The following is a 52,924-nucleotide window of genomic DNA, read 5'->3' as shown; positions in this document are numbered from 1 at the left end:
TTTAACGGTAACCGTATTTGGGGCTCCTGGTGCACGATATGGCATTTCAAATTTTATATGCGACATTTTACCATGTTCGTTATATAATTCGTCTACTTCAGATTGAAATTGATCATCGGATGGGTCTATTTCATAAGAAACCTTTTTGGTACTATCGCCATGTTTTTCGATTTTATCTAGTTTGGCAGCAGTCCATTTATATCTTTCTTGAACCTTCCTAAGAAGATCATTGTCAAGCCGGAATATTGTGGCCTCAAATCCCAACTGTTCAACAATTGACTTAACTTTACTTTTTGAAGATTCTTCATTGGAATAATCAAATTTAATAATAAGAAAATTGTCCTCAGTAATGTTAATTAATGCTTTACTGTAGTATTGGTGCTGTGTTCTAGTGGTGGTTATTTGATCTTCAATAACTTTTGCTTCATAAAAATATCCTAAACTACCTTGAGCGGTACAATAACATTCAATAAGCGGTTTTTCTTCTATCACCTTTGTTTGAATAGAGAAAAAACCTTCACCAGTTATTACACCTTCTGCATTACTATATGGAGCTGAATTTTCTAACATAATCTCCTTAACAGCATTTAGATTTAATTTATCCTCTTCGGAGTAAAATAAATCCATTTGTTCCGCTGTGTTTAATGTGTAGAAGTTTAGAACTGCCATATAATTATTATCCCCTTTCTATCTTAGTCCAACCACTGAATCGCCCCGACCTTACCACCAATCGAAGCAATAAGGTCCACTTTCCGATTAAACACCAGTTGTAACCGATACTTTGCAAATTTCTCTGTCACAAGGAAATGATCAGCAATCTCCGAAATAAAAACCGCCTGATCGATCGCAGCAACATATACATCCTCCAAAAATCGTGCGGGCATAAGAAGATAAGCTGACATTCGTTTTGCCTGGGCTTCAAGTTTGCCAATGTAATGCTTGTCCATTCCAATTTGTGATGTATGGTGAGCGTAAATGTGGCAGAATTCCTCTGCAAGAAGTAATTTTTTTTCGATCGCATTCAAACCAGGTCGAATGTAAATAAGTCCACGGCGGCCGCGATTTTTTGGAATAGAGAAGGCTTTAATTCCGCCTTTGATATTCCCTTCATAAAACTCAAAAGGCAAAATTTTTATCCCGTAACGGCGGCAAATCTCAAATACGTCGATTTCATCTGCTGACCGAAAGTTAAAGTGGGAAAGAACAGCTTCTGCCCGTTCTTCCCAGTAATCTGATTTAGTTGTCGGAAGTAATTGCCCCAGTTGCATGATGTAACGACTCCTAAATATAAAATTAAGGGGAGGAAGGGTTCCTCCTGAACAATTAATTAATTTCTTTCACACGCAAAATTGTCGTGATCCCGATCCATTTTCGGCTGATAAGCCGGATGACTGGACGGCACACCGTTTGGATATACTCTTCTTAAATCTGTGCAGTTCGCAAAATTGGTTTTAACCGGTTCTGGTTTTGGAGTAGAAGGAACCTTCGGTTTAGACGGTTGTGTCTTTATAACTTTTGCAACACAGCCGACAAATCCTCTGTTTGTTACAAAACCGGATCGTGACCATATTCTAAGATGTTTCGCTTGAGCACTGTCTTCTGCTTTCTCATATGTCGAGAGATACTTGTATGGTGGTTCATAAATGTATGCTACTCGGGCGTATCCTTCTTTTAATAGCGTCTCTTGAACAGATTTTCCATTAACAAATACATAAGCTAGTAATCGTCCGTACTTATCGGTGCGACTCTTTTCAAACTCAAGAGTAAGTTTTCCACTGTTCACGAGTTGGCGATTTCGCTCCGCGGCATCTTTGGCAAACGGTTGGACACATGTTCCTGGTTTTTTAGATTCCGGCGTATCTACTAGTAAATAACGAACGGTTTCTTCTTTACCTTTGTAGTTGACTTTAATTGTGTCGCCATCAACTGTTTCAACGAGGGTAACACTTGCTCGGTTTGCTTTAGTTTGCGGTTTTGTTGTTTTAGGTTTAGTAGTAGCTTGGTGCGTTTCTGTTTTTGTATCCTTTTCTGCTGTTCCTTTATCTTCATTAGTAGCAGAGTTATTTTCTTTTGAACCATTTTGATCTGTTTCTTTTTTGGCTGCTTGCTCGGTTTGGTTATTATCTGTGCTTGCTTTTTGCGGTTGTTCACATGCTGCAAGAGCAATCAATGAAAGAACTAATGGCAGTGTTAAAATTAAGCGTTTCATTTTATCCCCCTCAAGATATCATAGTTGATTTGTACGTTCTTTTACTTTATCTCTAATTGCTTTAACGACGCTATCAAGATTATTCTCTGGTATATTACGAATCGTTCTTTTTTTCGATCCGAAAACTCCTTTGATTTTTAAATAAAGAATCCCCAACTCCATTAGAGCTTTACCAAAAGGATTTGGAGCGATATCGAAATCAACTTCAACAATATCTTTATATTGAATGGTTTCAGTCTCAGCGCCACCAAATAATCCGCCTTTCATCGTTACAAAAACTAATTTGCTTTCTGCCACAATGATAAAGCCAGTCTTTGTTAAGGTGGGATTTGCTGTTTCAAATGAAAAAATCTTTTCATTATCCTTGATCACTTTTTTTAATGCTTTTATGGCAAGTTCATAGAACTTTCGTTCCGACTTTGGAAATTCTAAAATAAATTCCTCCATTTCCGTTAAAGTCACTGGATATTCCATGATGCCAAACCGATAGTTAAGTTTAGTATAATTCCCCATGTTTTTAGCCCCTTTTTACTTTTTATATGTATTAATGGGTAAATGTCCCATTGATACCGAAAAAATAAATACCCTAAATACCCCCCCAATAACGGGCGGAATTAAATGAATAATATAAGTTAGGTTAAATATCTGATATTTGTTTAAAATAAAACACGCCTAAGCGTGCTTTAATCATCGATAATATCTTCGTTGTCCTCGTCATCGTCGAGATCCTTCTTGATGAACTCCCACATCTTAATCAGTTGCTTGATTTTCTTCTCTGGTGCGTTTGCAAGATCATGGAAGAGGACTGGGTGTTTTTTTATTTCTTCAAGGACTTTAAACTCCTCTTCGGTAAGTTCAACCTCTGTTCCTGCAACCTGGATTTTTTCTTCTTCATCTAAATAACCGGCGATCTCCAAAAGTTTTTCATAGTCATAATCATATGCTTTCGCCAACCTTTTCAAAGTATCAAAGGAAGGTTTTATCGGTTTTTTCGTTCCTCTTCTATATCCTTTTTCAACATCTGCTATGTAAGAGTGGCTCAGTCCGGTAATTTCTGCAATTTCTCGTAAAGATCTATTTCCCCTGAGCTCTCTCAAAAAGGAGCCTAATTCATTCATTTTGATTCTCCTTGTAAACTTTATATTACATATTGTAAAACAAATACTACGGTTATTTAAGAAAAAATTGCTAAAAATTTTGTAGTACATAGTTGACATTGTTTCGTACATGTTTTACAATCATAAGTGTAAACAATGTGCGACATTAAAGTGAGGTGATAAATTCTATGCGAAATATAGTAAAGTATCTACGCAGGAGCGAAAAATTCGATTTAACTCAAGAAGAATTAGCGAACGCTCTTGGCGTGTCAAGACAGACAATTGTATCGATTGAAAATGGCGGTAACACAACAGCAGAATTAATGCTGAGGATTTCGAACTTTTTTGACAAAGACCCACGGGAAATTTTTTTTATCGATAACGTCGAACATAGTTTACAAAAACCGAAATCAAATTCAGCCTAAGGAGGCCAGCTGATGAACCTCCAACCCACGAAAGGCGGTGAAGAAATGTCAATTCAAAGAAAAAAACGAAAATCTAAAAAGAAAACTAAAGCTCCAAGTTTAGAATGGAACAACATTAAAGGGGTAAAGCGTGAACGCTTAATCTTGGAGCGTAAAAAAAAAGGTCTTACTCAGGGTGAACTCGCGAAATTACTAAGTGTCTCAACCTCAACGATTTCTCATCTAGAAAACGGGAGAATTAAGCCGAGTCTTGAAGTAGAGAGTGGCCTTTTAGAAATATTTAATGTACCTTTTGAAAAATTGTTTCCTGATTTATAAAAATAGGACTTGACTATTAAAATTAAGATTTTTTCCAGTTGAACAAGAATAAACGACATTTTGCGGTAAGTAGCAACTATAATTTTCTTTATTTTGTAATTAGATATTTTTTGAAAGTTCGCGTGATGTCGTCTATCCCATACAATTGGAAACTTTCCGATTTTTATAATGAAATCAGGAGGCGAAGAATGTGAACCAATTACAAAGATATAACCATTCCATGTTTGGAGAACTACAAATTTTAGTAAAAGACAATAAAGAGTTTTTTCCAGCTACTGACGTTGCATTAATACTAGGATATGCAAACCCTCATGATGCTTTGTCAAAACATTGCAAGAAAGAGGGGGTCGCGTTTTACGAGGTCCCTTCAAATGGTGGATTACAGAATAAAAAATTTATAAGTGAAGGCAACCTTTATCGTCTTATTGTAAAATCCAAGCTCCCAAGTGCAGAACAATTTGAAAAATGGGTTTTCGATGAAGTTCTTCCAACCATTCGAAAAACCGGAGGCTATGTCGCAAATGACGATTTATTCATTCAAACATATTTGCCGCACGCTGACGAACAAACGAAAACCATGTTCAAGGCAACTCTGGCGACCGTAAGAAAACAAAATGAACAGATTGCCGTCATGCAACCGAAAGCCGATTATTTCGATGCACTAGTAGATCGAAACTTACTCACCAACTTTCGGGATACAGCTAAAGAGTTGGAGGTCGGCCAACGGCATCTGATCAATTGGCTGCTTGATAACAAATACATTTATCGTGATGCCAAAGGAAAACTTAAGCCATACGCTCAGTACGTTCCGGATCTCTTCAAATTAAAAGAGTGGAAACGAAATGGTAAGGCGGATGTTCAAACCTTGATTACACCTAAAGGAAAAGAAACGTTCCGTTTATTACTTAAAAAAGTAAGTTAGGAGGGGGCACTATTGTTAAAACTCGATTTCGACGATGCGGCAATGGATATCATCGCCGCAAAAATTGCAGACCGTGCATTCGAAAAGCTAAAAGAAAAAATGGATACTGCCAACCAATGGCCGCCATTATTAACCCGGGATCAACTAAAGGATTTCCTTGGAATTAAGGACACAAAAGCATCTGAACTTTTAAATCGTGCTGACTTTCCAGTTATTCGTGAGTTTGGAAGACCGAAAGTACCAACTCATATGCTTATGAAATGGATTGAAGAACATACGGAGTGGATGGATAGCAACAACGCAAACTTTTTCAATCGCGCTATATAGCCCTTTTTTATCAGGTTATTAACTTTTCAAGGAGCGAAAGGAAAATTGCTATTTTTCGACTCAATAAGAGCAGAAGCTATCTATCTTTTATTATAAATTCTACAAAATGAATATTTGGTAAAGGGAGGAAATTAACTTATGGCAGTTGGTAAGGCAATCAAAGCACTAAGGAGGGAGCAAGACCTTTCTCAATTACAACTTTCGTTTGACCTAAATGTTTCTCGCGAAAGCATTTCGGCATATGAGACGGAGAGGGCAAAAGTGCCACAAGATATTTCCCGATCATTGATGGAGAAGTTCGATAATCCTTTTTACGCGATGGAGGTGGCCCATGATTATACAGGTGGGAGCTGGGTTTCAAAATTGGATGGAGACGCTGTTGATCTGCATCGTTCCACCGTAAAGGACAAAACTCTCGAAGAATTGGATGAAGCTTTAGAGTCGATCAGAGGCGTTCGTTTATCAGCTAAGCCCAAATACATACAAGAGCACGAAAAACACCAACTTGAAGAGGCTATCATCCAAGCGATCGACGCCATTATCGCCCTAACTCATTTCGTTGCAATCATCTGTATCGAATACGGATTTTCATGGCTAAAGATGTGGAAGAAGCAGCATGCGAAACTTCGATCAAAAGGATACATCAAAAGGAGAAGTTGAATGGATCGATCTTTGTTATCCGAGCAATTAGAAGTCGCTTTTGAAGAGATTAGTAGCTTTGAAGATTTACGAGTTTTTCTCAAGCACATTCAAAAATTTTATGGAGGGACAAGCAATGAGAACAGCGGCACAAATAAAATTGTTACCGGCTGAATTAGGAATGGTTAAAACGGCCATGAAAGCTTACAGCAGAAATTTAATAGGAAGTAAAAAACGCTTATTCGATATCGCTTTGAATCGAGTGCTTGCATCCGATAACGGAACATTCCTTATGGACGGGATGGAGCTAGAATATGTTCGCCGAGCGCTTTGTAAATACGCCTGGTTCCATTATGCGAATCACAATCGAGATACGGCCGGGATTTATTTCGAACTTGCCTATTGGGTCAAAGAAAAGAAAGCAGAGTTTCAAGCAGAAAATGGACCAAAAATAAAGCAGCTAGCGTAAGGGCAATACGCTAACTGCAGAACCGGAAATATTCGAACACTTTTATTTTACCATTCAAAAATGGTAACAGCAAGGGCATCATATTGGGCTGTTTGAGGATTTAGAAATGGCAAAAAAGGCTGTCAAACAAGCAAGGGCTAAACTTATGCCTTATAGCAAAGAGGGGGCCGCAGCAGAGTAGGAGGGTTTGGTCCCTCCATTAGGATCAGGAACGATGTTCTCCCCATCCCCCCTTCCACAACGTTCCTGGTTCTGATGGTGGTGACCGAGCACCAGAAAGGTAGGTGAAATAATGAGAGAATTTGATGATTTTGAGGATGATGAATTTGAAGAAGAGGATGACGAGTTCATCGAAACTATCCTGATCTTCGAGAACGAAGTCTGCGACTTCTGTAAGGAAGAAAAGGAAGCCGTTCATCCGTTTTTTGGACAAAAAATCTGTGATGAATGTTACACAAATCTAAGGAGGGAGGACTAATGATGATCGAACACCCAATGATCACACAGATCGAGCGTACCGGTTATCCGGCCGATATGGTTGAACAGTCGGAGCATTTCGGAATCGATTACTATGGAAACGAAATCGTTTCTGGCGATGACGTAGTCGAGGATAAAGAAGCCGGCGAATTGATCTTGAAAGATGACCTAGAAAGGTATCTCGAAGAAGTCTACGGTTTCAAATTTTTTACTGCGGAGTAGGGAGGGAAGTTCGGTGACACGCGAAGAAAAACGGGCCATCCGGTTGCAAATCTGCCGGCTGCTTGATGAAGAAAGGAGAAATCCTTTTGTAAACAACAGCCAGAAGATAGAGGCTCTTAGGAAAAAACTTGAGAACAACAAGATTGAATTTACATCAACAGTTGGCATCAAAACTGGCAAATGGACGCAGGAAGAAATTTTTTATCTCATGAACCATGCTGGCAAAGTTGATTTTCAAAGAATTGCTGACAAGCTATGTCGCACCAAAGCAGCTGTAACATCGAAGTATCACGAAATGAAAAAACGCCACCTGGCAGGGTGACGGTTCAGAAAAGCACTTGTCAAATATTCTTATCACCATTGTATGGGATTTAACCAAAAATTTCAACGGGAGGTTAAAATGAACGCTTCTGTTTTCGCACTTACAAGTGATATGGATCGTAACGAATGGCTCAAGGCTAGAAAAAAGGGAATCGGCGGTAGTGACGCCGCCGCAATCCTAGGCTTAAATAAATGGAAATCACCAGTGGCCGTTTATCTTGATAAGATTGGACAGGCTCCGCAGGAAGAGGAAACAAGCGAGGCCGCATATTGGGGAAACATCCATGAAGAAACGGTTGCAAAGGAATTTTCAAAGCGTACTGGATTAAAAGTTCGTCGTAGGAATGCCATTCTCCAACATCCTGAATATCCCTGGATGCTCGCTAACGTTGACCGTTTGATTGTTGGGGAAAAGGCCGGTCTTGAATGTAAAACGGCCTCTGAATACCTGAAAGACGAATGGAAAGATGATGAAATCCCTGCTTCTTATCTGATTCAATGCCAGCATTATATGGCCGTAACAGGCTACGAGGCGTGGTGGATCGCCGTTTTAATCGGGGGCAACAAGTTTGTTTACAAGAAGATTGAACGCGATGAGGAAATCATACAGGTTCTGATCGAAGAGGAAAAGAATTTCTGGCTCAATCACGTTGAAAAAGAAATTCCGCCAATGTTTGACGGTTCGGATGCTTCTTCCGATTTGTTAAAAGCACTATACCCGGAAGCAAAACCAGAGACAGAAATCGAGTTGCCACCGAACGCGGAAACTCTCGTTACAGCCTTAGACCAGGTTAGCAACGAACTGAAAGAATTAGAAGCCCGCAAGAAAGAATACGAGAACCAATTGAAAGCGATGATGGGCGATAACGAAAAGGCCTATGCCGGCGAACGGACCATCACATGGAAATCCATCTTTAGCAATCGTTTTGACAGCAAACGTTTTGCTAAAGATCACCCGGAACTGTATCAGCAGTACTTGAATCAATCTTCATACCGCCGATTTGCGGTGAAATAAGGAGGAATCATAGTTGGCTACAAATCAACAACTCAAGAACCAATTGGCCAATCGAAAGAACGGGGGTAATGCTCCTGCAGCTTCCCCGGCCCAAACGATTGCAGCTTACCTTAAGAAGATGGCGCCTGAAATTGAAAAGGCGCTGCCTTCCCACATGAATCCTGATCGACTTGCACGAATTGCCCTTACAACATTCAGAACAACTCCAAAGCTTATGGAATGTTCGGTTCCATCATTAATGGGAGCCGTCATGCAAGCAGCGCAACTGGGACTAGAGCCCGGTTTAATCGGACACTGTTACATTATCCCTTACGGTAGGGAAGCTACTTTTATCATCGGCTACAAAGGAATGATCGACCTAGCTCGGAGATCCGGCCAGATTCAAAATATTTACGCTCATGCAGTTTATGAAAATGATGAATTTGACCATGAGTTAGGACTCGAGCCGAAACTTAAGCACAAGCCAGCTGATGGTGACCGAGGGAATTTTAAAGGGGCATATGCTGTAGCTCACTTTAAAGATGGCGGTTATCAATTCGAGTACATGCCAAAGAGTGAGATCGAGAAGCGTAGGAATCGTTCAGCTGCAGCTAAATCAAAACATAGCCCGTGGCATACCGATTATGAGGAAATGGCAAAGAAAACCGTTATCCGGCATATGTGGAAGTACTTGCCCATTTCGGTCGAGATACAGCAGCAAGCCGCCCAGGATGAAGTTGTTAGAAAAGACATCACTGCGGATCCGGAACCGGTTGAAATCATCGATGTAACTCCTCCTTTTGAAGAAGAGGAGAAGGAAGGAAATCTCAAAAAAGCGCCAAAAGAGTGGTTTGACGAGAACAAATCAAAGGAAGAAACAACACCGCCGCCAAACGATATCGGTGAGCCGGATCCAACAGATGAAGAGCTCAACAATCTTTTTAATCAAGGATGAGAAAGACAATAGCGTACCCGATCGGCATTCCCTCTCTCTACTGGGAGATCGCCGATCGGAATCCCAAATTGTTTAAGCAATATGTATTTGCTTATTTGAAAAGAAATCATCCCGGTTTTAAGCCACAACGTGTCAAGAAGGGAAAATATATCGTTTGTGTGAGGGAGGATAACGCGGAATGAAGAACGGTAAACGGCCAACAAAACGTCAGAAAGAGCATATAAAGGCAATGGGGCTTAATCCAGAAAACTGGCTTATCATCAAGAATCTACATAATGAAATGCATTTGGTTCATCGTGAGACGGGTTCGAAACGTATTGTTCCGGCTTAATTTAGGAGGGTGATATTTTGCAGGGGTACATCAAAGATTACCGCAAGGAGCTCGGAAGTGACATATGGATGATGCCCCCTCTTTATCACCGGGTTTGGCAATATCTCAAGTATAAGGTCAATCATCAAGAAAATAAAATTCCAATGCGTGATGGAACGTTTTTGACCATTAAAGCTGGACAACATTTAACTTCTGTCAGGGATATTGCGAAAGACGTTGGGTGGTACGAGGGGGTGAAATGGAAAGAACCAAACCCAAAGACCATTTCCACTATTTTAAACTGGTTAGAAAATCAATCGATGATCACCATAAATCGTGGTAAGGGTAACAGGCAATACACACTAATAACCTTGCTAAATTGGGATTTGTACCAATCAAAAGATGTTGAGGGTAACAGTAAAGAAACAGATAGGGAACACCACGTGGATATAAACAAGAATGATAAAGAATGTCTTAAGAATGAAAAAGATGTTGTTGTTGATAAGATGCCGCCACAGCCAGAAGAACATTATGACGATGTGGATTTAATTGCCAAATATTTCATGGAAGTACGCGGGAAACCCGGCAAGGCTCCGAAGGTCTCCGACTACCAGAATATTAAAGCTGTCCTATCAGCTGGTGTTCCAATTGAAGAGGTTTTGCGCGGTGTAGACCAAGCGTTTCACGATTTTAAACCTCAATACCCGGGCGATGAAATCACGTCATTTGGTTATTGCAAGAAAATTATCTTAGGCAACTTTTACAATAACAAAGCAAAGGAGGAGGTTAAGCGTGACCAAAAGATTCTCCGGTATCCAGGACGTTCTGGCAGACCTCCAAAAAAAAGCAGCGATTCAATTACAGGCGGCCAAGTCGGCCGACTCGGGAAGAGAAAGCCAGAATTATAACTGCCCGAATTGTAGAGATAAGGGCTTCGTCATTAAAAACATTCCTGATCTTGATGAAAACGGGAACCAGAAGACCTGGCCAAACGGCTTGCCAAAATTCATAGAAACGCTGATAGATTGCGAGTGTTACCGCAAAAGACAATCTGCGCATTTGATGAAATTCAGTGAGATAACAGAGGAATTTCAAAAAATGACCTTCTCTAACTTTATCCTTGAGGGCAAACATGAGCTTATTCATGAGGCCTATCAATGCGCAATTGACTATTACAAAGACTATGACTCGATTAAAGACAATCGTTGTAATAGCATATGTCTTCTCGGTCAGCCGGGATCAGGGAAAACACATCTGCTAACGGCTCTTTCCAACAATTTGATACACAAAAAACAAGTGAGCGTACTGTATTTCCCTTTCGTCGAAGGGTTCAATGATCTGAAAAATGATTTCGACCGTTTAGAGGAAAAGCTTACGAAAATGAAACGTGTCGATGTCCTGTTCATTGACGATCTTTTCAAGACAGGGGCTACAAAATTTGAGATTCAGCAAATGTATGCAGTCATCAACCACCGATATTTGAATCATAAGCCGATTATGGTCTCATCCGAATTGAATGTGGACATGCTATGCGACATCGATGAGGCGCTCGGTACCCGTATTTATCAGATGAGCAAAGATTATACGGTTGTCCTTGAAGGTGACAGGAAGTTATTAAACTATCGATTGGCATAGGGGGGATTATGAATGCCAGACATAAAGAAACTCGGCTGCGGAATGTATCTTTTCCAACCTGAAACGGATCCTCAAAAGGCCGCAAAAGCTGCTAGAGAGTTCGACAAATGGGTTCAAGAGTATTTCGCTGAATTCCCGGAAGACATTGAGGAAACGGCTTAATGAGAGAAGCCAAGACAATCACCGAACTTGAAAAAACGTACTTAACTCGACCTAAAACGTATATCGCCTGCGAGGATATGGATTTCGGTTGGTCCGAACAAGAGGTGCTTGACTTTGACGAAATGTGGCAAGATGGCTGCTCTCTTGAATTTATCGCCAAGCGATTTGATAGGGACATTGATGAAGTAGCCCTTTTGCTAATCGATCGAGCAAGGAAACGGAAGTGCAAGCCACGAAAACACGGCATATATTAGCCGAATGGGGGTCAATACCATGAATTGGAGGGTGTACGAGCAAAACATAAAAAACCGCATCGCAGAAGCAGAAATTGAGCTCAAAGAACTTAGGAAGAAGGTTGCCAATTGCGAACTGCGTTTGAAACTGGCTAACGAAGAAAAAGAAGCCTTCGACAAAGCTTTTGAGGAAATAGCGGCAAGGGGTGGATGGCATGGAACTTGCTAATTCTCCAGGTCTACTCCGCCGGGCGGTTGAGGGGCGGAAGAAAATGCTTATTCGGGAGCTTATCACATGTGGGATATTCGAACATCCAGACGGCAGGCAGCTCTATGAATTAACGCTCACTGAGCTCGAGGACGAATTTCGCTTTTTGAATTTGAAACGAGAAGGGGATGTGGTGTTTTGAGAGAGATTAAGTTTCGTGTTTTTGACAAGACATTCAATAGAATGCGTCTGGTAGGCACAGACACTCACGATTCGCTTTATTGTTTCTCCAACGGGACAGTACAATATTACAATTTGCAAAATGGTGAAGGAAGCGGAGAAGATGGCGATTACATTCTTATGCAATACACCGGACTGCACGACAAGAACGGCAAAGAGATTTATGAAGGTGACATCATAAAACGGGAGTTCGAAATCGGTCGCGACATCATCGATCCCGTTTCATTAGGCTTTGTCGATCGCGAGATTGAAGAATCAGGATATTTTATCGGAGTCGTTTGTTACCGTCCGTCAGAAGGTTTTATTTTGAACAAGTGCAAGAAATACGATGATGAAGGGAAACTTCAATCAAAGAGAAGTGGTGTAAAAATCCATCATCAATATGCGGAAGTGATCGGCAACATTTACGAACACCCTCACCTACTGGAAGGAGGGGATGCCGAATGAAGGCAGGAAAAGAACTCGATGCACTGATCGCTGAAAAGGTGATGGGGTGGAAGGTTGCCTATTATCCAACAATCGATATTTTCGAGGCATATGACGAAGAGAGGAATCCGATCATACTTGGCAAACATTTTTCCCCTTCCACCAATATTTCTGATGCTTGGCTTGTGGTTGAATGGTTAGAAAGTAACATCGGCGGTATTAGTCTTGAGTCACATTGTGATGAGAGGAGATACAGTTTCCGCGTTTTTAACGGTACGCATTGGATAGTAGCACGAGCAGAAACTGCCCCACTCGCCATTTGCTTGGCCGCCTTGAAATGTGTGGAGGGAGGGAACGCCAATGAATGACGTAGAAGAACGCGCAAGAGAAATACAAAATAATGTTTTGGAAATTATTGATGTATTGCAGAATTTGGAGTCTAAAGTGGAACGATTGCAGAAGGAAAATGAGCTACTACAAAGATTTTACAACTATTTTTACTATCTGTATGGAACTGGCTTAGAGGTTGTTAACAGGCATAAAAACGGGAACCCGGAATCATTTGACAATTTATTTGATGCAGCGGAACAGGGAATGGAGGAATCTGAATGACTGATAAATTGCAGGAATTTAAAAGCATCCTTTTTGACGGAAACTGCAATAATCTTTCATTACTTCTTGGAATTGGTATTGATCTGGTCAGTGAAGTGGAACGGCTACTAGATGAAGAAGATCCATATTTCATATCTAAATGTTTCGACTTGGAAAATCAACTTCAACAATCCCAACACGAAGCCGAAACCGCCAAAGAGTTTGTCTACCAAATGATTGAGGATAAACGACTTTTGCAACAGGAGATTGATAGTTTGCAAGAAGAACTTGACAAATTTAAAAATAGTTATCTTGCCGCTTACAGCCAATTGGTCGGCATCAAAAAACAGTACATCCAAACAAGCAACAAACTGAGGCAGCAAAGAGAAGTTACACAGAAGCTTGAAGAAAAGCTCCAGAAGAAACGGAAGGGGGAGACGGTGTGAAGGAGATTCCATTGTCACAAGGTAAAGTTGCTTTGGTTGATGATGAGGATTTTGAAAAATTGAATTGTTTTAAATGGCACTACGCTCTTGGTTATGCGAGAAGAAATATAAGGCTATCTAACGGAAAAAGGAAAATTATTTTTATGCACAGGGTTATCGCTAATACACCAGATGATATGGTGACTGACCATATTAATGGCAACACCTTAGACAATAGAAAAATTAATTTAAGGAATGTGACAAAAATACAAAACACCTGGAACGCTAGAAAAACAGCTTCCGCTAAATCGAATTTTAAAGGTGTTCAATATCATAAACGTACAGAGGATATCTTTGGCAAGTGGAAAGCCAGGATTCAAGTGAACAAAAGAACCATAAATTTAGGTTATTTTCATAGTGAGATTCAAGCAGCTCTTGCATATAACAAGGCGGCAGAAAAATACCACGGTGAATTTGCAGTTTTAAATGAGGTGAAATCTATGAATTTTGCAGAATATCAATCAATGGCAGAAAGAACAGTCCCTAAAGAAAAATGGTTCAACACAAAAGTTTCAAATTTTTGCATGGGGCTTGCTGGAGAAACAGGGGAAGTAGTTGATTACCTTAAAAAGGTAATATACCACGAGCACGAATTGGATATCGAAAAGATAAAAGAGGAATTAGGTGACGTCCTTTGGTATGTTTCAAATTTAGCAACAACCATGAACATTGATTTAGATGATTTAGCCAAAAAGAACATCGAAAAACTTAAAAAACGTTACCCTGAGGGCTTTAGCGAAGATGCAAGCCGAAATAGGGTGATTTAATGAAATGGAGGACTACTGATGTCTCAAGGAAATCGAGGAATGGCCTTTGAAATGCTGCTCAATCTGAATAACCAGCTTTATGCAACCAAAAAGATCGCGCTGATCAACAAACGCCCCACTCCCGTTAAAGTCTTAAAAAGCAAAGGAACTAAGGTCTTAAACGGTTTTTACGAATCTAAAAGTACGGTCGATTACGACGGGGTGTACCAGGGCCGGGCAATAGCTTTTGAAGCAAAATCGGTTGGCATTGATCGATTTGATTTGAAAAACCTTCATCAGCATCAGATAGACTATCTCGAAAAAGTGGAGAGCATGGGCGGAGTGGCTTTTGTTCTCATAGAGTTTAGGCAGTCAAGGCAAGTGTATTTTGTTCCTTTTTCAACAATTCAGCATTATGTATATCATGCTGCACACGGTGGCCGGAAAAGCATTCCGAAAGAGGATTTCGATGTTTATGCATACGAGGTGCCGAACGATCGGGTTCCGTTGGATTTTTTATCAGTAGTTGATCTTATATTGGGGTGTTCAGATGAAAAACGCATTTCAGTTAGATAAAGATAAAGTAATTATTTTTATAAAAAGGAAGGGAGAGTTATTAGAAACTGTAATTTCTGTTCAAGATTTTATAAAAGTTGATGATCATGAAGGTTACTGGTATGCATGGTGGAGCGATAAAACAAAAAGTTTTTATGTAAAGAGAAACTTGCCTAAAGGAAAAAGTGGACCTGTTTTTCTTCATAGACTCATTATGGATGATCCCAAAGGATTTCATGTCGATCATATAGACCATAACACCTTGAATAATACGAGAAGTAATTTGAGGATTTTAACGCATGCTCAAAATCAGCAAAACAGAAAAGGAGCAAGAATCGAATCTAGAAGTGGTATAAGAGGAGTAGGTTGGCATAAACAAAAAAATAAATGGCGGGCACGGGTAACGGTTAACGGAAGGGAACATCATATCGGTCTCTTTGAAAATATAGATGATGCTGAGAAAGCAGTAAAAGAAGCCAGAAAGAAACTAACGCCTTTTTCTGTAAATTAGTAGAGTGGACAAGCTGATCGGCAAAGATATGGCAGTATGAGCAGCACAATAAAAGTCAGGCATAAATACTTTTGCCTTTTTGAAAATGTTGATGAAGATGAAATAATTTACGTTCATTATGAGGATTTAGACGGTTATATCCACTACGAATATTGGGATGATTTAACAAGACAGATTTATAAAATGACAAAAACTCAATTGCTTAACGAATATAAACGGTTTTCGTAATTCGCTAAGCAAAGACTAAGGAGGATTCTCATGAACGAGGTAAAGGTTTATTATCTTTCGCCAGAGGAACTTGAACATTATCGCTCGTTGCCGCCGCAGAAGGGGCTGAACCTGGAAGGTGCAAACTTTATGAACAGCGTTGACACCGCGCTTCAGTCGTGGGCGAAACGACAAAAAATTATTCGGGGCCCACAAAGGAAAACAGATTGGACTTGGCCAAAGGCGAGGAAGTTATGAGCCAATTAGACATTTTCGATATTCTTGACGGAAACCCAAAGGTCTTTTTCAAGTACGGCGCAATGTATGCTCGGGTGATTGATGGGATACAGCCGGTTCCCGTTGAATTAGGTGACGGTACACTTTATCCAGGGGAATTTGTTTCAAAACTCGGGGATAAGAAAAGAACCAGTTTCGAGATGTCGGAAGGATATTTTCTTCGGTATTGTGGAATGGTTGATAATCTTCTTTTGTTCAGTGTGAATGATGCCGTTTCTGATTTTTATTACGCCTTTCATTACATTGATCGGAACACACTGGTTGTCGGATCGCATAGAGGTGTAAGGGATATACGGATTTCGAAGCTAGAGAAGGTTGAATTTGCACAATAAAAAAAGCCGGATCGTCTCCGGCTCTCCCTAAATTAATTGTATCACACTAGGGGGCGGTACCGGTGAATTTAAATTTAGAGAAAATGACTACTGAGATAAGCTTATTGGAAAATTGCATTTTGGTTGTAAAGGATGGATATGTCACAAAAATAAATGCTCCTTCGTCAGGACATGGCAAACAGACAGCTATTTGGAGAGATGGGAGGGTGATCGATGTCTTGATGGAAGAAAGGGTAAGGATTGAATAAAAAAATAATTTTAGCCTTTACCGAAGAACGGACGGGCACGAAAAGAGGACACAAAAGATGTCCTCCTTCGTGTCCTTTTTATTTTGCTGATATATTAGGGGGTCACTATACATATTCGTGTAGCTGGACCCGTCGCAGGGGGTGTTGATGTGAAAACATTGAAAGATCAATTAAAACAGTGGAAAAAGAAAAACATGGCGCTAAAACGAAGGAAACAGCAACCAGAAGAGGGCGAACGGTTTTGGGCTGAAATGATGGGGGTTCGCCGGCCTACATACAAAAGGCACAAAGGTGCTTTTAGACAAAAGTAAATTAAGGAGGGCCTCTGATGCAAGATTTGATCAATGAATATAAAGAAACTTTGCATATGGTTAGAAAAGCTCAAGAAACCACAAATAAAGAGGATAAAGCTATTCTCAGAAGCATGGCGAGTGATCTTGAATATGCTCTTCAATGGATGCGCTCCGGGCGCTGTCCAGGTAATAAACGAGGAATAGAAAGACGGGCTGCCTATCAGCGTGAGAAATCGATTAATCCATTAGTTATGCAGAAATTTTTCCGTAGTACTGAAGATGTTTATGAATGGGATGATCATTTAAAAGAAGATAAGATCTCTGATTGGGATCGAGAACGTATTGAGGATGCTCTTTCTGTTCTTACAGATCGGGAGAGGGAAATTTATTTGATGAAGAGAGGTCATTGTTTTTCTTATGAAGAAATTGCAGCGTATTTATGCATTTCAAAGGGGACTGTCCAGAAAAATATTGAACGTGCTGAAAAGAAAATATCTGAACGGGTTAAACAAAGTCTCTTCTGCTTGTGCGGTTGAGGCTTTTTTGTCTTACGATTGCCATCTATATATGAAAAGTGGAAAGCTGGGAAAATAATATCCCAGCAGGAAGAAGTAGTATTTTACAGAATTAATAAGTATATTCCACAACAAAGTCTGGGTCGTTTTGCCAAAAGTAACTTACAACAGGTTTCCCCTGTGCCACATCGTCCATGTCTGCTGAAAGTGGCTGTGAATTAATATCTGTTCCTGTTGCATTAATTACTCTAGAACCAGTAGGTAGGACACTGATAAACCGAACCTGACTACCTGCTGGCATATTAAATCCTTTAAAAGGGACTGCGGCATATAAGAAGAACGACCCCGTTTGGCTGTTAGGAAAAACAGAATACTCATAACTAACCCGGTAGAAGTAATCTGTACCGATTTGTTGAGGATTGATTTTAGTTAGGTATCTCCTTACCAAACCTAGCATTGCGTCTTCTGATGTTTCACGATCTCGATTCGGATCAGCAGATTCTTGTGCGAAATCGCTTAAAGCTTCATTTACATAAGACTCAGGCATCGGTGCTAAATTAACCTTACTCAACTTAAGCATTTCCAGTAAATCTTTTGGGATTTTTTCCATTTCAGGAACTAATAAAAGATCATTTTCCGTGATTGGTTGGTCTAATTGGAAAATAGCCTCAACCCTTGCAATATCATAAGGTTGTCCATGTCTTGAGGTTGGTATAACAGTAATTAGGGTTTCTTGATTGTGACAAGTATACAATAAATTTTCCGCCTTTCTTCTTTTTCTCTTTGTTTACTACTTCTTCCATAATTGTGTTTTCGACATAAAATATCATAATCCTTTTTGACACGACATTATTTGTGGTGTTTTTTATTTGTTGCTTATAGGTAATGACGGCGGACTAAGAATTGGAATTGGAGTGATTTGTAGTGGCGAAAAATCAATTTATTTCAACAGAAAACTTTGCAAAGGTAAGATACTCAGAAATCCCCTTTCATGAAACAAGTCATTCTCAAGCTCACTGGGCTTTGATGTATTTATTAAAAAATTCATATGTAAAAATGAATGCCTATAATGAAATAGAAGTCCAAAAACTTATTAAATGCTTAAAAATTTTAAAGCTTAAAGTGACAATAAAACAAAATTATTATCCGAAAAACTCAATACAGGCTGACAAAGAAGTGGGTATTTACGAGTTTATGTTGGATAATTTTGTTGATGATAGAATAGACGGGTACTTGCCGCCGTCCAAATCAACGAAAGAATTAGCGCCTAAACAGTAGGTGTTTTTATTTTGCCGTCTTTATCTATAAGGAGTAAATAATTTAACGGTTTTCTCTAAAGAAAGTAAACAAAAAATAAACTTAATTGCAGGATATTATCCTTTTTTGGCGAAAAATGTATGCCGAAAGGGGGGATTAATTTATGAAATGCGGACACTGTGGTGCAGAATTAACTGAGTTGGAAAAAAGGTACGCTTTGGAAATTTCACATATTGAAGGTATTCGGATTTTGTGTGATAAGTGTACTTTCATGGAAGATGAAGAAGATGTAATTTTACAGTGAAGGATTTTTCCTCTTTTTGGCGAATTGTGTAGATGGGAAGGAGGGGGTGAGAATATAATGGATAAATTTCTATTTGGTAAAATACTCGGAGAAATATACCGCATTCAAAATAGAAATGGATATTGTCCTGTTTCCGAAGGGCGAATTTATGGATTGCTTAATGGTATAGAAACTGCAATCGACGAGGAAATATCCGACTTAGATCCTATCACTAAAGAAGAATTAAGAGCAGCTGCAGATATTTTAAATAAATATTGGAAAGATCCAGCTGACTTGAAGGAAGTAACTGGGTACTATGATTTAGAAGATGAATTTGAGGCAGCCGGATTAGATAGAGGAAAGATGATAAAAATATTAACTTATTTTAATTCAAATAGGCAGTTTACCGAATTAATATCTAAATTTGATAGTAGCAACTCTCCTACTGAATGTAGAACTTTTGAGCTATATGATTATAATAAATAAATTAAATTTGTAAAGCGCACACATATGTGGTGTGCTTTTTCTTATGCTCAAAACAAATAAAGAGCCGGAGGTGGGTGAAATGTAGTGCCACGAAAACGCGATCCAAAACGAGATGAAGCCTTTGAGATATTCAAAAAATATAATGGCGATATTACAAATCGATCAATCGCCGAGCAATTAAGTGTTCCTGAAAAAACAATTGGTGCCTGGAAATCAAAAGATAAATGGAATGAAAAATTAAACGGAGTACTACCTAAAAAAATACGGAGTACTCCAAATAAAAAGGTTACGAAAAAGGCACGTTCTCCATATATTAAAGAGCCTGTTGTGGAATCGGATAAATTGACCGAGAAACAAAGGCTTTTTTGTTTGTATTATGTGAAATCCTTTAATGCTACACAATCGGCCATTAAAGCTGGGTACGCTGCTGATAGTGCTCATGTAACAGGAAGTCAGTTATTAAGAAATCCTAAGGTTTCAAATGAAATCAAACGTATTAAAGGAGCAATGACCAATGAACTCTTCCTAGATGCTATGGACGTGCTTCAAAAGTGGGTGAAGATTGCTTTTGCTGACATTACTGATTATGTAATTTTCGGCAAAAGGGAAGTTCCGGTTATTGGTATGTATGGCCCGGTTAAAGACGAGAATGACGAACAAGTTTATCAAGAAGTCAATTATGTCGATTTTAAGGATTCATCAATGATAGACGGAACAATTATAACCGAGGTTAAACAAGGGAAAGACGGCGTTTCCATCAAACTTGCTGACAAAATGAAAGCTCTTGAAATGCTTTCCAAATACTTCGATTTATTCCCGGATCAGTTTAAGCGTAAGATTGAGGAAGAAAAACTTTCCCTCATGAAAACTAAGGTAAATGGGTCCGATGAGGAAGTTGGTGACGATGGATTTATGGATGCCTTAAAAAGTGAAGTAGCCGAGGTGTGGAACGATGGCGAAACTACTTAAGAAACTTTCCGCGCCTTTTAAATTTAAGCCATTTTCCCTAAAGCAAAAGAAAGTTCTAACCTGGTGGATGCCCGGGTCGCCGCATGCTGATAAAGATGCCATTATCTGTGACGGATCTGTACGTGCGGGGAAAACCGTCGTAATGTCCTTGTCTTTCGTTATGTGGGCGATGGAGACGTTTGACGGCGAGAACTTTGGGATGTCCGGAAAGACGATCGGTGCCCTACGCCGTAATGTCGTCGGCCCCTTAAAAAAGATGCTGAAAACCCGAGGGTACAAAGTTAAAGATCACCGAGCCGACAATCTTCTTTCTATAAGTCGTAATGGGAATACCAATTATTTTTATTTATTCGGTGGTAAGGATGAAAGTTCTCAGGATTTAATCCAAGGGATAACGCTTGCCGGCATGTTTTTTGATGAAGCTGCCTTAATGCCGCAATCGTTCGTCAATCAGGCAACTGCCCGTTGTTCTGTAGATGGTGCAAAGCTATGGTTCAACTGCAATCCAGCAGGGCCGTATCATTGGTTTAAGCTCGAATGGCTCGATAGATTAGAGGAAAAGAACGCGCTGCACCTTCATTTTACGATGGATGATAACCTATCCCTTTCCGAGAAGGTTAAGCAACGCTATTACAGGATGTATTCGGGTGTATTCTTTAAGCGTTATATTCTGGGGCTGTGGGTGCTTGCGGAAGGTATTATTTATGACATGTTTGATAAAGACAAGCATGTTGTTGAGACGGAAGATAGACCGTATTCCAAATATTACGTTAGTATAGACTACGGTACACAAAACCCGACAACCTTTGGTTTGTGGGGGCTTTTTGATGGCGTCTGGTATAAGGTCAAAGAATATCACTACGATGGCCGGCAGAAAAGCAAACAAAAAACCGACCAGGAATATTTAGAGGATCTTCAAGAATTTGTTCAAGGCTTGAGTGATATAAAGGGAATTATCGTGGATCCGTCCGCTGCTTCCTTTATTGCCTTGTTGAAGAAAAATCATTTTAGGGTAATTAAAGCTAAAAACGATGTCATTGATGGGATCCGGAACGTAGCAACAGCGCTGAATGATGGAAAAATCAAATATAACGATTGTTGTAAAGAAACGTTCCGTGAATTTTCTTCTTATATTTGGGATGAAAAGGCGGCCGAACGCGGTGAGGATAAGCCGGTTAAGCAGAACGATCACCAGATGGACAGTGACCGTTATTTTGTGAACACTGTGCTATCAGGTAAAAACAAAGCCCGCGCAGTGCCATCACTTTACTAGGAGGTGATAAATTGAAACGATCGACTATCCAATTAGAAGTAAAAGGTTCCATTCCCGATGTTATAAAAAAAGTTTTAGCCTGGCATAAGCCGCATCGTGACAAGATGATCGGTCTTTTCAACCGTTACGACGGTGAAGGCATCCCTATTCAAAGCCGAGTCATTAAGGATCCGAAGAAGCCGAATAATAAATTGGTTCATGATTACCGAGGTTATATCATCGACCAGGTCGTAGGGTATTTGTTCGGAAAGCCCATTGGCTATCAGATTGATAAACGCGATTACACTGATGCTCAATTTAAAGTTTTCAAGAACAAGCTGTCCGATTTCACTGTATTAAATGCAGTCGATGACCTGGACGGCGAACTCGGAAAGTTAATGAGCATTTGCGGTTATGCTTCCCGCCTTTTGTATATCGATACCGACGGCAACGAACGAATCATGAACGTCTTTCCGTGGGAATCCGTCTTTATCGAAAACAAGGGGGTCGTCACCAATGCAATTCGATATTACACCATTAAAAATGAGAAAGATGAGGACATTATCAAGGTAGAGTGGTATGACATTAGAAATGTCATGTTCTACATTCAAAATGGTGATGAGTTTGTCCCAGACACAAGCGAAAAAGACGGACCACATTTATTCGATAACGTTCCCCTTATTCTTTTTCCTAACAATGATGAGGAAAAAGGGGACTTCGAAAAGACCGAAACGCTGATCGATGCCTATGACAAGATTATGAGCGATTCTGTAAACGAAATTGAAACATTTGCAAATGCTTATATGAAATTTAAAGGGGCCGACGTGGATGCGGAAGTGATTGAAAATGCAAAGCAAACAGGGGCTTTCGAAGTTGACGAAAATGGTGATGTTGATTTCATTACAAAAAACATCAATGACACTTTTGTAGAAAACAACAAGAAAACACTTAACGAGAACATTCATAAATTTTCTTCTTCTGTTGACATGACCGATGAAAAATTTAGTGGTGGCAGCCAATCTGGTGAGAGTAGAAAGTGGAAGATGCTTTCTCTTGAGAACAAAGCCGGCAAAAAGGCGCTCAAGTTTAGTAAAGGCCTTCGCCAACAATTCAAAGTATTGTGCAGTGCCTGGGCCCGCAAAAATATCCCTTTGAATTATCTCGATATTTTTTGGGAGTTCAAGCGTAACGTGCCGATTGACCTTCTTTACATCGGTGACTATTCGCAAAAAATGAAAGGAATCCATTCAGATCGCACGTTACTGTCGCAAATTCCTTATATCGACGATGTGGATTATGAAATGGATTTAATGCAGCAGGAAAAGGAAGAAAGCATTAATTTAGATCATTTCATGAATGATCGTATTCCAAACGAAAGAAACAACAATCCTAATGAACAACAAAATGAAGAAGGAGATCAAGTAATAAATGGCTGATATTGTTACTTTAAATAGCAATTCCGTTTCCACCATGATTCATAAGCTCACAGAATTATATCATGATGGGCAGATTGAGGGATTAGTATTGGGCGTGAAGCTGAATAATGGCGAATTTATTTGTGGATTCACGAATACGATCAGCTTTCTTGAAAAATTAGGCTTATCACAGGCGATTATTAATGACATTCAATATGCAGTATACAATGATTAGCTACTCATCATGAGGGGCTTTTTTTATTGCCTTTTTCCGTGTTGCAGGCGCTATAAAGAACAACACGATAACAATTGAACTTTACAGGGGCTATACGGCAACTGTAGAGGGCAAGGAGGAATTTTCTAATGCTCAAAAATGATTTAAACCATATCCCGAAATTGTTTAAACCGAAGTACCGTTTTCCATTAAATCTTCAATATTTCGCGGAACCAGGAGATGGAGGTGGGGGGAATCCCCCGGCAGAAGGAGGTAATCCAACACCGCCAGAGCCGCCAAGTTCGCAAAATAACGCGTTGACTCTTGACGTTGTACAGGCTTTTGTCAACGAGAATCAAGACGCAAAAAAATGGTTGCAATCCCTTACGGACTCTCGTGTTACAGATGCTATTAAAACTTACGAAACAAAGACTCTTCCAAAAAAATTGGAGGAAGAGATTGCAAAGCGTTTTCCGCCGGAAACACCCGAACAAAAACAGATCAGAGAGATGCAACAGCAATTAGAGAAGATTCAACAGGAAAAAGTACGCGAATCGTTGCGTAACAAAGCGTTATCTGTGGCTACAGAAAAACAGTTGCCTACAAAACTTGTAGACTTTTTTATCGGTCAAGATGAGGACTCTACTGTTCAAAATCTCGGCTTGTTTGAAGAAGTGTTTTCTGCTGCTGTTCAACAGGCTGTGGAATCGAAATTTAAAGAGGGTGGCCGCAATCCGAACCCTCCATCGCCGCCGGGACAGCCATTAACAAAAGAAGCAATTGAAAAGATGACCCCAGAAGAAATCAATAAAAACTGGGAGCAAATTGAAAAATTCCTGCAAGGGAAACAATAGGATAAAACATAATAACTTTATCCCGACCGTTGTTTTTGCTATGTTCGCAAGGTACAATGGAGATATCAAAAAGGGGGTATCTGCATTGGATAAGCAAACATTAGAGCGGTTATACGCAGAACATGGTTCTGTGAGTGCGGTGGCGAGACATTTGAATTGTAGCATTTCAACGATGCGATATTGGTTCAAGAAACACGATATCGAAATCAGTAGGGGATATAAATCACCACGCAAGAAAAAGGTTGCTAAAGGCAGTGAACATTATAATTGGAAGGGCGGCACTTACATTCATTCGTGCGGGTACATCATGGAATACGCACCCGAACATCCTGCTTCTAAACCGGCAAAAGGGTACGTTCCGCAACACAGATTAGTGATGGAACGTCATATCGGCAGGTATCTAACTGAGGATGAGATTGTCCACCATAAAGATGAAAATAAGCAAAATAACGATATTTCTAATCTGGAAATTTTAGACAGAAGCACACACATCGCTCTGCATAAGAAAACAGTGAAACGCGATAAAAGAGGCCGTTTCATGAAAACGAGCGAAGGATAACTCGAACTACTTATTTAGAAAGGGGAAAAGAAACATGAGTTTACAATCATTTATACCTACGATTTGGAGCGCCCGTTTATTACAAGCTTTACAAAAATCGCTTGTTTATGGGCAGCCGACCATTATTAACAGGGATTACGAAGGGGGAATTCGAAATGCAGGAGATACAGTTAAGATCAATACTGTGGGCGATGTGACTATTGGGGATTACACAAAAAACACGAATATGAGTGATCCTGAAACGTTGACCGATGCAACACGCACGCTTCAAATCACACAGTCGAAGTATTTCAACTTCCAGGTAGATGACATTGATAAAGCTCAGCAAAATCCGAAAGTGATGGGGCAGGCAATGCAGAACGCGGCTTACGCCCTACGCAATGCTGCCGATCAATTCATCGCAAGTCACTATGTGGATGCTTTGCATAAAATCGGTGACGATACGACTCCTGTTCAGCCAGCAAAAACGGATGCTTACGAATATCTTGTTGATTTGTCCGTGAAATTAGATGAGGCCAATGTGCCTGAAGAAGGCCGATTCGTTATCGTTCCTCCTTGGTATGAAGGACTAATGTTGAAAGATGATCGATTCGTAAAAGCTGGAAACCTCCCATCCGACGCCCGCCTATTAAATGGTCAGATCGGTCGTGCAGCTGGCTTTGACGTACTGAAATCAAACAATGTGCCTAAAGTAACCGGTGCCAACGAAAACTTCAAAATTATTGCTGGCCATAATATTGCCTGGTCTTATGCAGAACAAATTAACCAGGTCGAAGCATATCGCCCTGAAAAGCGCTTTGCTGATGCGTTAAAAGGCCTCCATCTCTATGGAGCGAAGGTTGTACGGCCAGAAGCATTAGCGGTATTGAGCGCGAAACGTCCGGCATAATCCAGAGGGTAAAATTAGCCCTCTTTTTATTTTTGTTTATGAGGAGGTGTAGAGATATGTGGGTTAAAAACACAGAGACTGGTCATGTCTGGCTGGTAGATGAAGAACATGGTAAACGCTTATTAAAGCAAGATTATTACGAGGAAGTAGAGGCGCCGAAAGCAGCAGCCAAAAAGAAAAGTGATGTAGATGAAAAATCTAAATAAGTCGGCCGAAGAAATTGAAAGGATCGTCAATAAAAGAGTAAAGGGTTCTGAACGTACTATCGCTATGCAATATGCTGTCACGCTTAATGAGATCCGGCAGGCCCTTGCGAAACTTTATGAGAAGTACGAAACAGGCGGCGTTTTAACCTATTCGGAAATGGCGAAATATGATCGTCTCACGAAGTTTATGAGGGAAATTGATAGACTGCTAGGGTCTCGTTATAAACAACTGAAATCCCTAATATATGACGTTTTGGGTGAGTCGTATTTAGACGGTTATTATCTCACTGCATGGGCAGTTGAAACCGACACTCTCAGCAAACTTGCCTATTCTGCTGTTTCTGCTGATGTCATCACCGCAATGATCGAGAACCCGATTTCCGGATTGACACTTAGCGAAAGGCTTGAAAGGAATCGCTCCTTGATTGTTTATACCATCAGGCAGGAGATCACGCAGGGACTTGTTAAAGGCGAAAGTTATAAATCTATGGCTACTCGTCTAAAAGGAGCTCTCGAAGGCGACGCTACCAAAGCAATGAGAATCGTCAGGACTGAGGCTCACCGGGTCAAGGAATCAAGCAAACTCGATTCGGCCATTCACGCAAACAATAATGGCGTAATCATGATGAAAGAATGGAACAGCATGCAGGATGAGCGTGTTAGGCCCGGACGTGGCATTGGAAAGAAGGATGCTAAAGGTAGTGCCGATCATCGTATGCTGAACGGCAAAAAGATTCCAGTTGAGCAGAATTTCAAGGGTAAACTCGGAGAGGGACCGGCTCCGGGGAAGTTTGGGATAGCTAGCGAGGATATCAACTGCCGGTGCTTCCTTACTTATTCCGTAGAAAAGGTCACGAAGCCCGATTCCAAGGAACTTGAAAGTATGACGTTTGAAGATTGGAAGAAAGAGAGGCTGAAAAATGGCTAAGATGAGTATTAACGTACAGGATTTGGACATATTCAAAAATCTTGTTGGCGGTCTCATTGAAATCTTAAAAGATGAACGTATTCCTTTTTCAATAAGAGAGGAATATCTTGAAAAAATGATGCCTAATCTCGGACTTGAATGCGAGAGGTGAAATCAATGGAACTAGATGAACTGAAAACGCGGCTTAAAATATCTTTGTCTGATACTTCCCAAGATGCCTTTTTATCCGTTGCTTTAGAAGATGCCATCGACTACACCAAAACGTTTTGCCGCCAAGATTTTTTAGATGAGAATGGAAACATGGCTCTTCCATCCGGAGTGAAGCAGGCTATTACTAAGTTGGTTAAAGCATACCAGGAAAACAGTAACGTTGCTTCCCAGTCACTCGGCGATATGAGCAAATCGTTTTTCGAAGGCGGCACCATGAACGAGGTTCACCGCCTATTAAAGCCGTATAGAAAGGTGCGGTTCCTATGAGAAGAAAAACCGGCGTGACCATAAAAGATACCAACAATATGGACCAACTCACTCGGAATCTGGAAAGGCTCAACAAAAAGCGAATCAAGGTTGGTGTGTTCGGCTCTGACGATTCTGAAATAGTGATGATTGCCCGGGTTCATGAGTTTGGAACGACGATCAAACCGAAAAACGGCCAGTTCTTGACCGTTCCTGTCAGCCCAAAGGCAAAAGGAAAGCGTGCATCCGACTTCCCTGATTTGTTCCGGCCAGCTGGCACCAATGTCCTTGCGATCCCTAAGGGCAAAAATGATTTCGAGGTTCTTTTCGTTCTCTTGAAGTCCGTCACTATTCCGGAACGGTCTTTTTTGCGCTCCGGATATGACGAAAATATTGACTATATTTCAAAAAAAATAGAGTCGATGATCGACGATGTAATTTCTGGCGGAATCGATCCAGATGTTTTCGCTAATATGATTGGCATGGAATTTGCTGGTCTCATTCAGAAGAAGTTGCGCTCAATTTCGGAACCGCCGAATAGTGCTGCTACACAAGCTGTAAAAGGTTCATCAAATCCGTTAATGGATACAGGACATTTAGTAGGCTCAATTCGCCATCAAGTGGATTAGAGGTGGTTGAATGAAACCATTCGAATTTGCCGATTTTGTAGAGGAATTTCAAGTTCCTTTTGTTGCATGTGAGGAATCAGAAGGGCGCTGGGCGGATAACGGCGACTGGATCCCGGGCAGCAAAGTTTCTGTTAACATGGTCGGAATCATCCTTCCTCTTTCCGAAGACGACCTAAGGTACGCTGAAGCCGGCACTTATTCCGAAAAGGACCGGAAGATTTACACGACACAACCGTTAAAAATCGGACAAAAAATCGAATACAAAGGCATCCCGTACACGATTCAGAATTTCAAGGACTACAGTGATTATGCGGATGTCTTTATTTATTATGCGAGGTGGGCGGGCAATGAATCTGCTGGCAATTAAAGAGATTATTGCCCAAATTAAGAGGGACACTGGTTTGCAAATTGTCAAAGCCAATACGACCGCCCCGCAGCCGCCGTTGCCGTACGGAGTCTATAATATTACTTCACCTTTCATTAAAGACCGGGGGAAGGGATCAATAACGCAATCTCCCGACGGAACTGAAAAACGAACGGAGCAATACAGGTTTACTATATCTTTTAATATTTTTGCTGTTGACAACGAAACCACGATTGAACTGGCTCACAAAGTTCATCAGTGGTTTTTATTTTTGGGCCAAGAATTTATCCAGGACAGGAATATGGCAATTGTTAGTGTCGGAAACATTGAAAACCGCACTACTTTTTTAATCGACAATTACGAATACAAACATGGTTTCGACGTCATTTTCCGGGCGACCGATGAACAGGTTCGCCACATCAATGAAACCATTGAAACTGTGAATATAGGAGGTTAGGACATGCCGTTACAGGATGTGAAAGTAACAATAGATATTAGGAAACCATCCGGCCTTGTTGGACTTGGCAAACCACTTATTTTAGCCAAAAAAACCGGAGCCAGTACCATCAAAAATTATAGCGATCTCAATGCGGTTAAAGTTGATTTTGCCGAAAGCACAAACACCTACAAAAAGGCACAGGCAATCTTTGCACAGGAACATCGCCCAAAAGAAATTTCTATTGCCACGTATGATTCCGCATCCACAACGGAAGGAAAAACACCTGCAGAAATCCTTCCGAAATACTATGACAACGACTGGTTTTTTGTCATTACTGCAGATGCAACTGTGACAGAGCAACTTGCCGTTGCAGATTTTATTCAAAGTCAAGGTTTCAAAATGTTTGTTGCGAAGGTCTCGACAGCTGCAGATCGAAACGGGTTCAAACAAAAAGCTTATGACTTAAGCATCCCTTTTTATCACACGATTGATACGGAGTATCCAGATGCGGCGCTTGTTGGAGAATTGGGCAGTCAGCCTGTAGGTTCCATCACATGGAAATTTAAAAAATTGAATGGGATCACTCCGATCAATGTCAGCACATCTGAACTCGCTGCGATTCATGCAGACGGTGCAATTGCGTACGTCACCAAAGCCGGTATTCCACAAACCAGTGAGGGAATTGTCGCCAGCGGTGAATACATTGACGTCATGCACGGCAAGGCTTGGATCAAAGTTAACATGGAGAACAATGTTCAGTCTGTGTTTACAAACAATCCTAAGGTTCCATATGACAGCCGGGGTATTAGCCTGATTGAAGGGGCTGTTACAACTACTCTTAAGCAGGCATTCGCAAACGGCATTATTGCTGCTGATGAAGACGGAAATGCACTATACACTGTTTCAGCAAAGTCTCGAAGTGAGGTTCCGGATGGGGAAAGAACGGGTCGTGTATATAACGGCCTGTCTTTTTCTTTTGAATTGGCGGGGGCCGTGCATGAAGCATACATTACCGGCGAGATTATGTACTAAGGAGGGGTAATCAATGGGAACATACAATGCCAATTTTGCAACCGTTGTTGTAGATGGACGATTTATCACCGGCTTTGATGACGGTACTTTCATTAAAGCTGAGAAGGACGAAGAGTCTTTTCAAACAAAAGTCAGCGCGCTGGGGGAAGTCATCGTTTCTGAAACGAACAATCCTCTCGGTACTATTACAATCACCCTTTCGCAAACGTCGCCTTCATATGCTTACTTGATGCAAAAGGCGAAATCAAAGACACCGTTTCCCGTTTGGGTGAATTACAACGATGGAACGCAAAAAGAAAAAGCTGGCGGAACGCAGGCAAGAATTAAGAAATCACCAGGAAAAGAGTTCTCTGATGAGGCGAGTTCCCGGGAATTTGAGTTCCAAGTTTTTGACTATACCGAAGAGTGATATAGATGGCTCTTTCTAAAAAGAAAAACAATCATACGAGGCAGTCCAACCGGGCTGCTTCTTTATATTTACACTACAAAGGAGAGATTTTTAAAATGCCTAAAATCGGAACACAAAAGACTATTACTGTTGAAGGACAAGAATATATTTTGCAACATCCCGGTACACGAGAATTTATCAGAATCCAAGATAGAATCATGACGGAAAACGGCGTCCCTTCTAACGAAAAACTAGCTGAAGAATTATTTAAACACGTTATTGTTGATCCAAAAGTAAGCTGGGAATATTTCGATGAGCATGACGGTTTTGAAGAGGTTTTCCAAGAAACTATGAGCTTTCTTAGAACAGGAAAATAGTTCGGATGATTCGGCGAAGCTCCGGACAGAAGTAAAAAACGAGTGGTGGTTTTGGCGCCCGATTGTTCATAAAGTGGTTTCTTACACAGAAGCTACCCGCATGTCGAAACGCCAGCTTATGAAGGCTAATATTGCCATGGACATTAAGGCCGAGCAAGAAGAAAAGGCCATGAAGAAAGGTAGCAAAAAATAATCAGGAAAGGAGGGGGAAAATGGAGCAACTTCGGAACATGACGGTCGATATCGGGCTGTATACGGATACCTCTCCTTTAGTTGAAGTTAACCGTGAAATAAATAAGTTCAAGCGTCAAGCAATGGGGGTCGGAAGTGAAGTAAACAAAATGACTTCCACCTTTAAATCTGCCACACAAGGAATGATCAAAGAGTCCCAGGCTTTTAATAAGCAGGTAAGCCGTCAAAGTGATTTGATTCGTAAATTAGCGCGAACATCCGGTATGAGTGCAGCACATCTGGCCGCAGATTGGTCCAGTATGAGCGACGAGATGAGGAAATCACTAATTAAGAATCACAACGAATTGATGAAGCATAGGAAAGATTTATTGCTTGTCAAAAATGATATGCGAAGGCTTGGGGCTCAAATGGGTCATTACACTGGTACCACCGATGACTTTATTGCCGAAATCCAAAGACTCGGGAAACAGCACAAAAAGATTTCTGATCAGATGATTAATAACAATCTTTCTACTCGGCAAAGTCTCATTCAAACAGTTGCCACAATGTCAGCCATGAGTGGTCAATCGGATAAGATAGCATCGAGTTATGATAGGGTTGGCAGCTCTTTATTAAAAGTTAATAAGCCGTTATTGGCTGTCACTGCCGGACTTGAACGCATGGCCCGAAACGGAAATGCTGCTGCTTTGGCTCTTCGTCTATTAGGACCTAATGCCAAAATGAAAGAATTACTTGATATGCAGCGAATGATTAACCAGGGAACCATGCGGTATCAAATGGTTGCGATTGCTGCTCTTGCTGCAGGTGCCCTGTTTTATCACGGTCTGCATAAGGCTGCCCGCGACAGCGTCCCCGGTTACGCGAAAGCATTCGATCAGATGCAAGCTAGTATGAGAAAAGCTTTTCAGCCAATGGTTGATGTTTTCGCATCAGTTATGGTACCTGTTTTTAAATTTATCAAATACATTGCAGACCTAACGATTAAATTTAATGAGGCGCATCCAGTTTTAGCGAAAATAATTCAAGGATTTCTCCTTTTAATACCGGCTGTAACTTTACTCTTAGCTCCACTCGCAGTAGGAATTGGATTATTCGCTGGCATGCAGGCGGCATTCGCAAGTGTTTGGATGCTAATTGGCCCGTTGGTAACCGGATTAGGTGCTATGATGGGAACTGTTCTTCTGGTTTCGGCAGCAGTAGTAGGTGTAGGCGCCGCCTTTTATCTTGCTTGGAAGCATAGTGAAACCTTCCGAAATGGCGTCATGAATGTCATTACCGGATTCAAAGCATTTTGGCAAATGTTAAAAGGCAACAGTGGTGGCGGAGCTTCAATGCTTACATCTCTCGGTATGGATCCGGCAACCATTCGTGGGATAATGTCATTTGCTATCACTGTCCGAAATGTACTCACTTCTGTTAAAAATGGATTTATCTTTGTAAAAGAAGCAGCAAAGGGCGTATTTGCGATTTTTACCGGAAACGTGGGAAAAGGCGCAAGTATACTAACTTCTCTCGGCCTTAGTCCGGAAACGATCAGAACCGTTATTTCAACGGTTACCTCTATAAAATCAGCGATGGTTGCAGGTTTAACATCGATTTGGTCATTTGTACAGTCGATCATACAAAGAATCGCTATTTTTTGGTCTCAAAACGGAGCTATGATACTCCAATCTGTAAAAAATGTCTGGTCCGTAATTGGTACAGTCATCAAGACTGTGATGAATGTAGTTTGGTCAATCATGAAATTCATCTGGCCTCTTGTCTTAGCACTTATCAAATCTGTATGGGGCAACATTAAAGGTGTTATAAACGGCGCTCTTAATATTATTATGGGCCTAGTAAAAATATTTTCTGGGCTGTTCACTGGGAACTTTTCGAAAATGTGGCAGGGCATTAAACAACTCTTTTCCGGAGCCATACAATTTATTTGGAATTTTATCCAATTGAACATGTTCGGGAAAGTACTCGGAGCCGGGAAAGCTTTCGTTATTGGTTTCAAGAACGTTTTTGTCGCATTATGGGGTGGCTTAAAGTCCCTATTCATGGGCGGAGTAAGAGCCATCTGGAACTTCCTTGTCAAAGGTTTTTCTGGTATGAAGAGTGCTTCTACCTCCATTTTTACTGGGCTGAAAAATGCTGCTCTTGGAATCTGGAACACACTGCGGGGCGGTCTTTCTGGATTGATCACTCGTATTGTTTCAGGTGTGAAATCAGCCTGGACTACTGCGAAAAATTTTACGGTTAATATGTTCAATAATATTAAAGATGCCGTGAAAGATCGATTTACTGCTATTGTTGACGCAGCGAAGGCACTTCCTGGAAAAATAGGTCAAGGTATCAAAAATATGGCCGGGAAAGCAATGTCGGGGGTCAAACATTTAGCAAATGCTCTCATCGGCGGGCTTGCTCAGGGGGTCAACGGAGTAACAGGCGGTATCAACTGGGTGCTAGGTAAGATCGGCGTTGATAAAAGGATTCCAAAATGGGATCCGCCGCAGTACGCAAAAGGAACAGATTTTCACCCAGGCGGTCCGGCGATCGTCGGCGAGCGCGGACGTGAGCTTATTAATGCTAACGGTCAAGTCTTTTTAGCCAACAAAAAAATGATGTTGAATCTCCCGCGTGGTGCTTCTGTCTTAACGAATAAGGAAACGGAGCGCCTATTAAAGGCTGGCTATCCCGGCTACGCCAATGGTGTAGGAAACTTTTTGAAAGATACATGGCAAGGAACGAAAAACCTTGGTAGAAAGGCGTGGGATGGAACAAAGCATGCAGCCGGTGCCGCATGGGATGGCACGAAAAAAGTGGCCGGAAAAGTTAAGGATTTGGGCATTGATGTTTGGAATTACATGTCGAACCCCACAAAGCTAATGAAGTTGGTTTTTAAAAAAATGGGCGTTGGATTCCCGAAAATGTCCGGTGCTTTTGGAACAATGGGTGTCGGTGCAATCAACATGCTAAAAGATAAAGCTATCGGCTACGTTAAAAAGAAAATGGCTGATCTCGGCGGTATGTTCAGCGGTAGCAAACCATCTGGAAATGTCGCGCAATGGATCCGGGCGGCAATGGCGGCGACCGGCGTACCCGATTCGTGGTTTCAGCCTTTAGTCACGATTGCCATGAAAGAATCCGGCGGCAATCCACGAGCATACAACGGTTGGGATATAAACGCCAAACGTGGCATAGCTTCCCGGGGTCTGATGCAGACCATTCCGCCAACTTTTGAAGCGTACAAATTGCCTGGCATGAATGATATTTGGAATCCAGTGCATAACGCGGTAGCTGCTATCCGTTACATCAAAGCTCGTTACGGAACCGTCTTTAATACGCCTGGCATTCGGTCGATGGCTCATGGAGGCCCTTATCGAGGTTATGCCAATGGAGGCATCGCAACAAAGCCACAGTGGGCCACGCTTGCCGAAAACGGTTGGAAAGAGTTCATCATCCCGACACAGCCAAGCAAAAGGAAACGAGCTCTTGGACTTTTGGAACAGGCGAATACAGAGTTGGGCTATTCACCAGACAGAGGTGGGAGAGGTTCTGGTAGTGTCTACTCATCTTCTACTGGTGGCGCAAACGGAAACCGATCAGTCTCAATCACCTATAACCCGCAAGTTGAGATTAAAGTCGAAGGGAATGTCGATCCGAAAACAGCTCACGGGTTAAAACAAGAGTTCCAAAAGATGTTAGACGACCATTACAAAAAATTACTTTCGCAATTCAACACAGGGGAGGTGCTCTGATTGGCAAAACTGGGTAAAGTGAAGCTGTTTATCGAATCTGAAGGTGACAACAGTTCTGTTGATGCTACCTCCTATCCTGTTGAGAAAGGTATCCCTTTCACCGATCATGTTCAAGAAAAGCCGGATGAGTTGACGCTCTCCGGTTTTATTATTGGTGAAAACTTTAAAAAAGATAAAGAATTCCTTAAGCAAGAAATGAAAAAAGGAACGATCATGACTTATATCGGTCGAAACATTGCAAAAAATGTCATCATTTTAAGCATTGACGGAAATGTCGATTCTAGCATCACCAATGGTTCGGCTATTTCTATTAAACTGCAAACGGTGCGTATTGCAAAAAACTCGTGGGTCAAAATCAAAAATAGCGGTAAGAAAAAGCCGACAAACAATAGTAAGAAACCAACACCTAAAAAGACTGCAGTTTATCATGTTACAAAAAAAGGGGATACGTATTGGGGGTTATCAAAGAAATACGGAACTTCCATTTCTCAGCTTCGGAAATGGAATAAGTACCCTGATACAAAAATCCCTATTGGCAAAAAGCTTCGCGTGAAATGAGGTGGTTCTTATCCGCGAATACATTCCAGTTGAAAAAGATTCTCTGCCTGAGCAATTTGAAATAGATCTTGCTGACGAAACATTTATTCTCGGGTTCGATTACAACAAGACATTTGATTTTTTCACGGTTGATTTATATGACATGAATATGAATCCGATTGTTCTAGGAGAAAAAATAGTGATCGGTGTTCCTTTGTGGTCAGATATCGTTGACGAACGAATCCCGGCTCCTACGCTTATTCCGTTAGACGAGTCCGGGAAGGAGATACGAATCACGTTTGACAATTTCATGAATACTGTTTTCCTCTTTGTTGATGATGCACCGCCGGAGGATGATAACGATGGATGATAAACTATTATTCGGGCGAGTTGTGAAAGTGCATGTACAAAGCGAAAAATACAAAACGGATTTTTCTGGTGATGATCTTCATATCGAATTTGAGGTTCCATTTGATGACGACGAGAAGCCGAATCAATCAACGATAAGCATTTTCAACTTGTCTACTACTTCGATCAGCCGAATTTCAAAAGGAGCTTCCCTTATTTTACAAGCCGGTTATCGCTCTGATTACGGTGTTTTAACTCAAGGCAAGATCACTAGCGTTTATACTAACCGAAATGGCGTTGATAAGATCACGACAATTACGTTACTTGAAGGTCAGGATTATTCCAAGAAAAAAACAGCGAAGCCGATCACGTTTAAGCCCGGGACGAAAGCCGATGTAATTATAAAACGATTAGTACAAGTACTTGGGATTCGCTTGCTTGAATTAAAGCTGCCTAAAAATGTCACTTACAAAAAGGGTTATTCAGTAACTGGAAACATCATGAATAACCTGGTTGAAGTCGTAAAGGATTGCGGTGCCTCATTATACTGGCGCCGTGGTGGTATGACGATCCGTTCTATAAAAGCAGGAACGGACGAACGTTTTCGATTGGAAGAAAGTACTGGACTTATTGAGTCGCCAGAAACGTTTGAGGAAGAAGGAGTAAAGGGATACAACGTGAAGTCTTTACTTCAGCATCGTGTAACCACAGCATCTATTATTGAAATAAAGTCGAAAACGGCTAATGGGAAGTATCGTGTCAAGAAAGGTAAGCATATTTGTAACGGTAACGATTTCCGCACAGAAATGCAGGTGATTTAATGGCGAATGACACAAGTTTTTATGAGCAACTTGCAAGAAATATCAAACTAAGCATTCATACTCTGGCTCCGGCGAGGGTTGTTTCTTTTAATGAAACTAAACGCACGGCCGACATTGAAATCCTTTTTATGTCTCGTGATGAAGAGGGAAATGTAGAAAAATATCCTCTTATTCAAGGTGCACCGGTGCTCGGTCATCGCTATAAAGTCGATGGAATTATAAAAACATTTTCGCCCATTCTTCAAAGTGGTGATGTGGTTTTTGTTGGTTTTGCGGAACGTGCAATGGATCATTTAAACGACTCTAAACCGTTCGATCCGCAGTATTTAAGGACTCATTCTATTATGGATGCGGTAGTTCTGGGGGTGTTTTTTTGATTTCTCCGAAATTGAAAGACGGTGACCTTGCCATTGAAAATGGGGAATTAGTGATGATAGAAGGTGATGAAGAGCTCGTCCAATCGGTTCTGTCAGTACTGCAGACACGTAAGGGCGAGTTTTTCCTTGAAGAGGAACATGGTGTTTTTCTTGATAATCTTCTTGGTAAAGCGGCCAATCAAGAAGAAGCAAGGGATGATATTATTGAGGCTATCTCTCAGGAGGAGCGTATTGCTTCTGTTGAAGATGTTACTTTTGCGGATGATAGGAAAGATCGTATTAGGAGCGTTTCTTTGAAACTCCGAAAAGCTGATAGTGATGCTTTAATGATCGAGGGGGTAGATTTTAATGCTTGACAAATATGGCTTTCAAAAAAAGACGTATACTGACCTTCTCGATGACATGGAAAATAAAACAAAAGAACTATTCGGTCAAAACATCAACACCACACCAAGAAGTCCTCTCGGTCTTATTCTTCGTCTATTTGCTTGGTTTCTTGCTGGGGTGTGGGAATTAGCCGAAAAAGTGTACAATTCAGGTTTTATCAGCAAGGCAGAAGGAGTTGCTCTTCAGAATTTGGCTGGCAACAAGGGTATTTTTAAAGAGCCTGCCGCCTCATCAACGGTTACGCTAAAATTTACTGGGCAGCCAGGCGTTGTTATTCCAGAACAAACGACCTTTTGCACAACTAACGATATTTATTTTTTCTTGACGGAAGATGTCACCCTTGATGCTAACGGAACCGGAACCGGAAAAGCGGTTTCTGTTGAAAAAGGCATTCACACAAATGTAGGAACTAATACCATAACCGTTCAAGCAGAACCAATGGAGGAAATCACTAGCGTGACCAATCTCGAGCCAGCAACAGGTGGGCGCGATGAGGAAACGGATGTTGAATTTCGACAGAGGTTAAAAAAATCAACCTCCACAGGTGGAAAGGCCACATCACCGGCCATTTTATCGGCTTTAGGTCAAACGCCTGGTGTCATTTCCTATAATGTTGTCGTAAATAACAAAAAGGATCCGGATCAATATGGAAACCCAGGCAAATCCGTTCATGTCTATGTTCTTGGTGGAGATAGGCAGACAATTGCTGAAACGATTTTTGATTCTGTGGCTGGAGGTATTGAGACTGTCGGGCAACAGGTCGTCATGGTTGAAGATATAAGCGGCACAGAGCATGAAGTGCGTTTTGATTATGCATCGGAAACGAGTATTAGGCTTCAGCTACAAATCCAAACCAATGCTTCTTTTCCCGCTGACGGTATTCAAAGGATAAAAGACAGTCTTATTCAATATATTGGAGGAACTGACTTCGAAGGAACCTTATGGTTCGGTTTGAAAATGGGACAAGATGTAATTTATTCGCAGTTGTTCGAACCGATTTTTTCCGCGGTTGAAGGGATTGACGATGTTTCATTAGTTATCGGTCGAGACGGTAGCCAACTGATGTCTACCAATATTCGTATCGATCCGTTTGAGGTCGCAAAAACAGGCATTGATCTGATTGAGGTGACCGTCACATGATTACAGACTGGCTTTCGAAACTGACAGATAATCTTAAAAAAGATCCGAATTCCAATATCGGAAAACTTCTCTCAATAGTAGATAACGAGATTGAGCAGCTGAAAACTACTCTCATAAAAATCGAACAATGGCGAGACATCAATAAGGCTGAGGGTACAACGTTAGATTTAGCCGGTGAAAACGTTGATCAACCAAGAGGAAAAGCCACAGATGAAATCTACCGGGTTTTGATACGCGGTAAAGAGGCGCTTAATCAGTCAGACGGAACAATCAACAAAATTATTGAAGTACTGGCTATCACGCTCGATTGTAAACCTTCGGATATTAATGTTTTTTCGTTGAAAGAGACTGGGGAAAACGAGCCAGCTACAATTGTCGTTAAGAAGGCACCATTAGACGCATTAAACCGAGTCGGTCTTTCGCCTGGTCAGTTTGTTCAGATCGTTGAAAAAGCTGTAGCGGTTGGTGTTCGTGTCGACCGCGTAAACCTTGAAGGTACATTTTCCTTTGCAAGTGGTAATTCAATCGAGGCAAGCGAGTTCGGCTTTGCAGATAATTCCAGTGCAACTGGGGGAACATTAAGCGGCATCTTTTTACCTGCAGACGAGTACCAGCTGCCAATTTAAGTAGAAGGAGGTTGATAACATGCCGTTTTCAAAAGAATTGCCTACGTGGAATAAGCCCGGGACGTCCCCGCCACAAAGTTTGAAAGACAACGGATGGGAAGCGAACCAAAAACCCCCGGCTGATTATTTTAACTGGTTTTTTTACACAGTCTATAACGCGCTGAAGGAGTTACAGGAAAAGGGATACACAAAAGAAGAGATTGACGCTTTTGTCAACACCGTTCAAGCCAATCTTACAAGCCATATTAATGATAAAAACAACCCTCATTCTGTAACTAAAGCCCAAGTAGGACTAGGGAATGTAGACAATGTAAAGCAGGCGACGAAAACCGAATTCGATTCACATAATACTGATGCAGTCCGCCATGTTACGCAAGCTGACAAGGATAAATGGAACGCTGCAGCCCCGGCCAACCATACACATGTGAACGCCACATCGACCACGGCCGGTTTTATGTCAAATACCGATAAATCAAAATTAGACGGAATTGAAGCGGGTGCAAATAAATATGTGCATCCTACGGGGGATGGAAATTTGCATGTTCCGGCCACGGGAACGACGAACGATAAAAAAGTTTTAAAAGCCGGTAACACAGCCGGAAGTGTATCCTGGGGAAATGTTGATTTTAGTGAGCTAACCGGGAAGCCTACCACTCTGTCAGGTTACGGCATTACTGACGCGGCTCCCTCTTCTCACGTAGGATCTGGCGGTTCTGCACACGCGGCAGCTACACAAACAGCCAATGGTTTCATGTCCGCATCCGATAAAACGAAACTTGACAATATTGCCGCCGGGGCTGAAGTCAACCAGAACGCTTTTACATCTATCAAAGTTGGCACTACTACCGTTGATGCGGATAGTAAAACGGATACATTGGAGTTAGTAGCGGGCTCTAATGTATCCATTACACCAGACGCCACGAACGACAAAGTCACGATTGCAGCTACTGTGCCAGTTTCATCTGTCAATGGAAAGACCGGTTCTGTGGTTTTAAGCGCATCTGATGTTGGAGCAGAGACACCTAGCGGAGCTCAAGCAAAAGCAGATCAAGCAGAAGCCGATGCAATCAACTGGACTAAAAGTTATGGCTTGGGAGATGTTGCAAAAGATATTTCCAATACGGATCTAAATAACTTAGATGTTACAGGATTTTATAGAGGAGGTACTTTAGCAAACAGTCCTGATGGGACAGTAAGTACATTCTATGTCATCAATATAAAGTATTCTTCAACTTACAAGCTTCAAATTGCGACAAGAACTGCTACTGTGGGAGATAGGACATACCAAAGAATTAATGATAATGGGACATGGACATCGTGGGTACAGCTAGAGACAACAGTAGGAGCGCAGGCAAAGGCGAATCAGGCGGAAACAAATGCTAAAAACGCCAGTGTACCATTGTCAGGAAACGTGACGAAGACAGGGATGCTGACTCTTCCAGATGGAATTAATTTTAATCGGCAACAAAACTTTAAAAGTGCAAGTGATTTACCTTCTGCTTTTCCGACAGGTGTGACTATGTTTTTTGTCAACGATTCATCCAATATATTAGGATTTCCACGACAATATGGAACCGTTGTTGTTTTCAAGGGATACAATAACATGGCATGTACGATGTTTTTCTACCCATACAACAACAACGACAAAATAAAGTATCGACATGCTTTATATAACAGTGATGTGTGGTTATCTTGGGAGACAATAGAAACAGATGCAGGAGCCCAAGCGAAAGCAGATACTGCAGAAGCTAACGCCAAAAACGCTTCTGTTCCACGTTCTGGCGGGACGATGACAGGAGAGCTTAATTTTGCTGATGACGGTGAAGGTGTAACCTTCTTTGGCGGAGCGAGAGTATACAAAAAAGTCGGTACAGGGTTAGTTTTACGTAGACATTCTAATAATACAGACCCGCAAGTGGAAAGTAATGATGGCACATCTTTATGGAAAATATGGCATGCAGGAAACGGTGGTTCTGGAAGTGGGTTAGACGCTGACAAAGTAGATGGAAAGCACTTTACTGATATTCAAGCCGATTCACAAGCGAAAGCCGACACCGCCGAAACAAATGCGAAGAACTACGCAAACACCTTAAAAAACGATTTAGAAATTCTTTCATGGATGGGAGTGTGACCAATGCCGAATACTCCAAAACGATTATATATCGGTCAGCCCGGGACTGCAGCTTCTACGTTATATACCGTTCCGGCGAACACGAAAAGCATCGTGAAAAATGTTGTGTTAACGAATACCACCGGAGCGGATGCGACGATTACCCTCCATTTTGTGCCGAGCGGAGGAACTGCAGGAGCAGCGAACAAAGTTATTTCTTCGTATACTGTTTCCGCAAATGATACGGTTGTAATTGATTTGTCCGCTGTTCTTGAAGCAGGAGATACCATTCAAGGATTGCAAGGAACGGCAAGTGCAGTTACCGTTTATCTTTCCGGGGTGGAGGTGGCTTAATGGGGATTCAACGGTTGAAGCCAGTAAGTGGCGGAACAGATTGGAGTAAATATAGTAGTTTTTATCGACGTGTTCAATCACCTGTATTAATTCAAAGTACCAATTATCCCTCGGCTGACTTAATCAACATTCGAGGATCAGGTTTTTTAGAAAGAGTATGGTTGGAACTAAAGTGTGGTGACCGTGCAAACCTAAATTACGAAATGCAATTAATTTTAGACGAAATAATCATCCTTAAACTAGTCAAAACGGATAGTATTGATGTACAGGGAAACCGGGTCATTCGGTTAGTTTTAGGGGAGTCTTCAACCACCGATTTAACATCGTTGCCATTACAATTTAACGATGTAGGTTCATTGGGAACGGGTGAGAAAGGAATCACAGGAAACATTGCTAACCGCTTGTTCTTTAAAAACAGTTTACGGGTGGTGTGGAGTGCAAGCGCTGGATTCTTCTATAATTCGCCAAACCCCACATTTATAGCAACCTTATCAGGAGGATTAGGATAATGTTAAAAATTTTAAAACAATACTCCGAAGGTGAGTACCTGATCACAGAATATACCCGTGACGGGCAAACCGTTTCTCATGTGGTGAAAACACCGTTTCTTGATGAAACGGATGGCGATGTGATTGAGCTGCCAAAAAATCCGTTGCTTGAAGCTCAACAAAACATCGAAACGATCAAACAGCAAAACGCGAATATCATGCTGCAGCTGGTTAAGCAAAACAACGAATTGCAGAAACAAATCAAAGAACGGGATCAACATCTGGCAGATGTGAAAATCCAAAATTCGACGCTTATGCTTTTGCTCGCGCGAAACGGAATTAATTAGGAGGGAGCGACATGTGGGTGAATTGGATTAAAGGTTACTTTGACGAAAAACTTTATGATAAAAACGATGTCAAAGAATTTGTGAAGGCTGGTTGGATCACGGCTGCTGATTATAAAAAAATTACTAATGAGGACTACGCTGCGTAAGGCGTTTTTTTTATGTCTTCAGGAGGGCTTCGGCTCTCCTTTTTTAATGGAACTAATAGATAGATAGGGGGTCAAGAGATTGGAGGGCAACGACATGGAGATTTGGAAAGATCATGAGGTTAGGATTCGCGGCCTTGAAGGGCAAATGCAAAGTTTAAATAACAGAATGGCGAATTTTGAAAACAACCAGCTTCGCTTTGAAAACACGCTTATGCAAGAGGGGAAGGAAACCCGCGATCTTCTTCGCTCGATGATCAACCATGATCAGGATATCGATAAAGCGAAGATAGAAATGAAAAGGCAATTGTTTGACCATAAACGTGAAACGAAGGTCAAAGTCATTCAACTTTTGCTGGGCGCGTCTGGGCTATGGGCCGTTATTCAACTGATAGTTGAGCACTATTTTAAATAAAGGAAAGGATGATATGAAATGGACAAAGGCACTATCATCAGAACAATCGTATTGGCAATTGCGTTAATCAATCAATTTTTAGTGGGGTTCGGACTCTACAAAATCCCAGGCACAGCAGAGGAGCAAACAGCGATTCTCTCCGCGGTGTTTACGTTTGTTTCAGCTGCTGTCGCTTGGTTTAAAAACAATTACATTACTGCGAAAGGAAAACGTCAAAAAGAAGTCTTGAAACGTGAAGGATTAACGAAATAAGGGCAGCGAGTAATCGTTGCTCTTTTTAATTTTATTTGAAAAGGAGTCGATGAAAAATGAGTTTTAATGTTATCGCTGATTATGTAAAGATAAATCAATACACAAGGCCTGGTATGAAGCGTTCTGCTACAAAAGCGATTGTGATGCATTATACAGCAACGCCCGGCGCATCAGCAAAGAATGAGCGAGATTATTTCAACGGAACGTGTATTGCCGATCAGCGTTATGCGTCAGCCCACTATTTTGTGGATGATGATGAAGCAAGGCTCATTATGCCAGAAGATGAAGTTGCATACCACGCCCACGATAACAATCGGTGCTATATTGCAAAGTTAAACGGTAACGCTAATTTAACGGCGATCGGCGTGGAAATGTGCATTGATAGAGCAGGGAGAATTACGGAAAAAACGTTTGAAAATACAGCACAATTGGTTGCTCAACTCTTGAAAAAATACGGCCTAGATCCTAATGACATCTACCGACACTACGACATTACGGGTAAAAATTGCCCAGCTCCGTGGGTGTCTGACACCTCACAGTTTAGCAAGTTTAAAAATCGTGTATCTGAGATTATTTCTGGATCGGCGAAGCCTGCCTCTAAACCGGTTGTAAAAGAAGCCCAAAAGAAAACATTCCGTATTCGTGTGAAAGCATCTACTTTGTGGTACTACAATAAACCGAATTGGGATGCAAAGAAGGATACTGTTAAAAAAGGTGATGTATATACCGTAGTTGACACACTCACCGTTGCTGGTTCGAAGATGTACAAGCTGAAATCAGGAAATTATATCACCGCAAATTCGAAATATGTTGAGGTTCTGAAATAATAAAAACAGCCCGCCTCTTATGAGGTGGGCATTCTCTTCAAGTTTAATTAATCAACTATTGCTATAACACGAGCATCCACGATTCTTATTTCACCTGGGTCAAAAGCGCCGTCGTTATTGGTTTGATTACCCGCGATTATAACTTGCTGTCCTTCTCCGTAATAAGCATTTTGTTTAATTGTCTTTTCGATTCTTTGGGCTAACTCCGATATTTCATCTTCTGTTTCAAAATATTGCGTATCAACATGAGTTGCGCAAGTACCGTTTGCTGTCTCTCCTGTTGTGTAATATGTAGAGCAATCATTTTCAAAATCCCAATCATAGGATTCACGGCAAACATCACCGATTTTGTATTGTTCATCTTCGTAAGTTCCACGTACACCAACAACAAAGTAATTGTTTTCAATGATTTGTTTTGCCAATTCTCTATAATTCATTGTTCATTCCTCCTAAGATTTTAATAATTTGCGTCATCCCCTGCTGTACTTATAATATAACATATAAATAATTGCATGTAAAGTATTATATGATAAAATTCTGAAATTATTTGGCACTTTTTTTCTTTCGGGCGTATTCTTCCAGGTCGGCTTTTAAATAAAGACGCGTTTTTCGGCTCTCACCAAACTCAATAAAAGGGATAATCTTTCCGGTTGCTACCGACTGGTTAAAAGCTGATACAGATTGGCCGGTAATTTGTCGGGCCTCCTCTTGCATTACAAGATTGTTTTTTATCCATTTTTTAATTTCTTGATTGTTCATCGTTTTCCTCCAGTATTGGTTTAAAGTATTTTTCTTCTGCTTCTTTTCTTGCGGCAATCGCATCTTCTTTTTCATCAAAATGACCAAGATTAATTTGTTTTCCTTTAAAGCCGATGTATGCTTTCCACTTTTTTCGGCTTTCCATCCACATAACACCTTTGTGGCCACTTTTATTCTTTTTGTGCAGTTTGGCTTTTAGTGCTGTCTTCCTGGTTCCATCTACTTTGTCTTGCTCAATATGCTTTTTTACCCCTTTGTCGCGCTTTATCGGCTGTTTACATCCACAACTTTTATAGTGGCCGTGCAACAAGCTGTAGCCTTGCAAATAAACGATCTTACCACAGCTACATTTGCATTCCCATAAAAGGGTATTGTTAGTGCCCCTTTGATCGCTTAATTTAACAACGGTTAACTCACCAAACTGTTGCCCGGTTAGATCGATTCGCTTTGAGTCTACTCGTTTTGGCATTAAGCAATCTCCTTTGTTCCTAAAAATGTTTTAATACCTTTTTCAATACGGTAAAAATCAACCATTTTTGCACCGCGTTTAAGAAAATTGTTATATACAGAAGCATATTCAATTTTTGTTAACTCTTCTTGCACCTCAACACATTCAGAATCCATATATCTTTCGATTGTGTAAGTCATAGTATCTTTATTGCCGATGATGACCATCTTGTGAATACGGTTAGCTTTTTTGATTTGTGCCCATGCCATTTTAAGTGCTCCTGTAAGATACTCCTTTGCACTTCCTCCAAACTTCACAACTGCTGCTCTTGCGATCTCCCAAGCTCTAACCATTACTTTTTTAGTCATCTTCATTTCCTCCTGTCGTTTCACTATCTGTATAAATAATAACATGTAATTAATTATATGTAAAGTACTTTCCGAAAATTTTTTTCGACAAAAGAGGACAAAGTTGAACAAACGTAGAATAAAAAGTACATGGAGGGTAGGACTTCCGATACGAAAAAGCTCACCTGCCGAAAGGTGAGCTTTCTCTATTTATGGCCATAACATTTGAACCAATTTAAGGATTTTAACGAATATTTCGTGTATGTGTAAGCTCTAAACTTATAAGGTTGCTTTAAAAATTATTTATATTTTGCTCTGTTACATTTTAGACAATTAATGGTATGATAAAAATAAAACAATGGTGGGTTAAGATGAAGTATTATATATTCTTAGATGACTCAGGGCAATTGCATCCGAATTACCCATTAGGAGATTATTTTGTTTATGGTGGTTTATTACTTAAAGAAGAAGACTTTCATGGAATAAATGCTTCTTACAAAAAACTTGTCCAGAGTATTAAAAAACAAAAAGGCATTACTAATGAGCTGAAAACCTGTGATATGAACATAGCAACACGAAGACGATTATTGAAGAAACTGGCGAGTTATTCCTGTGATCAAATTTTTGTATGTGTAAAAGTTCCCACATTAGTTAGGATAAATTTTTCTTCAAAAAGAGACGTTACCAGATATAAAAACTATATAATAAAGAGATTGATCGAACAATTAATAAATAACTCAAAAATACCCAAAAAATGTACTTTTATAGAAATTCATATCGATAATCAAAATATTGCACATTCGGCACAAGACTCATTACAGGATTACCTTTTTAATATTTTTAACGAAGATAATTATTATTATGCACATCAACAATACCATAAAACATCTTTCCAATGCGATTTTCGTGTTTTTTATAAGGATTCAAAAACTAACTACCTTATACAGGCCGCCGACTTATTAGCAAATACTAAGTGTCAAATACTTAATGGAAAACCTAATCTTCAAAGGCTCCTTAAAAAAGGGTACACATCATTAAGACTTCCAGATGGAGTACAGTATAATTAAATGCTTTACAGGGGACAATAAATAATGTATCATATGGTTACAGCGTTTTTAAACGACTGTCCGACTTGCGGAATTGCTATTTTTTAGTAAGAGTACTGTTTTGTGCTCCGTTCCGTGGGGGCATCCTAGTTGGATGCTTTAACTTATGATATTTGACCCGATCTAAAAACAGATCGGGTTTTTATTTTATAAAAATCTTGCCTTCCGAGACCAACTTTTTATAATCGAGGCATGCTACCGATCACTTGAATATCAACAACATCTGAAATCCTTAACTTGTGCACTTCATCATCTTTATCCACGATCCATAATTCTTGGTCATAACTTTTGATCCGGGTTATATATCCTTGCAATTCCTCATAAAATCCGCATCTATAATATGTAAATTTCAATATGTATGTAAACTCCATCGCTTCAAGAATGATTTCCTCAAATTCCCGTAGCCTTTGTTCATCAATAACCGGCTTTTCAACTTTTTTCATTTCTTCCTTCTGCCATATGAGCATTTCTCTATGCTCCGGTAACATCATCCGGCTTGATTCCCACATCAAGTTATAGCCCGGTGTCAATTTATTCGGCATAAAATCATCTCCTTTCGGACTATATTATATACGAATAAACGTTCGATTTATACTGGAAATTAAAACATACGTTCGGTATAATGAGTATAGAGGAGGATGACATTATGCTTAGTTTTTTGGAAAAATGCAGAGTAGCTGGTATGCCAGTTGAAATTATTTATATGTCTGATTCGGGCGTCATCACACAACGCACAATTTCTATCCAGTCGATTTCAGGATCCACGATAAAAGCATACTGTCATCTTCGACGAAGAACTAGGACATTTAAGTTAGAAAATATCTTAGGGGTCAATTACAGAAAAAAGGGAGAGGTTCAATTGCGTAAGATAAGTAAACGGCAACAAGAAATTCTTGATTTAATAACTAACTACATTAGGGAATACAGTTTTCCACCAACTGTTCGAGAAATATGTAATCTTTCCGGGTTGCGTTCAACGAGTACGGTACATCGCCATCTTGAACAATTGCGTAAGAAAGGATTAATTACCTGGGAAGAAGGACTACCAAGAACATTACGGTTAATTGATCAATCCGCCTCATAATGGCGGTTTTTTTAATGCGACAATTTTAGATAAAGGATTCGACAAAGAAACAAGCGAAAGTGATTATGAGGTGATCACTTTTGCAAAACAATATAAAAGAGTTTCTTGATGGGCGGCCAGTGACTTGGCTTGCGCAAAAAACAGAAATTAATCGAAATACTTTACATTCATACATAAGGGGAACAGATCCATCCTTAAGCAATGCATACAAAATTGCTGACGCCCTTAACAAAACCGTATATGAGATATGGCCGCCAAATAAGTAGGCGGTCATTTTTTTATCATATATGACCAAATTTTAGTCATATATGATGACCAACCAATCATATGTATTTATCAAGTAAGCGAAATCCAGTTCAGAATGAAAGGGGAAATCGGTATGAAATCCAATAAAATCAAGGTGTTTTTAAAAGCTCATGAGGCAGGAAAAATCTTTTTAACCTCTGAGGGCAAAGCATTGTTAATCAAATTAGAAAGGAGATCAAAAGATGGCATTAAAAAAGGTGTCGCTCGTTCTTAATGTGGATGATCCGGAGCAACAAAGATTGTATCAGTTTGTCACTCAGCTTCCGAACGGAAAAAAACGAAATGCTAGTGCTTTTCTAAAAATGCTGGTAGACCGCGAATATCAAAAGCAGGCGCAATTAATCACGCCTGCCGAACCAAAAGTAATCAAGGGAAATGGAGGGATTAAATTTACCTTAGAGTAAGGCATTTACGAGCAATCCAACTGCTGCTCCACCTGCAACTCCAATTAAGAAGAACATGTTCGTCAACTCCTTGGCTCTTTTTATTTAGTTTTATCGTTTGAAAGGATTTTATTCAAAAGGAGGAAACAATCGTGAGAACGGAAACGATTGATTTTAGAGCGTTTATGAGAAAGGAATGGAGGGATAAAGAACCAAAACCGACACCGACACCATTGAAGATCATACGCCTCGGCTACGGATTATTCGTTCTTATGGCTCCGAAAACGGTTTTTGCTGGAACAGCAGATGCGACATTTGGAAATGTTTGGAGTGCCGGCCTAAATATTGTGGATTGGATTGCCGTGGGAGTATTCTTTTTCGCTGGTGTCTCGTGGATGTTTGGGCATCGATCAAAGTCACTGGAATTGCTGATTGGAGGGGCATGTGGCTACATTTTAGCCCGACATGCTGTTGATATTAAAAACTTCTTAAGGACCATATAAGGGGGAATTCGAATGTTTGATTACTTGTTGGATAAATACAATTCGTTTGCTGATAAAATAGTGGGGGCTGAGATTGAAGCGATTCTAAAGCCCCTCGGCAATGGACTTCTTGAAGCAGCAATTTTCGTTGGGCATACATTGACCGATTATATGCCCGAGATTGGCGCCGGGTTTACTATCATCTGTGGAGTAGGAATGATGATTACTGGAAAAGTACCAAAATGGTTTGCACGCTGGGGATTCGGGATGATGGGAGCGATTATATGGCTGGCCGTCGCATAAAATCGATTAAAATGTCGGATTACTTTTCTTACCTGAAAAACAAAATGGTCACCTATCGCATTATTCCTCACTTAAACGTCACGAATAATCAAAACACAAAGCTTTGGCGTATGCTCCATAAAATGTATGAAATTTATGATTCGATTCCAACCAGGCTTAAGCGTAACAGCTTTAAATTTACCTACCGCGAAAAAGACACTATATGGTTTGATATAGTTTTCCGGCAGCGGGAAGGGAGACGGTCCATTGAATTTTACGCAAGTACATCCGAAGTATGGGCAAAGAAGTTCCGAGAAATCCTTGAGAATTATATGAAAGTGACGATCGAAGAAGTTGGTTCGGAAGTGCTTCGTATTCCAGAGGGAAACGTGTTGCGAGAAATACGATTAGCCCGGCATGATATTTTCAGCCTGCAAACCGATGCCCGGGAGCAAACTTCTCCTATCTCTTCTATTATGTCAGCACTCAATGATATTTCACAAGACGGTGACTTTGCCCGTCTTTCTGTTTGTACCGAGACGGAAAACCGTCAAAAATGGTTAAAGAATGCGTCCTGGGCGCTCGAAAAACTGTCAAAAGGTAATGTGCCGCAGCGCGGGAAAATAACTGCTTCAAAAGTCAGCAAAAGCGTAAAAACTGGCATCGTCACGCTTGTAAATGAAGTATATGACCTATTAGATGATACACTGAACGCTATTTCTAATGTCTTCTTTAAAAGTGACAAGGAGTTTAAAAAGAAACCAATCGTTGATAAAAAGCAAGCGCTGATCAACGAAATCAGTTCCGGCCAGCTTTCATCAAAATCAATGAGTAAGGCAAATCAGCCCGTTTGGAAAACGCATATTCGCATTGCTGCTAAAACTGAAGATCCACTTAGATCAGAATTAATTACGAATACGATCGGAAGTGCTTTTTCCGAATTGTCCGGGGATAACGAGTTACTTCCTATTAAAATAAAGTTCAAAGCCAGAAAAAAAGAAATCATCGAAGAGTTGAATACACTTCATCTTTCCAGCCGAACTAAAGCCGACGGAGATCCGAACCTATTATCATGTGAGGAACTATCAAAAGTATCGTTGCAACTTCCAACAGCAACTGTTCAACAGAAATTCGAAGATGCACTTTCCGTTAATCGAAAGGTTGAAACTGATATTCCTAGCGTATTGGCTACAGATAAAGGAATAATGGTTGGCCATGCTGAAATTAAAGGCGAACAGCTCCCGATCAGTATTCCAATGAGCAATTTAGACGAAACCTTCCGATCATATGGATTTGTCGGCAGTCCCCGGATGGGAAAAGATACACTCATGAAAAACATGATTGTAGAAGGCTGCATGCATCACAACATTAGTACATTTGTCATTGATGCAATTATGGAAGATGGGGAACGCGGGCTTGCTGACGGGATCCGGGATGCACTTCCGCCCGAAAAAATTATTGATCTTGACCTAAGTGATGAAGAATATTTCCCACCAATGGATTTGACCGAGATTGTGAGAAAGTTAGGTGCAAGAAGGGGAGCCGATCGGTTTGCAAATGAGCTTATAGACTTTTTTGGAGACGTTGCAGAAATGGGGCAATCCCGAGCTATATTACGAAGTTTTGCCAAAGCGAGTAAAGGCAGCATATTCAACATTAAATTAATGCTTGAAAACGAAGATATTCGTCTAAAACGCATTAAAGAACTTCGTGCACAGGGTCAGGATCGTCTTGCGAACGAATTAGATAAATGGACTACAACGTATAAAGAAAAGATCGATAAAAATGGAAATGTAGATATTGTTGTTGATCGTGACGGGCAGCGGTCCCTAGAAGCAAAAGCCAGCTCCATTTTATACCGACTTGAAGAGTTTTTAGGAACAGAATCTACATTTAATATATTCGCCCAGGATCCGCATCCGGAATTGGATTTTGAAAAATGGATGAAGGAAGGGAAAGTAATCATCCTCCGGATCCCGAACAGAAAACTGGGACCACTGCCGACAAGAACTTTGGCTCATTGGATTACTTTGAAAGTATTTATGACAAAGCTTCTAATGAACCCGAATGAAGCTAAAACCTTCATTGTATTTAATGAGCCCCATCAATACTTAACACTGGGATTAAAAAACCTTATGCAGAGGATTGTGCTCGAAGGGCCAAAGTGGCGATTATCCGGTCTGTTCGCTTTCCATCATTTTGGACTTTTGAAACATGGATTAGATGAGGATTTAACAGCAGCAGGGATCAACTGGTTTTTGTTTGCCAATGATAACAAGAAAGTATTTGAAACATTATCAGAACAGCTTAAGCCTACATTTGATGTGGAAACAGCAATGCTCACAGAAGCTTATCATGCTATTGTCATCGTACGATTTAATGGCCGCCGTCAAAATCCCTTCCTTATTAAAGCACTTGCTCCGCCATCTAAAAGATATCCTGAACACGATAATTCATTTTTGACAAAGCGGCATGCACGGCAATACGGCCGGCACTGGCAGGAGATCGAAAAGATGATCGCTGAAAAAGAAAAAATTCTTGCTTAATTTCAAAAGCAGTTCTAAAACGGGGCAGCCGCAGCATATGCTTTATTGCAAAGCGAAGCTCCGCAAAAAGCGTTGGGGCTTACTATACCCTCTACCAGATTCGGTAGGGGGATTTATTTTTTTCTTAACCAGTTCCTATTTAATTCAGAAATAAATTGCCCCATGCGGGCAGGAAAAGGGGCAGAATTTCATCACATTTGCTAATTTTTCATCCAACTTAATCCTATAATGTGTTTTCAACACTTGATATAACAGGGTTTCATCAAAATACATCATACTTGTTCCTACTGTGTACTACTGATTCCTAAACTGTGCGTCGGAGGTTCGATTCCTGTTTAGCTTTAAGAATTAAAATGCAAACATAATTGCAAACGGAATTGCAAACTACCTTTACGAATAAAAACGAATGGGTGTGAAAACAACTTGTTTTATCTTGGTATATTTGGATGTTTGCAAAATCCAAAAGAATTGATAAGAACGCATGTAAGAGATAAATTTCACGTTCGGGACGTGGGGGTCGCAGGTTCAAATCCTGTCTTCCCGACCAGTATTACATAATAAATCATCTTGCGGTATTTGGGCATTTTGCTGAAATGCCGCTTTTTTGTTTGTGGAAAAGAAAACCCCTGGCAAGGTCTAGGGTTCCAAAAAGCTTTCAGCGTGGTATTAAAAAACTCCCCTGTGGTGCTAAAAATTTTTGGTTCGTCAGCCAAAATATTAGCATACAGAGGAGTTTTTATGTCCAAAGACACTAATAGTTTAGCACACACGAAATGGAATTGTAAGTATCACATCGTATTTGCCCCAAAGTACAGAAGGCAAATCATTTATGGGAAAATCAAAAAGGACATAGGAGAAATACTGCGCACTCTATGTGAGAGAAAGGGTGTAGAGATTATCGAAGCAACAGCATGTAAAGATCACATACATATGTTGGTAAGTAGTCCCCCTAAGATAAGTGTGTCCGCATTTGTAGGATAGTTAAAAGGAAAAAGCAGTTTGATGATATTTGATCGTCATGCCAATTTGAAATACCGGTACGGGAACCGAAAATTTTGGTGTACCGGATATGATGTGGATACAGTGGGAAGAAACAAGAAGGTGATAGAAGAATATATACGTAACCAGATCCAGGATGATATAGTCGCAGAACAATTAACGATGATGGAATATATTGATCCATTTACAGGTGAAGAGGTAAAGAAAATAAGAAGGAGGCCTTTGAGCCCTGGCCAGTAGAAGTAGTACACCTGGCGAACCATTCAGTAGCCCTTTAGGGTTTGGTCAGTAACAAAGGCTTCCAGCCTAGAGAAAACCACCCGTTATCACTATCACGGGTGGTTTTTATTACGACCAAAATACATATACCATCATAACAACGTAAAATCCAACTACTCCAAAGGCTCTTACTTTATGCTCCTTTACTAAGCCAAGAAAGAATAGAAAGCACATCAACGTAAACAAGCCTATGACTATGTATTGCAGTTGGATTTTAGAAACCATGCTTGTTACAGCTGCTATTATGGTTAAAATCGCGACTATATTACTATAAAATTTTAACTTTTGATTTGCCATCCTATCAATCCCCTCTAATCTTTAGTACTATTACACTATATCAAATATTCAGAAAATAATGTAGAATATTCCCAACACAGGAAAAGGAGGGAATAAGTTAAAAAAAGGATTTGTAATTTTAGTACTTTTGGAC

Annotated in this window: 87 protein-coding genes and 1 pseudogene (1 of these 88 cut by a window edge); 76 read left to right on the top strand and 12 right to left on the bottom strand. The window is 40.5% G+C overall.

Features of this window, described 5'->3' with window-relative positions:
• The 5 genes from WD019_RS15510 to WD019_RS15490 all read right to left on the bottom strand — a co-directional run.
• A protein-coding gene (locus WD019_RS15510) for a hypothetical protein (RefSeq protein ID WP_425712071.1) crosses the window boundary here: on the bottom strand, positions 1–669 show its 5' portion. Its footprint begins 123 nt before the window's first position; only the first 669 of its 792 coding nucleotides appear in the window; its start codon is at positions 667–669; its stop codon lies beyond the left edge, outside the window.
• Between the two features lie 23 nt (positions 670–692).
• Positions 693–1,268 carry an ImmA/IrrE family metallo-endopeptidase gene (locus WD019_RS15505; RefSeq protein ID WP_425712070.1) on the bottom strand — a complete coding sequence of 192 codons (576 nt, stop codon included), beginning with the start codon at positions 1,266–1,268 and terminating at the stop codon, positions 693–695.
• A gap of 59 nt (positions 1,269–1,327) precedes the next feature.
• On the bottom strand, positions 1,328–2,209 hold the full coding sequence (locus WD019_RS15500) for a thermonuclease family protein (protein ID WP_425712069.1): 882 nt from the start codon (positions 2,207–2,209) through the stop codon (positions 1,328–1,330).
• Between the two features lie 18 nt (positions 2,210–2,227).
• Positions 2,228–2,722: a PH domain-containing protein gene (locus tag WD019_RS15495; RefSeq protein ID WP_026678179.1), complete on the bottom strand. Its 495-nt coding sequence runs from the start codon at positions 2,720–2,722 to the stop codon at positions 2,228–2,230.
• A gap of 170 nt (positions 2,723–2,892) precedes the next feature.
• A complete protein-coding gene (locus WD019_RS15490) occupies positions 2,893–3,327 on the bottom strand; it encodes a helix-turn-helix domain-containing protein (RefSeq protein ID WP_425712068.1) in 435 nt (144 codons plus the stop codon).
• Positions 3,328–3,494: 167 nt separating this feature from the next.
• On the opposite strand from WD019_RS15490, the gene WD019_RS15485 reads away from it, so the two are divergent.
• From WD019_RS15485 to WD019_RS15330, 32 genes are all read left to right on the top strand, one after another.
• Entirely contained in the window at positions 3,495–3,731 is a 237-nt protein-coding gene (locus tag WD019_RS15485) for a helix-turn-helix transcriptional regulator (protein WP_425712067.1), read from the top strand.
• 45 nt (positions 3,732–3,776) lie between these two features.
• Complete coding sequence (locus WD019_RS15480) at positions 3,777–4,049, top strand: helix-turn-helix transcriptional regulator (protein ID WP_425712066.1); 273 nt, start codon at positions 3,777–3,779, stop codon at positions 4,047–4,049.
• 190 nt (positions 4,050–4,239) lie between these two features.
• Positions 4,240–4,971 (top strand): phage antirepressor KilAC domain-containing protein, encoded by a 732-nt coding sequence (locus WD019_RS15475; RefSeq protein ID WP_425712065.1) that lies wholly within the window; start codon positions 4,240–4,242, stop codon positions 4,969–4,971.
• Positions 4,972–4,983: 12 nt separating this feature from the next.
• Positions 4,984–5,298 (top strand): hypothetical protein, encoded by a 315-nt coding sequence (locus WD019_RS15470; protein ID WP_425712064.1) that lies wholly within the window; start codon positions 4,984–4,986, stop codon positions 5,296–5,298.
• A gap of 138 nt (positions 5,299–5,436) precedes the next feature.
• Positions 5,437–5,958 carry a helix-turn-helix domain-containing protein gene (locus tag WD019_RS15465; protein WP_425712063.1) on the top strand — a complete coding sequence of 174 codons (522 nt, stop codon included), beginning with the start codon at positions 5,437–5,439 and terminating at the stop codon, positions 5,956–5,958.
• The gene (locus WD019_RS15460) at positions 5,959–6,111 is read left to right on the top strand and encodes a hypothetical protein (RefSeq protein ID WP_425712062.1); all 153 of its coding nucleotides are present in this window, start codon (positions 5,959–5,961) and stop codon (positions 6,109–6,111) included.
• Positions 6,074–6,406 (top strand): hypothetical protein, encoded by a 333-nt coding sequence (locus WD019_RS15455; protein WP_425712061.1) that lies wholly within the window; start codon positions 6,074–6,076, stop codon positions 6,404–6,406. The genes WD019_RS15460 and WD019_RS15455 overlap by 38 nt, the downstream gene beginning before the upstream one ends.
• Positions 6,407–6,698: 292 nt before the next feature.
• On the top strand, positions 6,699–6,884 hold the full coding sequence (locus tag WD019_RS15450) for a hypothetical protein (RefSeq protein ID WP_425712060.1): 186 nt from the start codon (positions 6,699–6,701) through the stop codon (positions 6,882–6,884).
• On the top strand, positions 6,884–7,105 hold the full coding sequence (locus WD019_RS15445) for a YqaI family protein (RefSeq protein WP_425712059.1): 222 nt from the start codon (positions 6,884–6,886) through the stop codon (positions 7,103–7,105). The genes WD019_RS15450 and WD019_RS15445 overlap by 1 nt, the downstream gene beginning before the upstream one ends.
• A 13-nt stretch (positions 7,106–7,118) precedes the next feature.
• A complete protein-coding gene (locus tag WD019_RS15440; protein ID WP_425712058.1) occupies positions 7,119–7,427 on the top strand; it encodes a hypothetical protein in 309 nt (102 codons plus the stop codon).
• Positions 7,428–7,505: 78 nt separating this feature from the next.
• A complete protein-coding gene (locus WD019_RS15435) occupies positions 7,506–8,441 on the top strand; it encodes a YqaJ viral recombinase family protein (protein WP_425712057.1) in 936 nt (311 codons plus the stop codon).
• Between the two features lie 13 nt (positions 8,442–8,454).
• Positions 8,455–9,375: a recombination protein RecT gene (gene recT / locus WD019_RS15430; RefSeq protein ID WP_425712056.1), complete on the top strand. Its 921-nt coding sequence runs from the start codon at positions 8,455–8,457 to the stop codon at positions 9,373–9,375.
• A 178-nt stretch (positions 9,376–9,553) separates the two neighbouring features.
• A complete protein-coding gene (locus WD019_RS15425; RefSeq protein ID WP_425712055.1) occupies positions 9,554–9,706 on the top strand; it encodes a DUF6906 family protein in 153 nt (50 codons plus the stop codon).
• Between the two features lie 68 nt (positions 9,707–9,774).
• Positions 9,775–10,593 (top strand): hypothetical protein, encoded by an 819-nt coding sequence (locus tag WD019_RS15420; protein ID WP_425712054.1) that lies wholly within the window; start codon positions 9,775–9,777, stop codon positions 10,591–10,593.
• Complete coding sequence (locus WD019_RS15415) at positions 10,478–11,320, top strand: ATP-binding protein (RefSeq protein ID WP_425712053.1); 843 nt, start codon at positions 10,478–10,480, stop codon at positions 11,318–11,320. The genes WD019_RS15420 and WD019_RS15415 overlap by 116 nt, the downstream gene beginning before the upstream one ends.
• A 12-nt stretch (positions 11,321–11,332) precedes the next feature.
• Positions 11,333–11,482 carry a hypothetical protein gene (locus tag WD019_RS15410; protein ID WP_425712052.1) on the top strand — a complete coding sequence of 50 codons (150 nt, stop codon included), beginning with the start codon at positions 11,333–11,335 and terminating at the stop codon, positions 11,480–11,482.
• Complete coding sequence (locus tag WD019_RS15405) at positions 11,482–11,736, top strand: hypothetical protein (protein ID WP_425712051.1); 255 nt, start codon at positions 11,482–11,484, stop codon at positions 11,734–11,736. Before WD019_RS15410 ends, WD019_RS15405 begins: the two co-directional genes overlap by 1 nt.
• 19 nt (positions 11,737–11,755) lie before the next feature.
• A complete protein-coding gene (locus WD019_RS15400) occupies positions 11,756–11,944 on the top strand; it encodes a hypothetical protein (RefSeq protein WP_425712050.1) in 189 nt (62 codons plus the stop codon).
• On the top strand, positions 11,931–12,125 hold the full coding sequence (locus WD019_RS15395) for a Fur-regulated basic protein FbpA (protein WP_425712049.1): 195 nt from the start codon (positions 11,931–11,933) through the stop codon (positions 12,123–12,125). The genes WD019_RS15400 and WD019_RS15395 overlap by 14 nt, the downstream gene beginning before the upstream one ends.
• Positions 12,122–12,610 carry a YopX family protein gene (locus tag WD019_RS15390; protein WP_425712048.1) on the top strand — a complete coding sequence of 163 codons (489 nt, stop codon included), beginning with the start codon at positions 12,122–12,124 and terminating at the stop codon, positions 12,608–12,610. Before WD019_RS15395 ends, WD019_RS15390 begins: the two co-directional genes overlap by 4 nt.
• The gene (locus WD019_RS15385) at positions 12,607–12,957 is read left to right on the top strand and encodes a BC1872 family protein (RefSeq protein WP_425712047.1); all 351 of its coding nucleotides are present in this window, start codon (positions 12,607–12,609) and stop codon (positions 12,955–12,957) included. The genes WD019_RS15390 and WD019_RS15385 overlap by 4 nt, the downstream gene beginning before the upstream one ends.
• A complete protein-coding gene (locus WD019_RS15380) occupies positions 12,950–13,201 on the top strand; it encodes a hypothetical protein (protein ID WP_026678194.1) in 252 nt (83 codons plus the stop codon). Before WD019_RS15385 ends, WD019_RS15380 begins: the two co-directional genes overlap by 8 nt.
• Entirely contained in the window at positions 13,198–13,626 is a 429-nt protein-coding gene (locus WD019_RS15375; RefSeq protein ID WP_425712046.1) for a hypothetical protein, read from the top strand. The genes WD019_RS15380 and WD019_RS15375 overlap by 4 nt, the downstream gene beginning before the upstream one ends.
• Complete coding sequence (locus WD019_RS15370) at positions 13,623–14,432, top strand: MazG nucleotide pyrophosphohydrolase domain-containing protein (protein ID WP_425712045.1); 810 nt, start codon at positions 13,623–13,625, stop codon at positions 14,430–14,432. Before WD019_RS15375 ends, WD019_RS15370 begins: the two co-directional genes overlap by 4 nt.
• A gap of 18 nt (positions 14,433–14,450) precedes the next feature.
• Positions 14,451–14,987, top strand: coding sequence for a Holliday junction resolvase RecU (locus tag WD019_RS15365; RefSeq protein ID WP_425712044.1), 537 nt, complete (start codon positions 14,451–14,453; stop codon positions 14,985–14,987).
• Positions 14,962–15,477 carry an HNH endonuclease gene (locus tag WD019_RS15360; protein WP_425712043.1) on the top strand — a complete coding sequence of 172 codons (516 nt, stop codon included), beginning with the start codon at positions 14,962–14,964 and terminating at the stop codon, positions 15,475–15,477. Before WD019_RS15365 ends, WD019_RS15360 begins: the two co-directional genes overlap by 26 nt.
• Positions 15,478–15,513: 36 nt before the next feature.
• A complete protein-coding gene (locus WD019_RS15355; RefSeq protein ID WP_425712042.1) occupies positions 15,514–15,705 on the top strand; it encodes a hypothetical protein in 192 nt (63 codons plus the stop codon).
• A gap of 30 nt (positions 15,706–15,735) precedes the next feature.
• Entirely contained in the window at positions 15,736–15,942 is a 207-nt protein-coding gene (locus WD019_RS15350; protein ID WP_425712041.1) for a hypothetical protein, read from the top strand.
• Positions 15,939–16,313, top strand: a complete 375-nt coding sequence (locus WD019_RS15345) for a hypothetical protein (protein ID WP_425712040.1) — start codon at positions 15,939–15,941, stop codon at positions 16,311–16,313. Before WD019_RS15350 ends, WD019_RS15345 begins: the two co-directional genes overlap by 4 nt.
• A 62-nt stretch (positions 16,314–16,375) precedes the next feature.
• Entirely contained in the window at positions 16,376–16,561 is a 186-nt protein-coding gene (locus tag WD019_RS15340) for a DUF3954 domain-containing protein (protein WP_425712039.1), read from the top strand.
• Positions 16,562–16,710: 149 nt separating this feature from the next.
• A complete protein-coding gene (locus tag WD019_RS15335; RefSeq protein WP_425712038.1) occupies positions 16,711–16,872 on the top strand; it encodes a hypothetical protein in 162 nt (53 codons plus the stop codon).
• 17 nt (positions 16,873–16,889) lie between these two features.
• Entirely contained in the window at positions 16,890–17,390 is a 501-nt protein-coding gene (locus WD019_RS15330; protein WP_425712037.1) for a sigma-70 family RNA polymerase sigma factor, read from the top strand.
• A 91-nt stretch (positions 17,391–17,481) separates the two neighbouring features.
• On the opposite strand, the gene WD019_RS15325 is transcribed toward WD019_RS15330, so the two are convergent.
• Positions 17,482–18,123 carry a hypothetical protein gene (locus WD019_RS15325; protein WP_425712036.1) on the bottom strand — a complete coding sequence of 214 codons (642 nt, stop codon included), beginning with the start codon at positions 18,121–18,123 and terminating at the stop codon, positions 17,482–17,484.
• A gap of 170 nt (positions 18,124–18,293) precedes the next feature.
• Here WD019_RS15325 and WD019_RS15320 point away from each other — a divergent pair, with 170 nt between their 5' ends.
• The 35 genes from WD019_RS15320 (at position 18,294) to WD019_RS15150 (ending at position 43,473) form a co-directional block, all read left to right on the top strand.
• Positions 18,294–18,647, top strand: coding sequence for a hypothetical protein (locus WD019_RS15320; protein ID WP_425710538.1), 354 nt, complete (start codon positions 18,294–18,296; stop codon positions 18,645–18,647).
• A 340-nt stretch (positions 18,648–18,987) separates the two neighbouring features.
• Positions 18,988–19,395, top strand: coding sequence for a hypothetical protein (locus WD019_RS15315; protein WP_425712035.1), 408 nt, complete (start codon positions 18,988–18,990; stop codon positions 19,393–19,395).
• Positions 19,396–19,479: 84 nt separating this feature from the next.
• Positions 19,480–20,364 (top strand): terminase small subunit, encoded by an 885-nt coding sequence (locus tag WD019_RS15310; RefSeq protein ID WP_425712034.1) that lies wholly within the window; start codon positions 19,480–19,482, stop codon positions 20,362–20,364.
• A complete protein-coding gene (locus tag WD019_RS15305) occupies positions 20,348–21,637 on the top strand; it encodes a PBSX family phage terminase large subunit (protein WP_425712033.1) in 1,290 nt (429 codons plus the stop codon). The genes WD019_RS15310 and WD019_RS15305 overlap by 17 nt, the downstream gene beginning before the upstream one ends.
• A gap of 11 nt (positions 21,638–21,648) precedes the next feature.
• Positions 21,649–23,052: a phage portal protein gene (locus WD019_RS15300; protein WP_425712032.1), complete on the top strand. Its 1,404-nt coding sequence runs from the start codon at positions 21,649–21,651 to the stop codon at positions 23,050–23,052.
• Positions 23,045–23,266: a hypothetical protein gene (locus WD019_RS15295; protein WP_425712031.1), complete on the top strand. Its 222-nt coding sequence runs from the start codon at positions 23,045–23,047 to the stop codon at positions 23,264–23,266. The genes WD019_RS15300 and WD019_RS15295 overlap by 8 nt, the downstream gene beginning before the upstream one ends.
• Before the next feature lie 128 nt (positions 23,267–23,394).
• Positions 23,395–24,099: a DUF4355 domain-containing protein gene (locus tag WD019_RS15290; protein WP_425712030.1), complete on the top strand. Its 705-nt coding sequence runs from the start codon at positions 23,395–23,397 to the stop codon at positions 24,097–24,099.
• 85 nt (positions 24,100–24,184) lie between these two features.
• The gene (locus WD019_RS15285) at positions 24,185–24,658 is read left to right on the top strand and encodes an HNH endonuclease (RefSeq protein WP_425712029.1); all 474 of its coding nucleotides are present in this window, start codon (positions 24,185–24,187) and stop codon (positions 24,656–24,658) included.
• Positions 24,659–24,692: 34 nt separating this feature from the next.
• A complete protein-coding gene (locus tag WD019_RS15280; RefSeq protein WP_425712028.1) occupies positions 24,693–25,547 on the top strand; it encodes a phage capsid protein in 855 nt (284 codons plus the stop codon).
• A 56-nt stretch (positions 25,548–25,603) separates the two neighbouring features.
• On the top strand, positions 25,604–25,753 hold the full coding sequence (locus WD019_RS15275) for a DUF7302 family protein (RefSeq protein ID WP_425712027.1): 150 nt from the start codon (positions 25,604–25,606) through the stop codon (positions 25,751–25,753).
• Positions 25,737–26,681, top strand: a complete 945-nt coding sequence (locus WD019_RS15270; protein WP_425712026.1) for a phage minor head protein — start codon at positions 25,737–25,739, stop codon at positions 26,679–26,681. Before WD019_RS15275 ends, WD019_RS15270 begins: the two co-directional genes overlap by 17 nt.
• Positions 26,674–26,832: a hypothetical protein gene (locus WD019_RS15265; protein WP_154657988.1), complete on the top strand. Its 159-nt coding sequence runs from the start codon at positions 26,674–26,676 to the stop codon at positions 26,830–26,832. The genes WD019_RS15270 and WD019_RS15265 overlap by 8 nt, the downstream gene beginning before the upstream one ends.
• A gap of 5 nt (positions 26,833–26,837) precedes the next feature.
• Positions 26,838–27,158 carry a head-tail connector protein gene (locus WD019_RS15260; protein WP_425712025.1) on the top strand — a complete coding sequence of 107 codons (321 nt, stop codon included), beginning with the start codon at positions 26,838–26,840 and terminating at the stop codon, positions 27,156–27,158.
• Positions 27,155–27,766 (top strand): hypothetical protein, encoded by a 612-nt coding sequence (locus tag WD019_RS15255; protein WP_425712024.1) that lies wholly within the window; start codon positions 27,155–27,157, stop codon positions 27,764–27,766. Before WD019_RS15260 ends, WD019_RS15255 begins: the two co-directional genes overlap by 4 nt.
• Positions 27,767–27,776: 10 nt before the next feature.
• Complete coding sequence (locus tag WD019_RS15250; protein WP_035350974.1) at positions 27,777–28,133, top strand: hypothetical protein; 357 nt, start codon at positions 27,777–27,779, stop codon at positions 28,131–28,133.
• Positions 28,114–28,587: a phage neck terminator protein gene (locus WD019_RS15245; RefSeq protein ID WP_425712023.1), complete on the top strand. Its 474-nt coding sequence runs from the start codon at positions 28,114–28,116 to the stop codon at positions 28,585–28,587. The genes WD019_RS15250 and WD019_RS15245 overlap by 20 nt, the downstream gene beginning before the upstream one ends.
• 3 nt (positions 28,588–28,590) lie before the next feature.
• A complete protein-coding gene (locus tag WD019_RS15240) occupies positions 28,591–29,601 on the top strand; it encodes a DUF3383 family protein (protein ID WP_425712022.1) in 1,011 nt (336 codons plus the stop codon).
• A gap of 13 nt (positions 29,602–29,614) precedes the next feature.
• A complete protein-coding gene (locus tag WD019_RS15235; protein ID WP_425712021.1) occupies positions 29,615–30,010 on the top strand; it encodes a phage structural protein in 396 nt (131 codons plus the stop codon).
• A 5-nt stretch (positions 30,011–30,015) separates the two neighbouring features.
• The gene (locus WD019_RS15230) at positions 30,016–30,366 is read left to right on the top strand and encodes a hypothetical protein (protein ID WP_425712020.1); all 351 of its coding nucleotides are present in this window, start codon (positions 30,016–30,018) and stop codon (positions 30,364–30,366) included.
• Positions 30,367–30,578: 212 nt separating this feature from the next.
• Positions 30,579–34,301: a transglycosylase SLT domain-containing protein gene (locus tag WD019_RS15225; RefSeq protein WP_425712019.1), complete on the top strand. Its 3,723-nt coding sequence runs from the start codon at positions 30,579–30,581 to the stop codon at positions 34,299–34,301.
• Complete coding sequence (locus WD019_RS15220) at positions 34,302–34,859, top strand: LysM peptidoglycan-binding domain-containing protein (RefSeq protein WP_425712018.1); 558 nt, start codon at positions 34,302–34,304, stop codon at positions 34,857–34,859. It begins immediately after the preceding gene.
• 1 nt (position 34,860) lies between these two features.
• A complete protein-coding gene (locus WD019_RS15215; RefSeq protein WP_425712017.1) occupies positions 34,861–35,208 on the top strand; it encodes a phage baseplate plug family protein in 348 nt (115 codons plus the stop codon).
• Positions 35,201–36,007 (top strand): phage protein, encoded by an 807-nt coding sequence (locus WD019_RS15210; RefSeq protein WP_425712016.1) that lies wholly within the window; start codon positions 35,201–35,203, stop codon positions 36,005–36,007. The genes WD019_RS15215 and WD019_RS15210 overlap by 8 nt, the downstream gene beginning before the upstream one ends.
• On the top strand, positions 36,007–36,384 hold the full coding sequence (locus tag WD019_RS15205; protein ID WP_425712015.1) for a Gp138 family membrane-puncturing spike protein: 378 nt from the start codon (positions 36,007–36,009) through the stop codon (positions 36,382–36,384). The genes WD019_RS15210 and WD019_RS15205 overlap by 1 nt, the downstream gene beginning before the upstream one ends.
• The gene (locus WD019_RS15200) at positions 36,381–36,740 is read left to right on the top strand and encodes a DUF2634 domain-containing protein (protein ID WP_425712014.1); all 360 of its coding nucleotides are present in this window, start codon (positions 36,381–36,383) and stop codon (positions 36,738–36,740) included. Before WD019_RS15205 ends, WD019_RS15200 begins: the two co-directional genes overlap by 4 nt.
• Positions 36,733–37,911 carry a baseplate J/gp47 family protein gene (locus tag WD019_RS15195; protein ID WP_425712013.1) on the top strand — a complete coding sequence of 393 codons (1,179 nt, stop codon included), beginning with the start codon at positions 36,733–36,735 and terminating at the stop codon, positions 37,909–37,911. Before WD019_RS15200 ends, WD019_RS15195 begins: the two co-directional genes overlap by 8 nt.
• Entirely contained in the window at positions 37,908–38,537 is a 630-nt protein-coding gene (locus WD019_RS15190) for a hypothetical protein (protein WP_425712012.1), read from the top strand. Before WD019_RS15195 ends, WD019_RS15190 begins: the two co-directional genes overlap by 4 nt.
• A gap of 19 nt (positions 38,538–38,556) precedes the next feature.
• On the top strand, positions 38,557–40,668 hold the full coding sequence (locus WD019_RS15185; RefSeq protein ID WP_425712011.1) for a pyocin knob domain-containing protein: 2,112 nt from the start codon (positions 38,557–38,559) through the stop codon (positions 40,666–40,668).
• Between the two features lie 3 nt (positions 40,669–40,671).
• Positions 40,672–41,001: a hypothetical protein gene (locus WD019_RS15180; RefSeq protein WP_425712010.1), complete on the top strand. Its 330-nt coding sequence runs from the start codon at positions 40,672–40,674 to the stop codon at positions 40,999–41,001.
• Positions 41,001–41,510 carry a hypothetical protein gene (locus tag WD019_RS15175; RefSeq protein WP_425712009.1) on the top strand — a complete coding sequence of 170 codons (510 nt, stop codon included), beginning with the start codon at positions 41,001–41,003 and terminating at the stop codon, positions 41,508–41,510. The genes WD019_RS15180 and WD019_RS15175 overlap by 1 nt, the downstream gene beginning before the upstream one ends.
• Entirely contained in the window at positions 41,510–41,836 is a 327-nt protein-coding gene (locus WD019_RS15170) for a hypothetical protein (protein ID WP_425712008.1), read from the top strand. Before WD019_RS15175 ends, WD019_RS15170 begins: the two co-directional genes overlap by 1 nt.
• An 11-nt stretch (positions 41,837–41,847) precedes the next feature.
• Positions 41,848–41,982: an XkdX family protein gene (locus WD019_RS15165; RefSeq protein WP_425712007.1), complete on the top strand. Its 135-nt coding sequence runs from the start codon at positions 41,848–41,850 to the stop codon at positions 41,980–41,982.
• A gap of 94 nt (positions 41,983–42,076) precedes the next feature.
• Positions 42,077–42,394, top strand: coding sequence for a hypothetical protein (locus WD019_RS15160; protein WP_425712006.1), 318 nt, complete (start codon positions 42,077–42,079; stop codon positions 42,392–42,394).
• 18 nt (positions 42,395–42,412) lie between these two features.
• A complete protein-coding gene (locus tag WD019_RS15155; protein ID WP_425712005.1) occupies positions 42,413–42,646 on the top strand; it encodes a phage holin in 234 nt (77 codons plus the stop codon).
• 56 nt (positions 42,647–42,702) lie between these two features.
• Positions 42,703–43,473 (top strand): N-acetylmuramoyl-L-alanine amidase, encoded by a 771-nt coding sequence (locus tag WD019_RS15150; RefSeq protein WP_425712004.1) that lies wholly within the window; start codon positions 42,703–42,705, stop codon positions 43,471–43,473.
• 47 nt (positions 43,474–43,520) lie between these two features.
• Here WD019_RS15150 and WD019_RS15145 read toward each other — a convergent pair whose 3' ends face one another.
• The 4 genes from WD019_RS15145 to WD019_RS15130 form a co-directional block, all read right to left on the bottom strand.
• Entirely contained in the window at positions 43,521–43,910 is a 390-nt protein-coding gene (locus WD019_RS15145; protein WP_425710654.1) for a hypothetical protein, read from the bottom strand.
• A 106-nt stretch (positions 43,911–44,016) separates the two neighbouring features.
• The gene (locus WD019_RS15140) at positions 44,017–44,232 is read right to left on the bottom strand and encodes a hypothetical protein (RefSeq protein ID WP_425712003.1); all 216 of its coding nucleotides are present in this window, start codon (positions 44,230–44,232) and stop codon (positions 44,017–44,019) included.
• Positions 44,213–44,701, bottom strand: coding sequence for an HNH endonuclease (locus WD019_RS15135; protein WP_425712002.1), 489 nt, complete (start codon positions 44,699–44,701; stop codon positions 44,213–44,215). Before WD019_RS15135 ends, WD019_RS15140 begins: the two co-directional genes overlap by 20 nt.
• Positions 44,701–45,048, bottom strand: a complete 348-nt coding sequence (locus WD019_RS15130; RefSeq protein ID WP_425712001.1) for a hypothetical protein — start codon at positions 45,046–45,048, stop codon at positions 44,701–44,703. Before WD019_RS15130 ends, WD019_RS15135 begins: the two co-directional genes overlap by 1 nt.
• A gap of 350 nt (positions 45,049–45,398) precedes the next feature.
• Between WD019_RS15130 and WD019_RS15125 the strand changes: the two genes are divergently transcribed.
• Complete coding sequence (locus WD019_RS15125; protein WP_425712000.1) at positions 45,399–46,094, top strand: DUF3800 domain-containing protein; 696 nt, start codon at positions 45,399–45,401, stop codon at positions 46,092–46,094.
• 218 nt (positions 46,095–46,312) lie between these two features.
• On the opposite strand, the gene WD019_RS15120 is transcribed toward WD019_RS15125, so the two are convergent.
• Positions 46,313–46,675 carry a YolD-like family protein gene (locus WD019_RS15120; RefSeq protein WP_425711999.1) on the bottom strand — a complete coding sequence of 121 codons (363 nt, stop codon included), beginning with the start codon at positions 46,673–46,675 and terminating at the stop codon, positions 46,313–46,315.
• A 104-nt stretch (positions 46,676–46,779) separates the two neighbouring features.
• Here WD019_RS15120 and WD019_RS15115 point away from each other — a divergent pair, with 104 nt between their 5' ends.
• The 8 genes and pseudogenes from WD019_RS15115 to tnpA all read left to right on the top strand — a co-directional run bounded on the left by WD019_RS15115 (position 46,780) and on the right by tnpA (position 52,455).
• Positions 46,780–47,217: a hypothetical protein gene (locus WD019_RS15115; protein WP_425711998.1), complete on the top strand. Its 438-nt coding sequence runs from the start codon at positions 46,780–46,782 to the stop codon at positions 47,215–47,217.
• Positions 47,218–47,336: 119 nt separating this feature from the next.
• On the top strand, positions 47,337–47,483 hold the full coding sequence (locus WD019_RS15110; protein WP_425712077.1) for a helix-turn-helix transcriptional regulator: 147 nt from the start codon (positions 47,337–47,339) through the stop codon (positions 47,481–47,483).
• A gap of 113 nt (positions 47,484–47,596) precedes the next feature.
• Entirely contained in the window at positions 47,597–47,737 is a 141-nt protein-coding gene (locus WD019_RS15105; RefSeq protein WP_425711997.1) for a hypothetical protein, read from the top strand.
• The gene (locus tag WD019_RS15100; protein WP_425711996.1) at positions 47,706–47,927 is read left to right on the top strand and encodes a hypothetical protein; all 222 of its coding nucleotides are present in this window, start codon (positions 47,706–47,708) and stop codon (positions 47,925–47,927) included. The genes WD019_RS15105 and WD019_RS15100 overlap by 32 nt, the downstream gene beginning before the upstream one ends.
• 131 nt (positions 47,928–48,058) lie before the next feature.
• Positions 48,059–48,409 carry a glycosyltransferase gene (locus WD019_RS15095; RefSeq protein WP_425711995.1) on the top strand — a complete coding sequence of 117 codons (351 nt, stop codon included), beginning with the start codon at positions 48,059–48,061 and terminating at the stop codon, positions 48,407–48,409.
• 12 nt (positions 48,410–48,421) lie between these two features.
• Positions 48,422–48,691 (top strand): hypothetical protein, encoded by a 270-nt coding sequence (locus tag WD019_RS15090; RefSeq protein ID WP_425711994.1) that lies wholly within the window; start codon positions 48,422–48,424, stop codon positions 48,689–48,691.
• Positions 48,673–51,216, top strand: a complete 2,544-nt coding sequence (locus WD019_RS15085; protein WP_425711993.1) for an ATP-binding protein — start codon at positions 48,673–48,675, stop codon at positions 51,214–51,216. Before WD019_RS15090 ends, WD019_RS15085 begins: the two co-directional genes overlap by 19 nt.
• A gap of 738 nt (positions 51,217–51,954) precedes the next feature.
• Positions 51,955–52,455: pseudogene (gene tnpA, locus WD019_RS15080) on the top strand (IS200/IS605 family transposase).
• A gap of 108 nt (positions 52,456–52,563) precedes the next feature.
• Here tnpA and WD019_RS15075 read toward each other — a convergent pair.
• Positions 52,564–52,791 carry a hypothetical protein gene (locus WD019_RS15075; protein ID WP_425711992.1) on the bottom strand — a complete coding sequence of 76 codons (228 nt, stop codon included), beginning with the start codon at positions 52,789–52,791 and terminating at the stop codon, positions 52,564–52,566.
• Positions 52,792–52,924: the final 133 nt, after the last annotated feature.

The sequence above is a fragment of the Fictibacillus sp. Mic-4 genome, from assembly GCF_049843615.1.
Taxonomy (GTDB): Bacteria; Bacillota; Bacilli; order Bacillales; family Fictibacillaceae; genus Fictibacillus_A; species Fictibacillus_A gelatini.
Note: the sequence above shows the minus strand (reverse complement) of the source record. Positions and strands in the feature narration are given on the sequence as shown.

Excerpts from the sequence above, each read along its gene's own strand:
- WD019_RS15505 (WP_425712070.1), bottom strand. The coding sequence starts at position 1,268 with ATGCAACTGGGGCAATTACTTCCGACAACTAAATCAGATTACTGGGAA.
- WD019_RS15500 (WP_425712069.1), bottom strand. The coding sequence starts at position 2,209 with ATGAAACGCTTAATTTTAACACTGCCATTAGTTCTTTCATTGATTGCT.
- WD019_RS15495 (WP_026678179.1), bottom strand. The coding sequence starts at position 2,722 with ATGGGGAATTATACTAAACTTAACTATCGGTTTGGCATCATGGAATAT.
- WD019_RS15490 (WP_425712068.1), bottom strand. The coding sequence starts at position 3,327 with ATGAATGAATTAGGCTCCTTTTTGAGAGAGCTCAGGGGAAATAGATCT.
- WD019_RS15485 (WP_425712067.1), top strand. The coding sequence starts at position 3,495 with ATGCGAAATATAGTAAAGTATCTACGCAGGAGCGAAAAATTCGATTTA.
- WD019_RS15480 (WP_425712066.1), top strand. The coding sequence starts at position 3,777 with ATGTCAATTCAAAGAAAAAAACGAAAATCTAAAAAGAAAACTAAAGCT.
- WD019_RS15465 (WP_425712063.1), top strand. The coding sequence starts at position 5,437 with ATGGCAGTTGGTAAGGCAATCAAAGCACTAAGGAGGGAGCAAGACCTT.
- WD019_RS15460 (WP_425712062.1), top strand. The coding sequence starts at position 5,959 with ATGGATCGATCTTTGTTATCCGAGCAATTAGAAGTCGCTTTTGAAGAG.
- WD019_RS15455 (WP_425712061.1), top strand. The coding sequence starts at position 6,074 with ATGAGAACAGCGGCACAAATAAAATTGTTACCGGCTGAATTAGGAATG.
- WD019_RS15450 (WP_425712060.1), top strand. The coding sequence starts at position 6,699 with ATGAGAGAATTTGATGATTTTGAGGATGATGAATTTGAAGAAGAGGAT.
- WD019_RS15445 (WP_425712059.1), top strand. The coding sequence starts at position 6,884 with ATGATGATCGAACACCCAATGATCACACAGATCGAGCGTACCGGTTAT.
- WD019_RS15435 (WP_425712057.1), top strand. The coding sequence starts at position 7,506 with ATGAACGCTTCTGTTTTCGCACTTACAAGTGATATGGATCGTAACGAA.
- WD019_RS15425 (WP_425712055.1), top strand. The coding sequence starts at position 9,554 with ATGAAGAACGGTAAACGGCCAACAAAACGTCAGAAAGAGCATATAAAG.
- WD019_RS15420 (WP_425712054.1), top strand. The coding sequence starts at position 9,775 with ATGATGCCCCCTCTTTATCACCGGGTTTGGCAATATCTCAAGTATAAG.
- WD019_RS15410 (WP_425712052.1), top strand. The coding sequence starts at position 11,333 with ATGCCAGACATAAAGAAACTCGGCTGCGGAATGTATCTTTTCCAACCT.
- WD019_RS15405 (WP_425712051.1), top strand. The coding sequence starts at position 11,482 with ATGAGAGAAGCCAAGACAATCACCGAACTTGAAAAAACGTACTTAACT.
- WD019_RS15400 (WP_425712050.1), top strand. The coding sequence starts at position 11,756 with ATGAATTGGAGGGTGTACGAGCAAAACATAAAAAACCGCATCGCAGAA.
- WD019_RS15395 (WP_425712049.1), top strand. The coding sequence starts at position 11,931 with ATGGAACTTGCTAATTCTCCAGGTCTACTCCGCCGGGCGGTTGAGGGG.
- WD019_RS15385 (WP_425712047.1), top strand. The coding sequence starts at position 12,607 with ATGAAGGCAGGAAAAGAACTCGATGCACTGATCGCTGAAAAGGTGATG.
- WD019_RS15380 (WP_026678194.1), top strand. The coding sequence starts at position 12,950 with ATGAATGACGTAGAAGAACGCGCAAGAGAAATACAAAATAATGTTTTG.
- WD019_RS15375 (WP_425712046.1), top strand. The coding sequence starts at position 13,198 with ATGACTGATAAATTGCAGGAATTTAAAAGCATCCTTTTTGACGGAAAC.
- WD019_RS15365 (WP_425712044.1), top strand. The coding sequence starts at position 14,451 with ATGTCTCAAGGAAATCGAGGAATGGCCTTTGAAATGCTGCTCAATCTG.
- WD019_RS15360 (WP_425712043.1), top strand. The coding sequence starts at position 14,962 with ATGAAAAACGCATTTCAGTTAGATAAAGATAAAGTAATTATTTTTATA.
- WD019_RS15355 (WP_425712042.1), top strand. The coding sequence starts at position 15,514 with ATGAGCAGCACAATAAAAGTCAGGCATAAATACTTTTGCCTTTTTGAA.
- WD019_RS15350 (WP_425712041.1), top strand. The coding sequence starts at position 15,736 with ATGAACGAGGTAAAGGTTTATTATCTTTCGCCAGAGGAACTTGAACAT.
- WD019_RS15345 (WP_425712040.1), top strand. The coding sequence starts at position 15,939 with ATGAGCCAATTAGACATTTTCGATATTCTTGACGGAAACCCAAAGGTC.
- WD019_RS15330 (WP_425712037.1), top strand. The coding sequence starts at position 16,890 with ATGCAAGATTTGATCAATGAATATAAAGAAACTTTGCATATGGTTAGA.
- WD019_RS15315 (WP_425712035.1), top strand. The coding sequence starts at position 18,988 with ATGGATAAATTTCTATTTGGTAAAATACTCGGAGAAATATACCGCATT.
- WD019_RS15305 (WP_425712033.1), top strand. The coding sequence starts at position 20,348 with ATGGCGAAACTACTTAAGAAACTTTCCGCGCCTTTTAAATTTAAGCCA.
- WD019_RS15295 (WP_425712031.1), top strand. The coding sequence starts at position 23,045 with ATGGCTGATATTGTTACTTTAAATAGCAATTCCGTTTCCACCATGATT.
- WD019_RS15290 (WP_425712030.1), top strand. The coding sequence starts at position 23,395 with ATGCTCAAAAATGATTTAAACCATATCCCGAAATTGTTTAAACCGAAG.
- WD019_RS15280 (WP_425712028.1), top strand. The coding sequence starts at position 24,693 with ATGAGTTTACAATCATTTATACCTACGATTTGGAGCGCCCGTTTATTA.
- WD019_RS15275 (WP_425712027.1), top strand. The coding sequence starts at position 25,604 with ATGTGGGTTAAAAACACAGAGACTGGTCATGTCTGGCTGGTAGATGAA.
- WD019_RS15270 (WP_425712026.1), top strand. The coding sequence starts at position 25,737 with ATGAAAAATCTAAATAAGTCGGCCGAAGAAATTGAAAGGATCGTCAAT.
- WD019_RS15265 (WP_154657988.1), top strand. The coding sequence starts at position 26,674 with ATGGCTAAGATGAGTATTAACGTACAGGATTTGGACATATTCAAAAAT.
- WD019_RS15260 (WP_425712025.1), top strand. The coding sequence starts at position 26,838 with ATGGAACTAGATGAACTGAAAACGCGGCTTAAAATATCTTTGTCTGAT.
- WD019_RS15255 (WP_425712024.1), top strand. The coding sequence starts at position 27,155 with ATGAGAAGAAAAACCGGCGTGACCATAAAAGATACCAACAATATGGAC.
- WD019_RS15250 (WP_035350974.1), top strand. The coding sequence starts at position 27,777 with ATGAAACCATTCGAATTTGCCGATTTTGTAGAGGAATTTCAAGTTCCT.
- WD019_RS15245 (WP_425712023.1), top strand. The coding sequence starts at position 28,114 with ATGAATCTGCTGGCAATTAAAGAGATTATTGCCCAAATTAAGAGGGAC.
- WD019_RS15240 (WP_425712022.1), top strand. The coding sequence starts at position 28,591 with ATGCCGTTACAGGATGTGAAAGTAACAATAGATATTAGGAAACCATCC.
- WD019_RS15235 (WP_425712021.1), top strand. The coding sequence starts at position 29,615 with ATGGGAACATACAATGCCAATTTTGCAACCGTTGTTGTAGATGGACGA.
- WD019_RS15230 (WP_425712020.1), top strand. The coding sequence starts at position 30,016 with ATGGCTCTTTCTAAAAAGAAAAACAATCATACGAGGCAGTCCAACCGG.
- WD019_RS15225 (WP_425712019.1), top strand. The coding sequence starts at position 30,579 with ATGGAGCAACTTCGGAACATGACGGTCGATATCGGGCTGTATACGGAT.
- WD019_RS15210 (WP_425712016.1), top strand. The coding sequence starts at position 35,201 with ATGGATGATAAACTATTATTCGGGCGAGTTGTGAAAGTGCATGTACAA.
- WD019_RS15205 (WP_425712015.1), top strand. The coding sequence starts at position 36,007 with ATGGCGAATGACACAAGTTTTTATGAGCAACTTGCAAGAAATATCAAA.
- WD019_RS15195 (WP_425712013.1), top strand. The coding sequence starts at position 36,733 with ATGCTTGACAAATATGGCTTTCAAAAAAAGACGTATACTGACCTTCTC.
- WD019_RS15190 (WP_425712012.1), top strand. The coding sequence starts at position 37,908 with ATGATTACAGACTGGCTTTCGAAACTGACAGATAATCTTAAAAAAGAT.
- WD019_RS15185 (WP_425712011.1), top strand. The coding sequence starts at position 38,557 with ATGCCGTTTTCAAAAGAATTGCCTACGTGGAATAAGCCCGGGACGTCC.
- WD019_RS15180 (WP_425712010.1), top strand. The coding sequence starts at position 40,672 with ATGCCGAATACTCCAAAACGATTATATATCGGTCAGCCCGGGACTGCA.
- WD019_RS15175 (WP_425712009.1), top strand. The coding sequence starts at position 41,001 with ATGGGGATTCAACGGTTGAAGCCAGTAAGTGGCGGAACAGATTGGAGT.
- WD019_RS15170 (WP_425712008.1), top strand. The coding sequence starts at position 41,510 with ATGTTAAAAATTTTAAAACAATACTCCGAAGGTGAGTACCTGATCACA.
- WD019_RS15165 (WP_425712007.1), top strand. The coding sequence starts at position 41,848 with ATGTGGGTGAATTGGATTAAAGGTTACTTTGACGAAAAACTTTATGAT.
- WD019_RS15160 (WP_425712006.1), top strand. The coding sequence starts at position 42,077 with ATGGAGATTTGGAAAGATCATGAGGTTAGGATTCGCGGCCTTGAAGGG.
- WD019_RS15155 (WP_425712005.1), top strand. The coding sequence starts at position 42,413 with ATGGACAAAGGCACTATCATCAGAACAATCGTATTGGCAATTGCGTTA.
- WD019_RS15150 (WP_425712004.1), top strand. The coding sequence starts at position 42,703 with ATGAGTTTTAATGTTATCGCTGATTATGTAAAGATAAATCAATACACA.
- WD019_RS15145 (WP_425710654.1), bottom strand. The coding sequence starts at position 43,910 with ATGAATTATAGAGAATTGGCAAAACAAATCATTGAAAACAATTACTTT.
- WD019_RS15140 (WP_425712003.1), bottom strand. The coding sequence starts at position 44,232 with ATGAACAATCAAGAAATTAAAAAATGGATAAAAAACAATCTTGTAATG.
- WD019_RS15135 (WP_425712002.1), bottom strand. The coding sequence starts at position 44,701 with ATGCCAAAACGAGTAGACTCAAAGCGAATCGATCTAACCGGGCAACAG.
- WD019_RS15130 (WP_425712001.1), bottom strand. The coding sequence starts at position 45,048 with ATGACTAAAAAAGTAATGGTTAGAGCTTGGGAGATCGCAAGAGCAGCA.
- WD019_RS15125 (WP_425712000.1), top strand. The coding sequence starts at position 45,399 with ATGAAGTATTATATATTCTTAGATGACTCAGGGCAATTGCATCCGAAT.
- WD019_RS15120 (WP_425711999.1), bottom strand. The coding sequence starts at position 46,675 with ATGCCGAATAAATTGACACCGGGCTATAACTTGATGTGGGAATCAAGC.
- WD019_RS15115 (WP_425711998.1), top strand. The coding sequence starts at position 46,780 with ATGCTTAGTTTTTTGGAAAAATGCAGAGTAGCTGGTATGCCAGTTGAA.
- WD019_RS15105 (WP_425711997.1), top strand. The coding sequence starts at position 47,597 with ATGAAATCCAATAAAATCAAGGTGTTTTTAAAAGCTCATGAGGCAGGA.
- WD019_RS15100 (WP_425711996.1), top strand. The coding sequence starts at position 47,706 with ATGGCATTAAAAAAGGTGTCGCTCGTTCTTAATGTGGATGATCCGGAG.
- WD019_RS15090 (WP_425711994.1), top strand. The coding sequence starts at position 48,422 with ATGTTTGATTACTTGTTGGATAAATACAATTCGTTTGCTGATAAAATA.
- WD019_RS15085 (WP_425711993.1), top strand. The coding sequence starts at position 48,673 with ATGGCTGGCCGTCGCATAAAATCGATTAAAATGTCGGATTACTTTTCT.
- WD019_RS15075 (WP_425711992.1), bottom strand. The coding sequence starts at position 52,791 with ATGGCAAATCAAAAGTTAAAATTTTATAGTAATATAGTCGCGATTTTA.